General features: G+C 60.1%; 52 protein-coding genes and 2 pseudogenes (1 of these 54 running past the window's edge). 21 read left to right on the top strand and 33 right to left on the bottom strand.

The annotated features are described in order from the left end of the window. Together AC1RL4_RS27310 and xopAW are read left to right on the top strand one after the other, a co-directional pair. Positions 1-541, top strand: partial view of a sensor histidine kinase gene (locus AC1RL4_RS27310; protein WP_096480903.1) — the 3' portion only. It extends 512 nt beyond the left edge of the window; only the last 541 of its 1053 coding nucleotides appear in the window; its start codon lies beyond the left edge, outside the window; its stop codon occupies positions 539-541. A 143-nt stretch (positions 542-684) separates the two neighbouring features. Beyond that, positions 685-1536, top strand: coding sequence for a XopAW family type III secretion system calcium-binding effector (gene xopAW, locus AC1RL4_RS27305; protein WP_019581210.1), 852 nt, complete (start codon positions 685-687; stop codon positions 1534-1536). A 38-nt stretch (positions 1537-1574) separates the two neighbouring features. On the opposite strand, the gene AC1RL4_RS27300 is transcribed toward xopAW, so the two are convergent. The 10 genes from AC1RL4_RS27300 to AC1RL4_RS27255 form a co-directional block, all read right to left on the bottom strand. Then, positions 1575-2630: an AI-2E family transporter gene (locus tag AC1RL4_RS27300; RefSeq protein ID WP_019581211.1), complete on the bottom strand. Its 1056-nt coding sequence runs from the start codon at positions 2628-2630 to the stop codon at positions 1575-1577. Between the two features lie 69 nt (positions 2631-2699). Next, a complete protein-coding gene (locus tag AC1RL4_RS27295; RefSeq protein ID WP_019650391.1) occupies positions 2700-3506 on the bottom strand; it encodes a DUF4892 domain-containing protein in 807 nt (268 codons plus the stop codon). An 8-nt stretch (positions 3507-3514) separates the two neighbouring features. Beyond that, complete coding sequence (locus tag AC1RL4_RS27290; protein WP_028938915.1) at positions 3515-4174, bottom strand: glutathione S-transferase family protein; 660 nt, start codon at positions 4172-4174, stop codon at positions 3515-3517. 50 nt (positions 4175-4224) lie between these two features. Further along, positions 4225-5079 (bottom strand): alpha/beta hydrolase, encoded by an 855-nt coding sequence (locus AC1RL4_RS27285; protein WP_018926275.1) that lies wholly within the window; start codon positions 5077-5079, stop codon positions 4225-4227. Beyond that, positions 5076-5882 carry an alpha/beta fold hydrolase gene (locus tag AC1RL4_RS27280; RefSeq protein WP_204124516.1) on the bottom strand — a complete coding sequence of 269 codons (807 nt, stop codon included), beginning with the start codon at positions 5880-5882 and terminating at the stop codon, positions 5076-5078. The genes AC1RL4_RS27285 and AC1RL4_RS27280 overlap by 4 nt, the downstream gene beginning before the upstream one ends. Before the next feature lie 157 nt (positions 5883-6039). Next, complete coding sequence (locus tag AC1RL4_RS27275) at positions 6040-6483, bottom strand: hotdog fold thioesterase (RefSeq protein ID WP_019581216.1); 444 nt, start codon at positions 6481-6483, stop codon at positions 6040-6042. Positions 6484-6515: 32 nt separating this feature from the next. Next, positions 6516-8183, bottom strand: coding sequence for an AMP-binding protein (locus AC1RL4_RS27270; protein ID WP_230174674.1), 1668 nt, complete (start codon positions 8181-8183; stop codon positions 6516-6518). A 100-nt stretch (positions 8184-8283) separates the two neighbouring features. Next, positions 8284-8736, bottom strand: coding sequence for a phosphohistidine phosphatase SixA (gene sixA, locus AC1RL4_RS27265; RefSeq protein ID WP_018926279.1), 453 nt, complete (start codon positions 8734-8736; stop codon positions 8284-8286). Next, positions 8733-9083 (bottom strand): DUF4389 domain-containing protein, encoded by a 351-nt coding sequence (locus AC1RL4_RS27260; protein WP_018926280.1) that lies wholly within the window; start codon positions 9081-9083, stop codon positions 8733-8735. The genes sixA and AC1RL4_RS27260 overlap by 4 nt, the downstream gene beginning before the upstream one ends. A 35-nt stretch (positions 9084-9118) precedes the next feature. After that, positions 9119-10141 carry an NAD(P)H-dependent glycerol-3-phosphate dehydrogenase gene (locus AC1RL4_RS27255; RefSeq protein WP_018926281.1) on the bottom strand — a complete coding sequence of 341 codons (1023 nt, stop codon included), beginning with the start codon at positions 10139-10141 and terminating at the stop codon, positions 9119-9121. A gap of 196 nt (positions 10142-10337) precedes the next feature. On the opposite strand from AC1RL4_RS27255, the gene AC1RL4_RS27250 reads away from it, so the two are divergent. The 6 genes from AC1RL4_RS27250 to AC1RL4_RS27225 all read left to right on the top strand — a co-directional run bounded on the left by AC1RL4_RS27250 (position 10338) and on the right by AC1RL4_RS27225 (position 17747). Further along, complete coding sequence (locus AC1RL4_RS27250; RefSeq protein WP_230174676.1) at positions 10338-12455, top strand: TonB-dependent receptor plug domain-containing protein; 2118 nt, start codon at positions 10338-10340, stop codon at positions 12453-12455. A gap of 1 nt (position 12456) precedes the next feature. Further along, positions 12457-13389: an ABC transporter substrate-binding protein gene (locus AC1RL4_RS27245; protein WP_019650388.1), complete on the top strand. Its 933-nt coding sequence runs from the start codon at positions 12457-12459 to the stop codon at positions 13387-13389. Then, the gene (locus AC1RL4_RS27240) at positions 13386-15287 is read left to right on the top strand and encodes an ATP-binding protein (RefSeq protein WP_096480911.1); all 1902 of its coding nucleotides are present in this window, start codon (positions 13386-13388) and stop codon (positions 15285-15287) included. Before AC1RL4_RS27245 ends, AC1RL4_RS27240 begins: the two co-directional genes overlap by 4 nt. 245 nt (positions 15288-15532) lie before the next feature. Then, a complete protein-coding gene (fabA, locus tag AC1RL4_RS27235; protein WP_018926285.1) occupies positions 15533-16048 on the top strand; it encodes a 3-hydroxyacyl-[acyl-carrier-protein] dehydratase FabA in 516 nt (171 codons plus the stop codon). 11 nt (positions 16049-16059) lie between these two features. Next, positions 16060-17280: a beta-ketoacyl-ACP synthase I gene (gene fabB, locus AC1RL4_RS27230; RefSeq protein WP_007937568.1), complete on the top strand. Its 1221-nt coding sequence runs from the start codon at positions 16060-16062 to the stop codon at positions 17278-17280. 278 nt (positions 17281-17558) lie between these two features. Then, positions 17559-17747, top strand: coding sequence for a hypothetical protein (locus AC1RL4_RS27225; RefSeq protein ID WP_018926287.1), 189 nt, complete (start codon positions 17559-17561; stop codon positions 17745-17747). Between the two features lie 66 nt (positions 17748-17813). Here the strand turns inward: AC1RL4_RS27225 and AC1RL4_RS27220 are convergent, their stop codons facing one another. The 8 genes and pseudogenes from AC1RL4_RS27220 to AC1RL4_RS27185 all read right to left on the bottom strand — a co-directional run bounded on the left by AC1RL4_RS27220 (position 17814) and on the right by AC1RL4_RS27185 (position 26601). Next, on the bottom strand, positions 17814-18356 hold the full coding sequence (locus AC1RL4_RS27220) for a DUF2058 domain-containing protein (protein ID WP_018926288.1): 543 nt from the start codon (positions 18354-18356) through the stop codon (positions 17814-17816). Between the two features lie 25 nt (positions 18357-18381). Then, entirely contained in the window at positions 18382-19215 is an 834-nt protein-coding gene (mazG, locus tag AC1RL4_RS27215; RefSeq protein ID WP_028938909.1) for a nucleoside triphosphate pyrophosphohydrolase, read from the bottom strand. 41 nt (positions 19216-19256) lie between these two features. Continuing rightward, positions 19257-21500 (bottom strand): GTP diphosphokinase, encoded by a 2244-nt coding sequence (gene relA, locus AC1RL4_RS27210; RefSeq protein WP_019581222.1) that lies wholly within the window; start codon positions 21498-21500, stop codon positions 19257-19259. A 121-nt stretch (positions 21501-21621) separates the two neighbouring features. After that, positions 21622-22974: a 23S rRNA (uracil(1939)-C(5))-methyltransferase RlmD gene (gene rlmD / locus AC1RL4_RS27205; protein WP_230174684.1), complete on the bottom strand. Its 1353-nt coding sequence runs from the start codon at positions 22972-22974 to the stop codon at positions 21622-21624. After that, positions 22974-23876, bottom strand: coding sequence for a cysteine synthase CysM (gene cysM / locus AC1RL4_RS27200; protein ID WP_018926292.1), 903 nt, complete (start codon positions 23874-23876; stop codon positions 22974-22976). Before cysM ends, rlmD begins: the two co-directional genes overlap by 1 nt. 104 nt (positions 23877-23980) lie before the next feature. Further along, positions 23981-25003 carry a PDDEXK nuclease domain-containing protein gene (locus AC1RL4_RS27195; RefSeq protein WP_230174686.1) on the bottom strand — a complete coding sequence of 341 codons (1023 nt, stop codon included), beginning with the start codon at positions 25001-25003 and terminating at the stop codon, positions 23981-23983. A 145-nt stretch (positions 25004-25148) separates the two neighbouring features. Next, positions 25149-25865 (bottom strand): annotated as a pseudogene (locus AC1RL4_RS27190) (sensor histidine kinase); the annotation flags it as partial. Between the two features lie 13 nt (positions 25866-25878). After that, entirely contained in the window at positions 25879-26601 is a 723-nt protein-coding gene (locus AC1RL4_RS27185) for a response regulator transcription factor (protein WP_230174688.1), read from the bottom strand. Between the two features lie 215 nt (positions 26602-26816). On the opposite strand from AC1RL4_RS27185, the gene AC1RL4_RS27180 reads away from it, so the two are divergent. Continuing rightward, on the top strand, positions 26817-29567 hold the full coding sequence (locus tag AC1RL4_RS27180; protein WP_018926296.1) for a response regulator: 2751 nt from the start codon (positions 26817-26819) through the stop codon (positions 29565-29567). A gap of 97 nt (positions 29568-29664) precedes the next feature. Further along, on the top strand, positions 29665-30654 hold the full coding sequence (locus tag AC1RL4_RS27175; RefSeq protein ID WP_019581227.1) for a 2-hydroxyacid dehydrogenase: 990 nt from the start codon (positions 29665-29667) through the stop codon (positions 30652-30654). 5 nt (positions 30655-30659) lie between these two features. On the opposite strand, the gene AC1RL4_RS27170 is transcribed toward AC1RL4_RS27175, so the two are convergent. Then, the gene (locus AC1RL4_RS27170; RefSeq protein WP_230174697.1) at positions 30660-31055 is read right to left on the bottom strand and encodes a hypothetical protein; all 396 of its coding nucleotides are present in this window, start codon (positions 31053-31055) and stop codon (positions 30660-30662) included. A 134-nt stretch (positions 31056-31189) separates the two neighbouring features. Here AC1RL4_RS27170 and AC1RL4_RS27165 point away from each other — a divergent pair, with 134 nt between their 5' ends. Together AC1RL4_RS27165 and AC1RL4_RS27160 are read left to right on the top strand one after the other, a co-directional pair. Further along, on the top strand, positions 31190-31624 hold the full coding sequence (locus AC1RL4_RS27165; RefSeq protein WP_096480917.1) for a hypothetical protein: 435 nt from the start codon (positions 31190-31192) through the stop codon (positions 31622-31624). Next, positions 31624-32028, top strand: coding sequence for an META domain-containing protein (locus tag AC1RL4_RS27160; protein ID WP_007937547.1), 405 nt, complete (start codon positions 31624-31626; stop codon positions 32026-32028). The genes AC1RL4_RS27165 and AC1RL4_RS27160 overlap by 1 nt, the downstream gene beginning before the upstream one ends. A 186-nt stretch (positions 32029-32214) precedes the next feature. Here the strand turns inward: AC1RL4_RS27160 and AC1RL4_RS27155 are convergent, their stop codons facing one another. After that, a complete protein-coding gene (locus AC1RL4_RS27155; RefSeq protein ID WP_018926300.1) occupies positions 32215-32682 on the bottom strand; it encodes a TlpA family protein disulfide reductase in 468 nt (155 codons plus the stop codon). A 114-nt stretch (positions 32683-32796) separates the two neighbouring features. Between AC1RL4_RS27155 and arsC the strand changes: the two genes are divergently transcribed. Genes arsC through AC1RL4_RS27140 form a run of 3 tightly spaced genes read left to right on the top strand, consistent with a single transcriptional unit; the run spans position 32797 to position 34170 of the window. After that, entirely contained in the window at positions 32797-33150 is a 354-nt protein-coding gene (gene arsC, locus AC1RL4_RS27150; RefSeq protein ID WP_019581229.1) for an arsenate reductase (glutaredoxin), read from the top strand. Then, a complete protein-coding gene (wrbA, locus tag AC1RL4_RS27145) occupies positions 33147-33752 on the top strand; it encodes an NAD(P)H:quinone oxidoreductase (protein WP_018926302.1) in 606 nt (201 codons plus the stop codon). The genes arsC and wrbA overlap by 4 nt, the downstream gene beginning before the upstream one ends. Further along, positions 33745-34170 (top strand): DUF2069 domain-containing protein, encoded by a 426-nt coding sequence (locus AC1RL4_RS27140; protein WP_019581230.1) that lies wholly within the window; start codon positions 33745-33747, stop codon positions 34168-34170. Before wrbA ends, AC1RL4_RS27140 begins: the two co-directional genes overlap by 8 nt. 49 nt (positions 34171-34219) lie before the next feature. On the opposite strand, the gene AC1RL4_RS27135 is transcribed toward AC1RL4_RS27140, so the two are convergent. After that, positions 34220-34894, bottom strand: coding sequence for a DNA-3-methyladenine glycosylase I (locus AC1RL4_RS27135; RefSeq protein WP_007937540.1), 675 nt, complete (start codon positions 34892-34894; stop codon positions 34220-34222). Between the two features lie 187 nt (positions 34895-35081). Continuing rightward, the gene (gene ttcA, locus AC1RL4_RS27130; protein ID WP_007937538.1) at positions 35082-35906 is read right to left on the bottom strand and encodes a tRNA 2-thiocytidine(32) synthetase TtcA; all 825 of its coding nucleotides are present in this window, start codon (positions 35904-35906) and stop codon (positions 35082-35084) included. 409 nt (positions 35907-36315) lie between these two features. On the opposite strand from ttcA, the gene AC1RL4_RS27125 reads away from it, so the two are divergent. Then, positions 36316-36918: a Yip1 family protein gene (locus tag AC1RL4_RS27125; RefSeq protein ID WP_019581231.1), complete on the top strand. Its 603-nt coding sequence runs from the start codon at positions 36316-36318 to the stop codon at positions 36916-36918. Between the two features lie 149 nt (positions 36919-37067). Beyond that, a complete protein-coding gene (locus AC1RL4_RS27120; protein ID WP_007937535.1) occupies positions 37068-37562 on the top strand; it encodes a SprT family zinc-dependent metalloprotease in 495 nt (164 codons plus the stop codon). Between the two features lie 19 nt (positions 37563-37581). Here AC1RL4_RS27120 and AC1RL4_RS27115 read toward each other — a convergent pair whose 3' ends face one another. Further along, positions 37582-38763: a CaiB/BaiF CoA transferase family protein gene (locus AC1RL4_RS27115; RefSeq protein ID WP_096480918.1), complete on the bottom strand. Its 1182-nt coding sequence runs from the start codon at positions 38761-38763 to the stop codon at positions 37582-37584. A 143-nt stretch (positions 38764-38906) separates the two neighbouring features. Then, positions 38907-40241: a dicarboxylate/amino acid:cation symporter gene (locus tag AC1RL4_RS27110; RefSeq protein WP_019581233.1), complete on the bottom strand. Its 1335-nt coding sequence runs from the start codon at positions 40239-40241 to the stop codon at positions 38907-38909. A 337-nt stretch (positions 40242-40578) separates the two neighbouring features. Between AC1RL4_RS27110 and AC1RL4_RS27105 the strand changes: the two genes are divergently transcribed. Further along, positions 40579-41577, top strand: coding sequence for an AraC family transcriptional regulator (locus AC1RL4_RS27105; RefSeq protein WP_019581234.1), 999 nt, complete (start codon positions 40579-40581; stop codon positions 41575-41577). 199 nt (positions 41578-41776) lie between these two features. Here the strand turns inward: AC1RL4_RS27105 and AC1RL4_RS27100 are convergent. The 6 genes and pseudogenes from AC1RL4_RS27100 to AC1RL4_RS27075 all read right to left on the bottom strand — a co-directional run. Further along, positions 41777-41980: pseudogene (locus tag AC1RL4_RS27100) on the bottom strand (DUF6124 family protein); the annotation flags it as partial. 30 nt (positions 41981-42010) lie between these two features. After that, positions 42011-44275 (bottom strand): hypothetical protein, encoded by a 2265-nt coding sequence (locus tag AC1RL4_RS27095; protein ID WP_230174700.1) that lies wholly within the window; start codon positions 44273-44275, stop codon positions 42011-42013. Positions 44276-44483: 208 nt separating this feature from the next. Continuing rightward, complete coding sequence (locus AC1RL4_RS27090) at positions 44484-44852, bottom strand: DUF6124 family protein (protein ID WP_096480920.1); 369 nt, start codon at positions 44850-44852, stop codon at positions 44484-44486. A gap of 467 nt (positions 44853-45319) precedes the next feature. After that, positions 45320-46666, bottom strand: coding sequence for an ATP-binding protein (locus AC1RL4_RS27085; RefSeq protein ID WP_028938901.1), 1347 nt, complete (start codon positions 46664-46666; stop codon positions 45320-45322). Then, positions 46663-47340, bottom strand: a complete 678-nt coding sequence (locus AC1RL4_RS27080) for a response regulator transcription factor (protein ID WP_192379480.1) — start codon at positions 47338-47340, stop codon at positions 46663-46665. The genes AC1RL4_RS27085 and AC1RL4_RS27080 overlap by 4 nt, the downstream gene beginning before the upstream one ends. 92 nt (positions 47341-47432) lie before the next feature. After that, entirely contained in the window at positions 47433-48035 is a 603-nt protein-coding gene (locus AC1RL4_RS27075; RefSeq protein ID WP_230174702.1) for a porin family protein, read from the bottom strand. Positions 48036-48182: 147 nt separating this feature from the next. Between AC1RL4_RS27075 and AC1RL4_RS27070 the strand changes: the two genes are divergently transcribed. Beyond that, positions 48183-48974, top strand: coding sequence for a dienelactone hydrolase family protein (locus tag AC1RL4_RS27070; protein ID WP_019581239.1), 792 nt, complete (start codon positions 48183-48185; stop codon positions 48972-48974). 198 nt (positions 48975-49172) lie between these two features. Beyond that, the gene (locus AC1RL4_RS27065; protein ID WP_196808860.1) at positions 49173-49898 is read left to right on the top strand and encodes a 4'-phosphopantetheinyl transferase family protein; all 726 of its coding nucleotides are present in this window, start codon (positions 49173-49175) and stop codon (positions 49896-49898) included. Positions 49899-49921: 23 nt separating this feature from the next. On the opposite strand, the gene AC1RL4_RS27060 is transcribed toward AC1RL4_RS27065, so the two are convergent. After that, positions 49922-51532, bottom strand: a complete 1611-nt coding sequence (locus tag AC1RL4_RS27060) for an ATP-binding protein (protein ID WP_019581241.1) — start codon at positions 51530-51532, stop codon at positions 49922-49924. Next, the gene (locus AC1RL4_RS27055) at positions 51529-52242 is read right to left on the bottom strand and encodes a response regulator (protein ID WP_019650367.1); all 714 of its coding nucleotides are present in this window, start codon (positions 52240-52242) and stop codon (positions 51529-51531) included. The genes AC1RL4_RS27060 and AC1RL4_RS27055 overlap by 4 nt, the downstream gene beginning before the upstream one ends. A gap of 736 nt (positions 52243-52978) precedes the next feature. On the opposite strand from AC1RL4_RS27055, the gene AC1RL4_RS27050 reads away from it, so the two are divergent. Beyond that, the gene (locus tag AC1RL4_RS27050) at positions 52979-55873 is read left to right on the top strand and encodes a ribonucleoside-diphosphate reductase subunit alpha (RefSeq protein WP_028938897.1); all 2895 of its coding nucleotides are present in this window, start codon (positions 52979-52981) and stop codon (positions 55871-55873) included. A 293-nt stretch (positions 55874-56166) separates the two neighbouring features. Here the strand turns inward: AC1RL4_RS27050 and AC1RL4_RS27045 are convergent. After that, a partial coding sequence (locus AC1RL4_RS27045; RefSeq protein ID WP_493120550.1) for a calcium-binding protein occupies positions 56167-57671 on the bottom strand: 1505 nt, incomplete at its 5' end.

Below are 57671 nucleotides of genomic sequence, written 5' to 3'. Positions count from 1 at the left end.
GATCGACGATGAGAAGCTGCAAGGCCAGATGCGTCAGGACCTGGACGACATGATCGGCATGCTCGATTCCACCCTCACTTACCTGCACGAACAGCGCACCAGCGAGGCGCCACAATGGATGGACGTGCAGGCGCTGGTGGAGTCCCTGAGCGAAAACGCCCAGGACCAGGGCGCCGACGTCCAGGCCCGCGGCCATTGCGCCCCGCTGCAGGTTCAACCGATGGCTTTGCGCTCGTGCATCAACAACCTGCTGGACAACGCCTTGCGTTATGCCGGGGACGCGCTGATCACGCTTGAGGACAGTTGCGAACAACTGGTGATCCGAGTCATTGACCATGGCCCGGGTATCGCGGCGGATAAACGTGAAGCGGTGTTTGAACCGTTCTTTCGCCTGGAAGGTTCGCGTAATCGCAACTCCGGCGGCGTCGGCCTGGGCATGACCATCGCCCGGGAAGCCGCGGAGCGTTTGGGCGGGCAGTTGAGCCTGGAAGAAACCCCCGGCGGTGGTCTGACCGCCGTCATCCGCCTGCCCCGCGTCTAAGCCTGCCCCCACAGGATCGGGGGTCTAACTCGATAAGCTGTGTGTACCCATCGGTACAAATCCCACATACCCACGACAACTTGCCCCTTGAGGCTGCATGAACCGGTGCACCCACCGGTTTCCCATTCCAAGGAGTGAGCACAATGATCGGTAGTGTCAGCAGCTACACGAGCTATACCAGCACCAGCAGTACCGCCACCAACAGCGCCCGCAGCCAGCAATTCCAGAAAGAACTGCTCGCCAAACTCGACAACAACAGCGACGGTGCGGTGGATCAGGATGAGCTCAAGAGCGCCCTGTCGCAGAAATCCGACGATGGTCTGCTGGTCAGCCTGAGCAAGAACTTCAGCGACCTGGACAGCGACGAAAGCGGCAGCCTGAGCAGCGAAGAAATGGCCGCGATGGCCCCTCCGCCGCCACCGCCGCACGATCAGGCACCGAACACCGAGCTGGCCGATGCGCTGATCAGCGCGCTGGACACAGACGGCGACGGCGCCATCAACAGCGATGAGCTGAGCAATGGCCTGACCAGCACCGGCAGCACGGCCGACAGTTCGGAAATTTTCTCGGCCCTGGACAAGAATGAAGACGGCACCGTCAGCCAGGAAGAACTCGCCGCCAGCCTGACCCCGCCGCCACCGCCACCTCAGCAGATGTCCAGCGAAGAGCTGTTCAGCCAACTCGATACCGACAGCGATGGCAGTGTCACGGCCACGGAACTGAGCAGCGCGTTGCAGGCGAGCGACAGCACTTCATCGACCGCCACCGACACCAGCGCCGCGTTGCTCAAAGTACTCGATAGCGACAGCAGCGGTGGCGTCAGCAGCGATGAACTGAAAGCCGTCCTGCAAGCCGGCCGCGAGCAGAACTCCGACAGCTCCACCCATCAGTTCAACGTGACCGAAGCCCTGAACAAAATGATCGCCAACCTGAGCAAGCAGTATTCGCTCGACAACGTGGCGACCGTGGGCAAACACCTGAACGTGGCGACCTGAGTCAAAAAACTTCGCGGCCCTAAGACCCAACAAAAAACTTAGGGCCGGCGATCTTCAACCCGGGCCTGGCTCTTGCTCCAATCGGTCAACAGGCTGTAAGCCACTGCCAACAACGTCGGGCCGATGAACAGGCCGATAAACCCGAACGCAATCAACCCGCCAAACACCCCAAGCAGCACAATTACCAACGGTAAATTCCCGCCCCGGCTGATCAGGTACGGCTTAAGCACGTTGTCGACCCCGCTGATAATGAACATGCCCCAGATCCCGAGGAACACCGCCATTCCGTACTCACCCTTCCAGGCCAGCCACGCCGTGGCCGGAATCCACACCAATGGCGGCCCCATCGGAATCAGGCTCAACAAGAAAGTCACGATCCCCAGTACCAGCGCCCCAGGCACGCCGGCAATCAGGAAGCCAATCAACGCCAGCACCGCCTGCGCCGCCGCTGTACCGATCACCCCGTTGACCACCCGTTGCACGGTGCCCGCCACCAGTTCGATGTAATACCCGGCGCGGTCGCCAATCAGCCGCTCCAGCAACCCATGGACAAACACCGCCAAACGCGGCCCGTCCCGGTAGAAAAAGAACACAAACACGATACTCAGCGTCAACTCGAGGATCCCGCCACCAATCTGCGCACTGCGTGCCAGCAACCAGTTACCGACCTGACCCAGATAGGGCTTGATCGCCAGCATCATCGCCGCACCCTGCTGATCAATGCTGTTCCAGATCCCTACCAGCCGCTCGCCGACCAAAGGAATACTGCCAACCCAGGCCGGCGCTTCGGGCAGACCATCGACCTGCACATCCTTGATGAACGCCGTGGCATCTCGCACGTGATCCGCCAGGTTGAACCCCAGCCACACCAGCGGCACCGCCACCAGCAGCATCCAGCCGAGGGTCAGTAACAGCGCCGCCAGGGATTCACGACCATTGAGCCAACGAGTCAACAGACGCATCAACGGCCAACTGGCAAACGCCAGCACCGCGCCCCAGAACAGTGCCGACCAGAACGGCGCCATTACCCATAAACTCGCGCCAAACAGCACCAGCAGCAGGATCTGCACCAACAGCCGATCGTTATTGACCATGTAAGATCCCGAAAAAAGTCAGTCCGTAAAGAGTAGGCAAATGCGCAGAACGCATTCGCCAAATGAAGCTTATCGCAACAGTTCGAAGTGCAGGCCAGAGCCTTCGACGCTGCCGGTTTCCATCCGCGCCGTGCGCACGCCCTGGCCGATCAGCGCCTGGCGCCAGGCTTCGGCACTGGCTCCGGAAATGCTGACTCGCAGTGTGGTGTCCAGGTTCAGGCCTCGGGAAATCAAACGCAGCCAGGTATCGTCAGGGTCGCCGTCGAGTTTGGGGAAATCGAGTTTCCCGGTGCTTTTGAGCTGGCGCAGCAACGTCGCGGATGTCGGCAGCAAATCCCCCAACGGCGCCGAAGCATCGAACTGTTCGACGTGCAGATAAGCCCTGCGATTACCGCGAGTGATGCTGTAAAGCGCCACCAGGGTGTTGTCTTGAGGGGCCGCCAGACGCAGCAGCAAATAAGCCTGCTGATTATCGGCGCCATAGAGCTTGGCGTTACCGAAGACTTCATTGGCCCACAGGCTGCTTTCCCCACAATCCCGGGCCTGACACCAGAACAACAGCTCGGCGCCCTGCTTCTGCAAGGCTTCGCGGGCGGCGGTGAAGGCATCGGTGGAGGAATGCTCCGGTGGCAATTCGTAGGTGACCGAGGTGGTTTGACCGCGAGCGGTGACCTGGCCGTCGAAACGCAATTGGCCGCTGATCTTGCGGATCGAACCCAGCGGGTAAATCCGCTCGAGTTCCACCGTCGGGCGATAGTCGACGATCTGCGCATCGGTCATGCGCGGCACGATAGGCAGGTCCTGACTGCCAGGAATGTCAGCAGCCAATAACCAGGGACTGAAACTGCATAGCGCCAGCAGAGTGAGTGAACGCATGGACAGGCTCATCGGATCAACATGGCCTGGGCACCCTTGATGACACTGGCATCATCGATGCGCTCCGGCACCCGCAAACCGCGCTGCACCGCAGGGCGCGCCTCGAGGGCGGCCAGCCAGCGCTGCAAGGCCGGCAAGCCGTCCACCGAGACACCGGACCAGTCATGACCACGGACCCACGGAAAGGTCGCGATATCGGCAATGCTGTACTCGCCCGCCAGAAACTCCACGGCTTGCAGACGCGTGTCGAGCACTTCATACAAGCGTCGGGTTTCATGTTGATAGCGATCGATGGCGCCCTGGAGCTTTTCCGGGAAGTAGCGGAAAAACACGTTGGCCTGGCCCTGCATCGGGCCGATGCCGCCCATCTGAAACATCAGCCACTGCAACACCACCGAGCGCCCTTTCGGATCCTGGGGCAGCAGTTTGCCGGTCATCTCGGCGAGGTAAATCAGAATCGCGCCGGACTCGAACACGGCGAAATCGCCATTGGCGCGGTCGACAATCGCCGGAATCCGGCCATTGGGGTTGATCTTGAGGAACTCCTCGGACTTCTGTTCCTTTTTGTCGAAACTCAAGGCATGCACCGTGTAGGGCAGGCCGAGCTCCTCGAGCACGATAGAGACCTTGTGGCCATTCGGGGTCGCAGCTGTGTACAGATCTATCATGGTTGTCTCCCATTTCAACCCGCCCAGCCTCGACAGTTGCCCGACGCAAGTCAAGGAACGGCGAAGAACCGATTGAAACAGTCTGCGACAAGACCGGCACCGGGTTCGTCATTGAGGTGCAAGTGATGGCCGCCAGGCAACTGTTCATGGCTAAAGGGTAGACGCTCCAGCAACTCGGGATGTTTGGCGAGCATGCCGTCAGCCGCGACCACCAGGTGTGCAGGACAACTGACGCGCTGGACGAAAGCCATTGCCTGCTCAGTGGTCAGACGCAGCGGCGACGGCAGCGTCAGGCGGCTGTCGGTGCGCCAGGTATAACCGCCCGGCACCGGCATCAAGCCGCGCTGGGCCAGCAGTTCAGCAGCTTCGCGACTGACCGCCACCAAGCCTTTCATGCGCGCTTCGATGGCCCGGTCGAGGGTGTTGTAGACCGGTTTTCGTTTTTCCCGCAGGTCCAGCTGCGCTTGCAGGGCCATGCCCATGCGCTCGGCGGCGTTTTCGCCTTTGTCCGTAGGAGGAATGATGCCGTCGATCAACGCCAGGTGAGTCACCCGCTCCGGCAACGAGCCAGCCAGCACCAGCGAGACAATTGCCCCCAGGGAATGCCCCAGCAGCGCAAAACGTTTCCATCCCAACTGCTCGGCCACTTGCAACACGTCGTGGGCGTAGTCCCACAGCGCGTAACCGGCGCCGTTCGGCCGATGCCCCGAGTGACCGTGCCCGGCCATGTCCAGCGCGATGATGCGCAAGCCGTTGAGCTTCGGCGCCAACCGGGCAAAGCTGTTGGCGTTGTCCAGCCAGCCGTGCAAGGCAATCACCGGCAAACCGTCCTCGGGACCGAACAGGTGCGCCGCCAACTCGATATGCGGCAGGCTCAGGCGAACTTCTTCAACAACGCTGCTCATGCGCAATCCTGTTGGCGGCGACCATCCCAGCGACTGAACAGGTTCTTCAGCAGCGTGGCCGTGTCGTGTGGACGTTCGAGGGGAAACATGTGGCCGCCGGGTACGGTCAAGGACTCGCCCAGTGGCATGCGCCCGACGGAGCGGGCGTGATGGCGCATCACCACGCGGCTCTTGTGCCCGCGAACCACTGCCAGCGGCACTTTCAACTGCCGCGCGCGGCCAGGGCTGGTGTGCGGTACGCCACGGTAGATGCTGATTTCCGTGGCCGGGTCGAAGCGCAGGCGCAGCTTGTCGCCGACCTTTTGCAAACCATGTTGAAGATAGGCTTCGAAGCATTCCGGGTCGAAGCCACGAAACAGGGTTTTACCGGCGAAATACAGGCGGGCCGCTTCCAGATCGGCGAACTCTTCCCGTCGTCCCAACGTGCGACCGGCCGGGGTCAGGCGATCGATGAATCCGAAGCGTTTGGCGGCACGGATTACCCATTGATCGGTGCGGGTCAGCACTGGTGAATCGAGCATGACCACACCGCGATACAACTCAGGGCAACGCAACGCGGCGTGCAGGTGCAGCACGCCGCCGAAAGAGTGGCCGACGCCCCAGACCGGCTCCGGCTGCTGCTGGAGGTGATGAATCAGCTCATCCACCAGATTGTTCCAGTTGTCGTCCGCCGGAAAACGCGGGTCATGGGCGTGCTGCTCCAGATGCGCCACCTGGTACTCGGGCGCCAGCGCCGCGAACAACTTGCTGTAGGTCCCCGAAGGGAAGCCATTGGCGTGGGCGAAAAATATCTGTTGCGGCATACCGGCGGATCCATGTGCGAAAAACAGACGTTGATTGTCCGTAAGACGGCGTCCCACAGCAATGACCGTAACTGACAGGAATGATGACAGTCGGGTCAGGGCTATGGCGGGGGAGCAAGAATGCCCCCTCGCCTTGCTACACAGAGCATGCCGAAACTCATCGCGCCGGCGGTTTCTCCCCCAACGGCACCACCGCCATGGTCAGCCGCGACACACAACTGGCCTTGCCCTCATCACTGGTCAAGCGAATATCCCAGACATGGGTGGTGCGCCCGATGTGAATCGCCTTGGCCACCGCCGTCACCCGCCCGCTGCGCAGACCGCGCAAATGGTTGGCGTTGATTTCCAGGCCCACGCAATAAAACTTGCTGGCGTCGATGCACAGGAAACTGGCCATCGAGCCAACGGTTTCGGCCAGCACCACCGAAGCGCCGCCGTGCAGCAAGCCATAAGGCTGGTGCGTACGGTGGTCGATGACCATGCTCGCGGTCAGCGACTCGTCATCGAAGGCTTCGAAGCGAATATCCAGCACTTCGCCGATGGTGTTTTTCTGGATAGCGTTCAACTGCTCGATGTTGGGAGTGGTGCGCCACAGAGTCATCGTTGCGTTCCTTTGTTGGTGTTGTTCGTGACTCAATCCTGCCACAGCACCGCCTCGCTGCGCGCGCTCCATTCTTCGAAGCGCGCACCGTAAGCCGCTTCGATCATGTTGCGCTTGATCTTCAGGGTCGGTGTCAGGAAGCCGTTTTCCACCGCCCAACTGTCCTTGACCACCACCAGCCGATGCAAGCGTTCATGCCTGTCGAGGACGCCGTTGACCTCCTCCAGCAGTTGTTCCAGGCTTGAATGCAAACCCGCCCTCGCCGTCCCGCTGGCGTCCTGCTGACCGACCGCCGACAACACGCACAACCCCAGTGGCGCGCTCAAACCATCGCCGACCACGCACACTTGTTCGATCCGCGAATGCACCGCCAGACGACTCTCGATTGGCGCCGGGGCCACGTATTTGCCTTTGCTGGTCTTGAAGATTTCCTTCAGGCGCCCGGTCAGGCGCAGGTTGCCCTCTGCGTCTTCCTCGCCCTTGTCACCGGTGCGCAGGAAGCCGTCCTCGGTGAGGGTTTCGGCGGTTTTCAAAGGCTCCTTGAAATAGCCGAGCATGGTCGCGCCACTGCGCACCAGCACTTCACCTGATGGCTCAACCCGTACTTCGACCTCCGGGCATGGCTTGCCGATCCAGCCGGGGTTGTTTTGACCGGGCAGGCCGATGTGGGAGTAACCGCAGCTTTCGGTCATGCCGTACACCTCCAGCACGTCCAGCCCCAGTTTTTGGTACCAATGCAACAAGGTCTGCGGCACTGGCGCCGCGCCGGACAAGGCGATGCGCAAAGCGTCCAGCCCCAGCCCGGCGAGGACTTTGTGCCCTACCCGTTTGCCGATGAAAGGCAGGCCGAGCAGGAAGTCGAGGCGTTTTGCCGGGATCTTGCTGTACACGCCCATCTGGAATTTGGTCCAGATGCGTGGCACGCCGAACAGCGCGGTCGGTCGGGCACGCTGCAAATCGGTGAGGAAGGTGTCGAGGCTCTCGGCGAAAAACACCGTTTGCCCGGTGTAGATCGCTGCCAGCTCGACGAACATCCGCTCGGCGACATGGCACAGCGGCAGGTAGGACAGCAGGCGATCCGACTCATTCAGGCCAAACAACCGGGTGCCATGGGTGGTGGCAAATCCCAGCGTGCCGAAACTGTGCATCACGCCTTTGGGCTGGCCCGTGGTGCCAGAGGTGTAAATGATGGTTGCCAGTTGATCGGCGGCGGGTTTGGGGTCGTCCTGAATCGGTGAGCTGCGTTGCAGGTCGGCCCAGCTGAAATCGAAAGTGCCCACCGGGCACAGCGGCAGGCTGATGGTCGGCAGGCCAGGCCTAATCCCGACGGACATGCCCGGCCAGTCATCCAGCTTGCCGATGAACGCCAGTGCAGCTTCAGAATGATCGAGCACCTGGGCCACGGAATCGGCGGTGAGATTGGGGTACAGCGGCACCGAGACATGCCCGGCCATCCAGATCGCCAGGTCGGCGATGATCCAGTGGGCACAGTTTTTCGAGATCAATGCGATGTGGCTGCCTTGCGGCAATTCGCGAGCCCGCAGCCAGTGGGCGGCACAACGCGCCTGATGACCGACGTCGGCCCAGGTCAGCGTCTCAACCTGGCCGCCCCCTGTCGGCTGGACCAGAAAGCGCTGGCGCGGATGACGGGCTTCGCGCTCGTAGAAGACGTCCAGTGGCAAACGAAAAGCAGCAGACATACGACTTGCTCCCATATTTCTGGTCTGGAGCAAGCGTAGTCAACCAAGCAAGTGCTTGGTTGACTATTTCACACAAAAATCAGCGTCCTGTGGGAGCCGGTTATGGGGTTTTGATGCCGTTGAGCTTCATCGCCCCAACCAGCAGTTCGTCGCCCTCAAGCTCCGCCAGCCCGGCGGTGCCGACTCTCTCAGGGTCTTGCACGTGACCATGCTGCAAATAGCCCAGCAGGTTACCGACCAGCGGGTTGTGGCTGACCAGCAGCGCGTGATCCACGGAAACCAACTGCTCCGCCACCGCTTGCGGATTATTGTCGGGCGTCAGCCATTCGACGGTGCGAATCTCCGGTGCAAAACCCAGTTCCTTACGCACCAGCATTGCGGTCTCCTGTGCTCGCAGGTAAGGGCTGGCATAAATGGCAGTCAGGTGTTTGCCCTTCAATTTCGCCGCGATGCGCTTCACCTCTTTGCGCCCCTTGTCGGTCAGGGCCCGCTCGGAGTCCGGACGAGTACCGTGAGGTTCGGCTTCACCATGACGCAATACCCAGAGTTTCATAGTTTCGGTTCCTCATCTCGGGCCGGATGCGGCGCCGGCGCCACAACGTGCGGGGCTTCACCTTCCGGTGTACGCGGCGCTGGCCAGTCGGCGAACGGCCAGGGCTTCTGGTCGCTGTGAAAGCTGCCGAAACGACCGATCTGCGCCAGAAACTGGCTCAGGCTGTCGCCGAAATTCATCAGGCTGGCGCTCGGTGCGCCATATATCAAACGATAGATCAGCTGCACCAGCACCACCGCGCCGAGGATCAATTGCGCCACTTGCCAGACCAGCACATAGACAATCATCCACAGCACCCGCAGCAGGATGGATTCGTACTTGCCTTCTTCTACTTTCGGATCGTTCATGTCTGTCTCGCTCCCTGCTCGTATCGGTTAAATGCTTAGAAACCACTGGGGGAAATAAAGTCCACGTCGGTTTTCGGTTCGCCACGCATCAACAACCCAATCACCTGATCAAGCGTGCGCCCTTCGAACAGAATCGCGTGCAATCCGGCGACCAGCGGCATATATACACCTACTTCCTGAGCCTTGGCCTTGAGCACCTTAAGGGTATTCACGCCTTCGGCCACTTCGCCCAGACGCGTCACCGCGTCCTCCAGGCTCAAGCCCTGGCCGAGGGCAAACCCGACCTGATAATTGCGGCTTTTCGGCGATGAGCAGGTGACGATCAAATCGCCGACGCCCGCCAGCCCCAGGAACGTCATCGGGTTGGCACCCTGACTGACCGCGAAGCGGGTCATTTCCGCCAGCGCCCGGGTAATCAGCATGCTCTTGGTGTTTTCGCCCATGCCCAACGCCACTGCCATGCCGGCGATGATGGCGTAAACGTTTTTCAGCGCCCCGCCCAGCTCCACGCCAAAGCGGTCGGCGCTGGCGTATACACGAAAGGTCCGGCCATGCAGCGCGGCCTGGACCTGCTGGCAAAGGTCTTCGTCTTCGCTGGCGACCACCGTGGCGGTCAGCGCGTGTTCGGCGATTTCACGGGCCAGGTTCGGTCCCGACAGCACGCCGATGCGCGCTTGCGGGGCGATGTCTTCAAGAATCTGGCTCATCAGCTTGAACGTATGGGCTTCGATGCCTTTGGTCAGGCTCACCAGCATTTTGCCGCTCAAAAGCTGAGCGTAAGGCGCCAGCACCGAGCGCAGCGCGCTGGAGGGCAACGCGACGAAGCACAGGTCGCAGGCTTCCAGCGTGGCTTGCAGGTCTGTGACTGCCTCCACCGCCGGAAGAATCTTGATGCCTTTGAGGTAACGCGGGTTCTCGCGATTGACCCGAATGGCCTCGGCCTGCTCGGGGTCACGCATCCACAGTCGCACCTGATGCCCGTTCTCGGCCAGCAGATTAGCCACGGCGGTACCAAAACTTCCGCCTCCCAGGACCGCAATTGGGCGCTGTTCAGTCATATGCAATCCGTTAATCCATACCAGTGGCGATGCCCGCATTATACGGAGCGGCCCAGTGGCGGCCAGCCCCGACATCAATTACCGGCACTTGTAGGAAGAAGACCAAGAAAACCGAGGAAAATGCCCACAACGTGACTGGAAAAGTCATTGCGCTCGGTTAACATGCGCGCCAATTAATCGCTATCAAGGCCGTGCCGTGTCTTTTGGCTCTCCCTCTCCTCGCTCGCCACTGGTGCTGGCGCTGATGTTCAGCTCGCCATTGCTGGCCGACGACCTGTTCCTGGACAACGATCCGTTGCCGCAAGTGCTCACCGCGACGCGCCTGAAGCAGTCGCCGGCGGCCGTGCCGGGCAGCATGACGGTGATCGACAGCGAACTGATCAACGCCAGCGGCGCGCGGGATATCAGCGAGTTGCTGCGGCTGGTGCCGGGGATGATGGTCGGCAATATCAGCGGCAACCAGGCGGCGGTGAACTACCACGGCACCAACGCCAGCGAAGCGCGGCGCATGCAAGTGCTGATCGACGGCCGCTCGGTGTACCGCGCGGGCCTGGCCACGGTGGACTGGAGTGATATTCCGGTGGCCATGGAAGACATCGAGCGCATCGAGGTTTTCCGTGGGCCGAACACCGTCAGCTACGGCGCCAACGCGCTGATGGCGGTGGTCAATATCATCACCCGCAAACCGGCCGACAGCCACGGCACGCGGCTGAAAATCACCCGAGGCCAACGCGGCATCAACGATTTCTACGCCAGCCAGGGTATGGGCTGGGACAGCGGCGACTTGCGCCTGTCGTTGTCCGGGCAACAAGACGATGGCTTCGACTCGGACCGCACCGGCGCCGATTACCGCGACAGCCGTCGCTTGAACCGCTTCAGCCTGGCCGTCAGCCAGACACTCAATGAAAACCAGAGCATCGACTGGCAACTGAACGCCAAGGACGGGACCAACCAGCGGCCCTATACCTACCGCCCGGTGTTCTCAGGGATTACCGCCGCTGGGAACAATTCCGACGTCATCGCCAAGGACTACGCCGGCTCGCTGCGCTGGAACCTGGACATCAACCCTGATCACAGCCTTTATATTCAAGGCTCGGCGCAACACTGGGATCGTCAGCAGACTTGGCGTGCCTGCGATGCCGAGATCTCGTTCAGCCCGGAGCTGACCCAACTTTGGCAGCTCAATCCCAATTACACCGAACGTCTGGCGCGCAACATCGCTCGTTTCACCGGCGCGCCCCCCGGTACAGCGGCAGAACAAGACTTGGCCAATCAGGTTCTGGCGCAATGGCGAAACGGCGCGAACAAAACGCTGTGCGGCGACATCGACCAGAGTGCCCGAGAGTCGCGCTACGACCTCGAACTGCAAGACACCCTCAGCCTGTCCGACACGCTGCGGCTGGTCAGCGGCATGAACTATCGTTACGACCGGGCCGATTCCGAGACCTACTTCAATGGCACGCTCGACGACACCACCTGGCGGGCGTTCGGCCAACTCGAGTGGCGCGCCACCGAGCACTGGTTGCTGCAAGGCGGGGCGATGTTCGAAGACACACAATTGACCGGCAGTTCGCTGACCCCGCGGGTGGCGGTCAACTATCTGATCACTCCGCGTCACGGTTTGCGCGCGGTGTATTCAGAAGCCGTCCGCTCGCCGGACATGTTCGAGAACAGCGTCAACTGGAGTTACCAGGTGACCAACCTGCAACCCAGTGCCTATGGCCAGACCAGCGTCCGCTATTTCGTCAGGACCCGTGGCCCGGGTGACCTCGAACAGGAACGCATGCGCTCCCGGGAATTGGGCTACAACGGCTACTTCACAGACTGGGGGCTGACGGTCGATGTAAAGCTGTTCTACGACGAAATCAACGGCATGATCAGCGAACCGCTGCGCAACAATCAGTACATTGCCAGCAACTCGAACAGCTCACGATTCTCAGGGACGGAAACCCAACTGGACTGGCGCGTCAGCAGCACCGATCGTCTGCGCCTGACGTACGCCTATGTCGATGCCGAGGCGAGCAACCCGCTGGATGCACAACAAACGGCGCGCAACAGCGGCTCCGCCGGTTGGCTGCGCAACTGGGGCCAGGGCTGGAACAGTGCGCTCTTCTACTATGGTGCCGACGCCCTCAACGGTTACCGCTTCGAACGGGTCGACACCCGCATCGCCAAACGCATCGGCCTGGGCAAGGCCAATCTGGAGCTGGCCGGGATCCTCCAGCAACGCCTCGACAATCAGCCCACCACTTTCGTCGACAACAACTACGACGAGCGTCGGGTGCTCTACTTCAGCGCGGAGCTGGAGTTTTAAGATGCCGTATTGCCTGCCACGGAAGACGCCAACCCTTGGCCGCCTGCTGGCCGGGCTGTGCCTGGTGCTTGCCGGGCTGCTGTGCAATCTGCCGGCCCGGGCCGCCGACATTCTGCTGACCGGCGCCGACGACAGCCCTGGCGTGCAGTCTTTCGTCCAGGCCCTGAGCGAGTTGCGCCCTACCGACAGCGTGCGCTTCCAGCCGGTCGCCAGCTTGCCGGCACCCGGCCAACTGCCCGCGGGCACCCGCCTGATTCTGCTCGATTTGCAAAGCCTCGACTGGCGCCTGCAAGACGCCCAAGGCCCGGCAACGCTGGTGCTGCGCATCAGCCGTCTGCAAGCCCACCAACGCTTTGGCGATGTTTCGCCACCGCACCTGAGCCTGCTCTGGAGCGATCCGCCGCTGGATCGACAATTGCGCCTGACCCGACTCGTCCTGCCCGAGGCTCGACGTGTCGGCGTGCTATTCGACAGCCACAGCGAATTCCTGCTGAAGGAACTGCATCAGGCTGCCCTGCCCCTGGGCCTTGAAGTGGTCACCGAGCGTTGGGACAACACCAATGACAGCCGCCCGTTGCAGGCCCTACTGAAAAACAGCGATGTGCTGCTGGGCCTGGATGATCCTGATCTGTACAACCCCAAAACCGTGAAAAACCTACTGCTCAGCAGCTACGCACGGCAGTTGCCGCTGATCGGTCCCAATGCCGCCTTCGTCAGGGCGGGCAGCCTCGCCAGCACCTACAGCGACCAGCGCGATTGGCTGAAGATTCTCGACGAACTGCTCGACCGCCCCTCCAGCACTTGGCCGCGCACCCTTTATCCGCAGCACTTCAAGGTCTTGAGCAACCCGCAAGTGGCTCGTTCATTAAGCATTGAACCGATGAATGAAGCCTCTGTCGCAACACAGCTGGCCGAAGGAGAACACCGCCCATGACCTTCCGTAGCGGTTGGGACATCAATACCCGTACCCAGATCATCAGCCTCGGCCCGGCGCTGCTGCTGACGTTGCTGCTGATCAGTTTCTTCACCTTCGTGCGAATCCAGGACCTGCGCCAGGAACTCAACCACACCGGTCAACTGATCGCCAACCAACTGGCGCCGGCCACCGAATACGGGGTGATCTCGGGTAATAACGACGTGCTCGAGAGTTTGCTCAAAGCCACCCTGGCCACGCCCAATGTGCGTTTTCTGGAGGTTCAGGACAGCACCAACCGGGTTCTGGTGTACGTCGAACAACCGTCGGAAACCCACAATCGCTCGCACCAGGTCGAAGTGTTCCAGGCTCCGGTGCGGCTGCAACGCATTGCGCTCAACAATGACTTCTTCCAGAACAGCCGCACCGCCCCCACGAAGCCGGGAGAGGATTATCTGGGCCGGGTGATCGTCGGTCTGTCCAATGACGCCTTCAACCAGCGCCAACAGGAAATCCTGTTCAAGGCCGGGATCCTGGCCCTGTTCGCCCTGCTGTTTACCTTTCTGCTGGCTCGGCGCCTGGCCAGCAGCCTGTCGCAACCGATCCACGACATCGGCAATGCGGTCAAGGCGATCCAGAAAGGCGACTACAAAACGCCCCTGCCGATTGTCGATGACACCGAACTGGGCGCCCTGTCGCAACACATCAACAACCTTGCCCAGGGCCTTGAACAAGCCAGCCGCGAACAGCATCAGGCCATGGCGCAATTGATCCAGACCCGCGAGGAAGCGGAAAAGGCCAACAACGCCAAATCCGAATTCCTGGCGATGATGAGTCATGAGCTGCGCACGCCGATGAATGGCGTGCTGGGCATGCTGCAACTGCTGGAAACCACCGCGATGACCGAGGAACAGATCGAGTACGCCGCGCTGGCTTCTGAATCGACTGAACACCTGCTCAAAGTGATCAACGACATTCTCGACTTCTCGCGCATCGAACGCTCGGAACTGGAGCTGGAGCACATTGCATTCAACCTCGCGGACCTGATCACCAGTTGCGCCCAGTCGTTCCAGCACAGCGCAGTGCAACGCGGGCTTGACCTGCAACTGCAGATCCCCGAGGACATGCGCGCCCTGCAGGTTCAGGGCGACCCGACGCGGATCCGGCAGATACTGGTCAACCTGGTCGGCAATGCGCTGAAATTCACCGAACGGGGCCGCGTCACGATCGAACCGCAGTGGCAGTCGCTGGATCACGAATTGCTGTGGTTCACCTGCACCGTGCGCGACAGCGGGATCGGCATCCCGGCCGAAAGCCTGGAATTGATGTTCAACGCGTTCCAGCAGGCCGACAGTTCTATTTCAAGACGTTACGGTGGCACCGGGCTGGGGCTGCCGATTGCCCGCACCCTGGCAGAACGAATGGGCGGCACCTTGCGTGCTCAGAGCGAAGAAGGCGTCGGCTCGGTGTTCACCCTGGAAATTCCTTTGGCGCTGTATAAGCAGTCGTTGCCGGTGCTGGCGCCGCGAGTACATACCGGCAATGGCCACGGCGAAGGTCGCAATGTGTTGCTGGTGGAAGACAACCCGGTCAACCGCACCGTCGTCGAAGCAATGTTGCGCAGCCTGGGCTTTACTGTCAGCGTCGTCACCGATGGCGCACAAGCGGTGCGCAGCGCCGAGAGCCTGATTTTCGAAGCGATTCTGATGGATTGCCGACTGCCGGTCATTGACGGCTACGAGGCCACCCGACAGATTCGCCAACTGCCCGGCTGCGCTGACGTGCCGATCATCGCCCTGACGGCCAACGCCTTGCAGGGCGATCGTGAAGCCTGTTTGTCCGCGGGAATGAACGATTACCTGGCCAAGCCCTTTAAACGCACTGATCTGCAGCAAATTCTGCAGCGTTGGGTGCAGTAGTGCAGGCCTTTCGACGATCTGCGACTGGCGTGAAAGACGAAAGTGCGGCAGTCTTAGGCACCCGAACAGGCCCTAAAAGGGGCTTGAATAATAATTTCAGTGCACAAGTGTACATTCATGTCCTTGGTGCTGTGACTTTCACTACAACGCAATAGTCTATGAGTAGGCTGCTGACTCGAGGCATGAACGCTTCGATCGGCCGGGAAGATTCGCCCCCCTGCCGCATGGACTATTGAGGAGCTCGCATGACCAAACAAAACGCCTTTACTCGGGAAGACCTGCTGCGCTGCAGTCGTGGTGAGCTGTTCGGCCCGGGTAACGCGCAACTGCCCGCCCCGAACATGCTGATGGTCGATCGCATCACCCTGATCTCCGAAGAGGGTGGCAAGTACGGCAAAGGTGAATTGGTCGCCGAGCTGGATATCACTCCAGACCTGTGGTTCTTCGCCTGCCACTTCGAAGGTGATCCGGTGATGCCGGGCTGCCTGGGCCTCGATGCCATGTGGCAACTGGTCGGTTTCTTCCTCGGCTGGCAAGGCCTGCCGGGCCGCGGTCGCGCCCTGGGTTCGGGCGAAGTGAAATTCTTTGGCCAGGTACTGCCGACCGCCAAGAAAGTCACCTATAACATCCATATCAAACGCGTCCTCAAAGGCAAGCTGAACATGGCCATCGCCGATGGTTCCGTGACTGTCGACGGCCGCGAAATCTATACCGCCGAAGGCCTTCGGGTCGGCGTTTTCACCTCCACTGACAACTTCTAAGGGTTATCCGCATGCGCCGCGTCGTTATCACTGGTCTGGGCATCGTTTCGTGCCTGGGCAATGACAAAGAGACCGTCTCCGCTAACCTGCGTGCAAGCCGCCCTGGCATCCGGTTCAACCCGGAATATGCCGAAATGGGTCTGCGTAGCCAGGTTTCCGGCTCCATTGACCTTCCCCTCGAAGAGCTGATCGATCGCAAGATCTATCGCTTCGTCGGCCACGCGGCGGCTTACGCCTACCTGGCCATGAAAGATGCCATCGCAGACTCCGGCCTGACCGAAGAGCAAGTTTCCAACCCGCGTACCGGCCTGATCGCCGGTTCCGGTGGCGCCTCCACGCTGAACCAGATGGAAGCGCTGGACATCCTGCGCGAGAAAGGCGTCAAGCGTGTCGGCCCATACCGCGTAACGCGGACCATGAGCAGCACTGTCTCCGCTTGCCTGGCCACCCCGTTCAAGATCAAGGGCCTGAACTACTCCATCGCTTCTGCCTGCGCCACCAGTGCTCACTGCATCGGTACCGCCATGGAACAGATCCAGATGGGCAAGCAGGACATCGTATTCGCCGGCGGCGGTGAAGAAGAGCACTGGAGCCAGTCGTTCCTGTTCGACGCCATGGGCGCCCTGTCCAGCCAGTACAACGAAACCCCGGAAAAAGCTTCCCGTGCCTACGACGCCAAGCGTGACGGTTTCGTCATCGCCGGCGGTGGCGGCATGGTCGTGGTCGAAGAGCTGGAACACGCTCTGGCCCGCGGCGCGAAGATCTACGCGGAAATCGTTGGCTACGGCGCGACCTCCGACGGCTACGACATGGTCGCCCCAAGCGGCGAAGGCGCCATCCGCTGCATGCAGATGGCCATGTCCACCGTTGACGCACCGATCGACTACCTGAACACCCACGGCACCTCGACTCCGGTCGGCGACGTGATGGAAATGAAAGGTGTGCGTGAAGTGTTCGGCGACAACGCTCCGGCCATCAGCTCCACCAAGAGCCTGTCGGGTCACTCCCTGGGCGCCGCCGGCGTTCACGAAGCGATCTACTGCATGCTGATGATGGAAGGCAACTTCATGGCGGGTTCCGCCAACATCGACGAACTGGACCCGGAAGTGGCAGACATGCCAATCCTGACCAAGACTCGCGAAGACGCCACCATCAACACCGTGATGAGCAACAGCTTCGGCTTCGGCGGCACCAACGCCACGCTGGTACTGAAGCGCTGGCAGGGTAAGTAATACCCCGCCTACGCCACACATAAAAACGCCCCGACTGGTTCGGGGCGTTTTTTTTTGCCAGGTTTTATCTACGGCCAGACAGCCCTTGAAACATGAAACATTTGTCATGGAACTCAACAGCCTGCGACTGAATGTCGCGTATTTCGCGGGCTGCAGCACTTTCTCCGTTTTTGCAAAAATCCGTTACCGATTTCAGTCGTTTACTTAGCCAGCTAACAAAACTTATAACAAAGGCCTGCACACGCCTTGCTGCAGATAACAGAGATTGGAGCTAGCAGATGACTGTAAAAGTAACTGAACGCGACGATTCACATATGTCCCATGAAGGCATCGCCGCCGGTATCCGCATCTGGGATGTACATCAACAAGACCTGTTGGTCGGGATGTTCCATTCCGAGACCGAAGCCCACCAATACAAGGCCGAACTGGAATCACTGGAGCAGCAACGCGAAGCGCGTTCTGCATAACCACCGCATTGAAAATGACAAACCCCGCCATGAGCGGGGTTTGTCGTTGTTGCAGCTGCTAACGGCTTACCACATCAGATCGTCAGGAATCTGATAGGCCGCGTACGGATCGTCTTCGGTGCTGACTTCTTCTGTCTTCACATTCAGCTGCACGATGCGTTGTGGGTCGCGCTCCTGAATCTTCAGGGCTGCCTCACGAGGGATCACTTCGTAACCGCCAGCGTGATGCACGATCGCCAGGGAACCGCTGCTGAGCTTGTTGCGCATCAGGGTGTTGACGCTGATGCGCTTGACCTTCTTGTCGTCAACGAAGTTGTAGTAGTCCTCGGTGTTCAGCTTGGGCAGGCGCGAGACTTCGATCAATTGCTTGACCTGGGCGGCTCGGGCCTTCTGCTCGGCCTTCTCCTGCTGCTGACGGTTGAGCTCCTGGTCGCGCTTGACCTTCTCGGCCATGGCTTCCTGAGCCGCACGCTGCTGGGAGTCATCGAGTTCGATCTGGCCTTTGTGGGCCAGACGCTGTTGTTTCTGTTTTTCTTTGCCGACCTGTTTGGCCTGCTTTTGGTTGACCAGCCCTGCTTTGAGCAACTGGTCGCGAAGGGAAAGGCTCATGGTGCTTACTCACTTAGGCAACAGCTCAGCCGCAGCTGGGCAAATTCTTTTCCTGACGTTTGGCTTCGCCCCATAAGGCGTCCAACTCTTCGAGGGTGCAATCTTCTATGGGACGGTGGGTGTCGCGCAATGCCTGTTCGATAAATCGGAAGCGTCTTTCAAATTTTGTGTTCGCGCCACGCAGTGCGGTTTCCGGATCGACCTTGAGGTGACGCGCCAGATTGACCACGGAAAACAGCAGGTCGCCGACTTCATCGGCAATCGCCACCGAGTCATTGTCGGCCATGGCTTCGAGCACTTCATCGAGCTCTTCGCGAACCTTGTCGAGCACCGGCAAGGCGTCCGGCCAATCGAAACCGACTTGCCCTGCGCGCTTCTGCAGTTTTGCCGAACGGGACAACGCCGGCAGTGCCGCAGGTACGTCATCGAGCAAGGACAACTGCTCCGGCGCCGAAGACTTCTCGGCGCGTTCTTCGGCCTTGATCTCTTCCCAGCGTTGCTTGACCTGCTCTTCATTCAGACGCGGGACGTCCAGCGGCGCGTACAGATCACCGGTGGGAAATACGTGAGGATGACGGCGGATCAACTTGCGCGTGATGCTGTCGACCACACCAGCGAATTCGAAGCGCCCTTCTTCCCGAGCCAGTTGGCTGTAATAAACCACCTGGAATAACAAGTCGCCCAACTCACCCTGCAAGTGATCGAAATCGCCGCGTTCAATAGCATCGGCGACTTCGTAGGCTTCTTCCAGGGTGTGCGGGACGATGGTGGCGTAGGTTTGCTTGATGTCCCACGGACAGCCGTACTGCGGGTCGCGCAGACGGTTCATCAGGTGCAGCAGGTCTTCAAGTGAATACATCTTTTATCAATCTCTACACCATCAATTTCCGTGAAGGTTTCTCACGGTGTGCGGTTACGGCGGGTTTCGATGATGTTCGGCAACTGGGAGATCCGCCCCAGCAACCGCCCCAGCGCATCCAGCCCCGGAATCTCGATGGTCAGGGACATCAACGCAGTGTTGTCCTCTTTGTTCGAGCGGGTGTTGACCGCCAGCACGTTGATCCGCTCGTTGAGCAGCACCTGCGACACGTCACGCAGCAGACCGGAACGGTCGTAAGCGCGAATGATGATGTCCACCGGATAGGTGAGCACCGGCACCGGCCCCCAGCTGACCTGGATGATCCGTTCCGGCTCGCGCCCGGCCAGTTGCAGCACCGAGGCGCAGTCCTGACGGTGGATGCTCACGCCACGGCCCTGGGTGATGTAACCGACGATGGCGTCCCCCGGCAACGGCTGGCAGCAGCCGGCCATCTGGGTCATCAGGTTGCCGACGCCCTGGATCTGGATATCGCCGCGCTTGCCCGGTTTATAGCCGGTGGCTTTGCGCGGGATCAGCTCCAGCTGTTCGTTGCCGCGTTCCGGCTCGACCAGTTGCTGCGCCAGGTTCACCAGTTGCGCCAGGCGCAAATCGCCTGCGCCCAACGCAGCGAACATGTCTTCGGCGGTCTTCATGTTGGCCTTTTCGGCCAGCTTGTCGAAATCCACCTGCGGCAGACCGAGGCGACTGAGTTCGCGTTCAAGCAAGGTTTTACCGGCCGCGACGTTCTGATCGCGGGCCTGCAACTTGAACCAGTGAACGATCTTCGCCCGCGCCCGCGACGTGGTGATGTAACCCAGGTTCGGGTTCAGCCAGTCGCGGCTTGGGGTGCCGTGCTTGCTGGTGATGATCTCGACCTGTTCACCGGTTTGCAGGCTGTAGTTGAGCGGTACGATGCGCCCGTTGATCTTGGCGCCGCGGCAGTTGTGACCGATTTCGGTGTGCACGCGGTAGGCGAAGTCCAGCGGCGTCGCGCCCTTCGGCAAGTCGATGGCGTGACCGTCGGGAGTGAAGATATAAACCCGGTCCGGCTCGATATCGACCCGCAGCTGTTCGGCAAGGCCGCCGATATCGCCCAGCTCTTCGTGCCACTCGAGAACCTGACGCAGCCAGGAGATTTTCTCTTCGTAGTGGTTCGAGCCGGACTTGACGTCGGTGCCCTTGTAACGCCAGTGCGCGCAGACACCCAACTCGGCTTCTTCGTGCATGGCGTGAGTGCGTATCTGCACTTCCAGCACCTTGCCTTCAGGGCCGATTACCGCGGTGTGCAGCGAGCGGTAGCCGTTCTCTTTCGGGTTGGCGATGTAGTCGTCGAACTCTTTCGGGATGTGCCGCCACAGGGTGTGGACGATGCCGAGCGCCGTGTAGCAGTCGCGCATTTCCGGCACCAGCACGCGAACGGCGCGCACGTCGTAGATCTGGCTGAATTCCAGACCCTTGCGCTGCATTTTGCGCCAGATCGAATAGATGTGTTTGGCCCGGCCGCTGATGTCGGCCTCGACGCCGGTGGCCTGCAACTCGTTCTTGAGCTGGGTCATCACATCGCTGATGAAGCGCTCGCGATCCAGCCGTCGCTCATGGAGCAACTTGGCGATCTGCTTGTACTGGTCGGGCTCGAGGTAACGGAAGGACAAGTCCTCCAGCTCCCACTTGATGTGACCGATACCGAGGCGGTGAGCCAGCGGCGCGTAGATGTCGAAGACTTCACGGGCGACGCGGTTGCGCTTCTCGTCATCGGCGGTTTTTACCGCACGGATCGCACAGGTGCGCTCGGCCAGTTTGATCAGCGCGACGCGCACGTCGTCGACCATGGCCACGAGCATCTTGCGCAGGTTTTCCACCTGGCCTTGGGTGCCCATCACCATGGATTTACGCGGACTCAGACTGTCGCTGATCGCCGCCATGCGTTGCACGCCGTCAATCAGTTTGGCGACCACCGGGCCGAAGCGCTGGCTGACCGCCGGCAACTGGATCTGGCCTTCGCGCACGCCGCGGTACAAGACTGCCGCGACCAACGAGTCCTGATCGAGTTTGAGGTCGGCGAGAATCTCGGCGATCTCAAGGCCGGTGCGGAAACTCGAGGTCCCTTCGGACCACAGGTTTTTCGCCGCATTGGCTTGTTGTTCGGCCTCGCGAGCGAACTCGCAGGCTTCTTTCAAGGCTTCGCGATCCAGTGCCGTATCGATACTGACCGCGTGATCGAGCCAAGCCTCGAGATTGATACTGCCGTCAGTGTTGATCGGCTGGTGTGCTCTCACCTGTACCATCTTGCTTTACCTTCCCTACGACGCAGATTCAATGCGTCAAATCGCTGACCTTCATTGTCCGGGCGCCCCGCCGGGCTGATGCGTGGCGGCACGGACGGTCAGTCGGACCAGACGAGCCATCCTAGCTCGCTTCAAATAACGCCATGGCCTCGACATGCGCCGTTTGAGGAAACATATCGAGAATCCCGGCACGTTTTAACCGGTAGCCCTGCTTGATCAATTCGACCGTGTCGCGCGCCAGAGTTGCAGGGTTGCACGACACATAAACCAATCGTTCGGCACCCAGGGACGCAAGCTTGCGCACCACCTCGAAAGCACCGTCGCGAGGAGGGTCCAAGAGTACCGCACAAAAGCCTTCGCTGGCCCATTCGGCATCAGCCAAAGGCTGGGATAAATCGGCCTGAAAAAATTTCGCGTTATGCAAATTATTACTAGCGGCGTTCGCGGCGGCCCGCTCGACCATGGCCTGCACACCTTCCACCGCCACCACTTCACGAACGGTTCTGGCCAGCGGCAAGGCAAAGTTGCCCAACCCGCAGAACAGGTCCAGAACCCGCTCATCGGCTTTCGGCGCCAACCATTCCAGCGCCTGAGCGATCATCGCTTCGTTGACCCCGGCGTTGACCTGGATGAAATCTCCAGGCCGATACGCCAGATTCAAGTCCCACGGTTCAAGGCGATAGCCCAGGGTCTGATCGGCCTCGACCGGTTGCGGCTCGCCGTCGCCATGCAGCCACAACTGGGCCTCATGGAGCGCGCAGAATTCCTTGAGGATCGTCATGTCGGCTTCGGACAACGGCGCCATGTGCCGCAGCAATACCGCCAATGACGAACCGCTGAACAATTCCACATGCCCCAGTGCCTGAGGTTTGCTCAAGCGCCGCAGCATGTCCGGCAAGCCGGTCATGATCGGTTGCAAGGGCTGTACCAGCACCGGGCACTCGTTGATGGCGATGATGTCCTGGCTGCCAGCTGCGCGGAAACCGACTTCGAGTTTTTTCGCCTTCATGTCCCAACGCACCGCCACCCGGGCACGACGCCGGTAGCCGAATTCCGGACCGCTCAATGGCGCGGCCCACTCTTCGGGTTCGACGCCGGCGACCCGTGACAACTGCTCGGCGAGCATGCGCTGTTTCAGGGCGAGTTGTTCGTTGTGGGGCAGATGCTGCACGCTGCAACCACCGCAGCGACCGGCATGGGCGCACAGTGCCGGGCGACGCAATTGGCTGGTCTGGAACACCCGCTCGGTACGCGCCTCGACCACTTTACCGTGGGCACCCAAGACCCGCGCCTCGACTTCTTCACCGGCCAAGGCGCCGATGACGAACCAGGTGCGACCTTCAAAAAACGCGATACCGCGACCGTCATTAGCCAGGCGCTCGATGGTCAAACGCTGCTTTTTGCCGGTCGGGACTTGCGGGGCCTTGCTGCCGCCCGTGGGCTGGAAGCGCAAGCCTCTCTCTTGCTTGGCCATCAGTTGGGCGCGTCGAAAATGCCGGTCGACAAGTAACGGTCGCCACGGTCACAGATGATCGCGACAATCACCGCGTTTTCAACTTCTTTGGACAGGCGCAGCATCGCCGCCACGGCTCCGCCCGAAGACACGCCGCAGAAAATGCCTTCTTCGCGCGCCAGACGACGGGTCACGTCCTCGGCCTCGCTTTGCGCCATGTCGACGATCCGGTCCACGCGATCAGCCTGATAAATCTTTGGCAGGTATTCCTGGGGCCAGCGGCGGATGCCCGGAATTGCCGAGCCTTCCATGGGTTGCAGACCGATGATCTGCACGTTCTCGTTCTGTTCTTTCAGGTAGCGCGAGACACCCATAATGGTGCCGGTGGTGCCCATCGAGCTGACGAAATGCGTGATGGTGCCCTGGGTCTGACGCCAGATTTCCGGACCGGTGGTGGTGTAGTGCGCCTCGGGGTTGTCACCGTTGGCGAACTGATCGAGCACCTTGCCACGGCCTTCGGCTTCCATTCGCTGGGCGAGGTCGCGCGCGCCTTCCATGCCTTCTTCCTGGCTGACCAGAATCAGCTCGGCACCATAGGCCGTCATCGCGGCTTTACGCTCGGCGCTGGAGTTGTCCGGCATGATCAGGATCATCTTGTAACCCTTGATCGCGGCGGCCATGGCCAGGGCGATCCCGGTGTTACCCGAAGTCGCTTCGATCAGCGTGTCGCCGACGTGGATCTGCCCGCGCAGTTCGGCGCGGGTGATCATCGACAGCGCCGGACGATCCTTGACCGAACCCGCCGGGTTGTTCCCTTCGAGCTTGAGCAAAAGCGTGTTGCTGGTGACGCCAGGCAGGCGCTGCAAACGGACCAGCGGAGTGTTGCCGACGCAATCGGCGATGGTTGGGTACTGCAAGGTCATGGCGTATTCGCAATCCGGACTGCGGGGGCGCCTATCATACCGGCAAACGTGCGCAGGCCATATCACGCAAAGTAAGGGGCTTATGGCTTATGGGAATAAGCAGTTCACTCCTCTTCTCCTTGTGCAATATTCAATGCATAAAACTCATGCAATTTGGCCTGCAGCAGCTGTTTGTCCGGAAGCTGGACCTGGTATTCAGCGATCAACGCTGGCGACAGGCTGCGGTTAAGGGCGTATTCGACCACTTCGTCATCCTTACTGGCGCAGAGCAACACACCGATGGCCGGGTTTTCGTGGGGTTTGCGCTCCTTGCGATCCAGCGCTTCCAAATAGAAGTTCAGCTTGCCCAAATACTCCGGCTTAAAACGACCGACCTTAAGCTCAATGGCTACAAGACAATTAAGGCCACGGTGGAAGAACAGCAGGTCCAGGGAAAAATCACACACACCCACTTGAAGCGGATACTCGGAACCGACAAAGCAGAAATCGCGGCCAAGCTCGCTCAGGAATTCTTTGAGGCGCGCCATCAACCCTTTATGCAGATCAGTTTCGGCATGGCCACCCGGCAGGTCGAGAAACTCGAGCATGTAGGCGTCGCGGAATATCTCAAGCGCTGCCGGGTGGGCTTGTCTCAGCACTGCTGAGATTTTTGCTGGTTGGGTCACGCTTCGTTCAAACAGTGCGGTTTTGAACTGACGCTCTAGTTCGCGCTTCGACCATTTTTCCTGAACTGCCAAACGCACGTAGAACTCCCGCTCTTCCGGCCGTTTACTCTGGCTGAAAATGATCAGGTTATGCGACCAGGACAATTGTCGCACCAGTGGTGCGACTTTCTCTTCAGCGTGATAAGTCTCATAGAACTGGCGCATGCGAAACAAGTTCGACCGGGTAAACCCGCGCAACCCCGGTTGAGTCTGAGCCAGATGCTCAGCCAGTTGGCTGACCACAGAATCGCCCCACTCAGCCTGTTCCAGCTTGCGGCTGATGTAAGCACCGACCTGCCAATACAGCTCGATCAACTGGGTATTCACCGCCTGCATGGCCTGCTGTTTGGCATTTTGAATCAGCGCAAGCACTTCATTGAAACGGTCGTCGTGTGCGTTGCCGGGGACGCTGGATGCATTCATACCGAACTCCTGGAGGACGAGGAAAAACGCGAGTCTATTCCGTCAAGTCAGGCTTAAGGTGTCGGCGATACCCTTTAAGAAAGGTCGTACAAAATAACGGGAACGCTCCGGCAAAATCAGCAAGCCTCTTCGCGGCCGGGGTTGATCACGCAATTTGTGGTCGACACATATCAATTGTGGGAGCGGGGGCGTCATCATTGTCGCCATGGAGATCAGCCAATAACAGCATATTCAGTCGTAAGCCCCGCCCTGCATTCTCCGCCCAAAGCCGCCCGCCCTGCCGCTGCACCGCATTCCTCGCGATGCTCAACCCCAACCCGAATCCACCCTCCCCCGGCAGTGAACCCTCGAGCCGGATGAACGGCGAGAAGATCCGTTCAAGATCCTCGTCAGCCACCCCACCGCCCTCGTCCTCCAGCCACAGATGCCAGAAGTCGCCATCGCGCCTGCCATCGAGCGTCACGACAGCTCCCTTCGGTGAATGACGAATGGCATTGCGCAGAATGTTTTCCAGCGCCTGGGCCAGGGTATTGAGATGGCCGCGCACCCAGCAGGAGGCATCCACCGCACAGTGCAACTGACTCGCCGGCCAGCTGCTTTCATAGCAAGCGTTTTCCGTGAGCATTTCCCACAAGGCCTGGACCTGGATCGCTTCATAGGGCAACGGCGTGCGCTCGGTGTCGAGCCAGGCCAGTTGCAGCGCATCCTCGACCAGGCGCTGCATGCCGTCGACTTCCCGGCTAATGCGCTCGCGCAATTGCTCCGGGTCCTGCTCGCTTTCGCAGGCCACCCGTAACCGGCTGAGCGGCGTGCGCAATTCGTGGGACAGATCGCGCAGCAGTTGCTGTTGCAGGGCCACCGTGCGGCCCGGCGCGTCAGACCACTTCATCGACCGCACTCAATACGTACCCTTTGCCCCAAACCGTGCGCACTTCACGCTCGGTGTAACCGATGGCCTTGAGCTTGCGGCGAATCTGACTGATGTGCATGTCGAGGCTGCGGTCATGGGGCGCATAACCGCGCTGCAATACCTGCTGATAAAGGAACGCCTTGCTCAACACTTCATCGTCGTTGCGGTTCAGCGTGTCCAGCAAGCGGTACTCGCTGCGGGTCAGGCCGGCCGCGAGTTCACCACAAAAGACCTCGCCCAGTTCATCGTCAAAACGCAGGCAGTCCGTCGTAGGGGGCGTCGGTATCGGCGCTGGTCGACGGTCGAACGCCACCCGCCGCAGGATCGCTTCAATGCGCACCCGCAACTCGGCCATGCTAAAAGGCTTGGGCAGGTAATCGTCGGCCCCGAGGCGAAAACCACTGATGCGATCCGCCTCGGCACCCAGCGCCGACATCAGCACCACTGGCGTGGAATGGCTCTGGCGCAATTGAGTCAGCACCGCCAGGCCATCGAGCCCCGGCAACAGAATATCCATCAACACCACATCGAAGGCCTGCTGGCGCGCAATCGCCAGGCCTTCCTGCCCGTTCTGGCACCAGGTCACCTGAAAACCGCAGCGCCCCAGATGCTCATAAACATAAGCACCGAGCACTGGATCGTCTTCGATAGAGAGGATGCGAGGATGGCCAATCGCGATGGGAGTCATGAGTATCTGCAAATAATTCTCAATTGCTGATTATTCAAGATTGCCTCTCCAGGGGCAACCCAAGGTTTGTCTCCCTGGGCCAAAGCATTGAACTGACCGACGAATGACGACATCAATTTTACGAAGATTGCCCGCATGCAAATCGCTACACTGCGCAGGTGGCGCGTGCCGGACGCATGTGCAGGTCAATAAACAGCTGGATGCAGGAGAGATGCGTGCTCAAGAAACTGGGAATTAAAGGCCGCGTGCTGTTACTGACCCTGTTGCCGACCACCCTGATGGCGTTGGTCCTGGGCGGCTATTTCACCTGGATGCAGCAATCGGACCTGCAAGCCCAGCTCATGCAACGCGGCGAAATGATCGCCGAACAGCTGGCACCGTTGGTGGCCCCGGCCATGGGTCGCAAAGACAACGAGCTGCTGGAGCGCATCGCCACCCAGTCCCTGGAACAGACCGACGTGCGCGCGGTGACCTTCCTCGCCCCCGACCGCACGCCGCTGGCCCATGCCGGCCCGACCATGCTCAATCAGGCACCCCTGGGCAACGGTTCACAGTTGCTGCGCCGCAGTGGCAATGACGCCACGCGTTACCTGCTGCCGGTGTTCGGCAAGCACCGCAACCTGGCCGGCGACCTGATCCCCGATGAAGCCGACCGCCTGCTGGGCTGGGTCGAACTCGAACTGTCCCACAACGGCATGCTGCTGCGCGGCTACCGCAGCCTGTTCGCCAGCCTGCTGCTGATCGGCGGAGGCCTGGCCGGTGCGGCGCTGCTGGCGTTGCGCATGGGCCGAACCATCAACCGGCCATTGAGCCAGATCAAACAAGCCGTGGCGCAACTCAAGGACGGCCATCTGGAAACCCGCCTGCCGCCCCTCGGCAGCCAGGAACTGGATGAACTGGCGTCCGGCATCAACCGCATGGCCGGGACGCTGCAGAACGCTCAGGAAGAATTGCAAAACAGCGTCGACCAGGCCACCGAAGACGTGCGTCAGAATCTGGAAACCATCGAAATCCAGAACATCGAGCTGGACCTGGCGCGCAAGGAAGCCCTGGAGGCGAGCCGGATCAAGTCCGAATTCCTGGCCAACATGAGCCATGAAATCCGCACGCCGCTCAACGGCATTCTCGGCTTCACGCACCTGCTGCAAAAAAGCGAACTGACGCCGCGCCAGCTCGATTACCTGGGCACCATCGAAAAGTCTGCCGACAGCCTGTTGGGGATCATCAACGAGATTCTCGATTTCTCGAAAATCGAGGCCGGCAAACTGGTGCTCGACCATATTCCGTTCAACCTGCGCGACCTGCTGCAAGACACCCTGAACATCCTCGCCCCGGCCGCCCACGCCAAAGAGCTTGAGCTGGTGAGCCTGGTTTATCGCGATACGCCACTGTCGCTGGTGGGCGATCCGTTGCGACTCAAGCAGATCCTCACCAACCTTGTGAGCAATGCGATCAAGTTCACCCGCGAAGGCACCATCGTCGCCCGGGCGATGCTCGAAGAAGAGCATGAAGACAGCGTGCAACTGCGCATCAGCATTCAGGACACCGGCATCGGTCTGTCGAACCAGGACGTGCGCGCCCTGTTCCAGGCCTTCAGCCAGGCCGATAACTCGTTGTCCCGACAACCCGGCGGCACCGGCCTCGGATTGGTGATTTCCAAACGGCTGATCGAACAAATGGGCGGCGAGATCGGCGTCGACAGCACGCCGGGCGAAGGCTCGGAATTCTGGATCAGCCTGAGCCTGCCCAAAACCCGCGACGACGCCGAAGACCTGCCCGGCCCACCGTTGCTCGGGCAGCGGGTGGCTGTCCTGGAAAACCATGAACTGGCCCGTCAGGCATTGCAGCATCAACTGGAAGACTGCGGCCTGAGCGTCACGCCGTTCAATACCCTGGAAAGCCTGGCCAATGGCGTGACCGGCGCTCACCAGACCGATCAGGCAATCGGCCTGGCGGTGCTCGGCATCACCAGCAACGACATGCCGCCGGAGCGACTCAACCAGCACATCTGGGACCTTGAACACCTGGGCTGCAGAGTGTTGGTGCTGTGCCCGACCACCGAACTGACGCTGTTCCATCTCTCGGTGCCCAACCCCCACAGCCAGCTCCAGTCCAAACCGGCCTGCACCCGCAAGCTGCGTCGGGCCCTGTCTGATCTGGTCAACCCGCGCCAACAGCGCAGCGACCCCGCCGAACCGGTTTCCAGCCGCGCGCCGAAGGTCCTTTGCGTGGACGACAACCCGGCCAACCTGCTGCTGGTGCAAACCCTGCTTGAAGACATGGGCGCCAAGGTGCTCGCGGTAGAAAGCGGTTACGCCGCGGTCAAGGCCGTACAGAACGAGACTTTCGATCTGGTGTTGATGGACGTGCAAATGCCCGGCATGGATGGGCGCCAAAGCACCGAAGCCATTCGCCAATGGGAAAGCGAGCGGCATTGCACGCCACTGCCGGTCGTGGCCCTCACCGCCCATGCGATGGCCAATGAAAAACGCGCATTGCTGCAAAGCGGCATGGACGACTACCTGACCAAACCCATCAGCGAACGGCAACTGGCGCAAGTGGTGTTGAAATGGACGGGCCTGGCGCTGCGCAATCAGGGTCCGGAGCGTAATAGCGATAACAACAGCGGTCATGAATTGCAGGTGCTCGACCACGAAGAAGGCCTGCGCCTGGCGGCCGGCAAGGCCGATCTGGCGGCGGACATGCTGGCCATGCTGCTGGCCTCCCTGGAAGCCGACCGCGAGGCCATCCGCGTGGCCCGTGAAGCCAACGACCAGAACGCCCTGATCGAGCGGGTCCATCGCCTGCACGGGGCAACCCGTTATTGCGGCGTCCCGCAACTGCGCGCCGCCTGCCAGCGCAGCGAAACCCTGCTCAAGCAACAGGACCCGAAAGCCCCCGTCGCACTGGAAGAACTCGAACGCGCCATCAATCGCCTCGCGGCCCATGCGCGCATCAATGCCTGATGCAGCGCAATAACGCAGGAGGGCCTGAACGCTAAGCTTAAACCCTATGGCAGCTGCCGAAGGCTGCTACGGGGTTTGAGACTTCCAGGAGGACAGCATGCGCACGATTCTTTTCAGCAGCCAGACCTACGACCGCGAGAGTTTTCTCGCCGCCGACCTGCCCGCCGGCATCGAACTGCATTTCCAGCCGGCACGACTGAGCCTCGACACGGCGGCGCTGGCCGAGCATCACGAGGTGGTCTGCGCCTTCATCAACGACGACCTCAGCGCCCCGGTGCTTGAACGCCTGGCAGCAGGCGGCACACGCCTGATCGCCCTGCGCTCGGCCGGTTACAACCATGTCGACCTCGTGGCGGCGAAGCGCTTGGGGCTGACGGTTGTGCGGGTCCCGGCGTACTCGCCCCACGCCGTGGCCGAACACGCGGTGGCATTGATCCTGGCGCTCAACCGCCGTCTCCACCGCGCCTACAACCGTACCCGCGAGGGCGATTTCAGCCTGCACGGGTTGACCGGTTTCGATCTGGTGAACAAGACCGTCGGCGTGGTCGGCACCGGGCAGATCGGCGCGACCTTTGCGAAAATCATGCACGGCTTCGGCTGCCAATTGCTGGCCTATGACCCCTATCCGAACCCTCAGGTCGAAGCCCTCGGCGCGCGCTACCTGAGCTTGCAGCAATTGCTGGCCGAGTCTCAGATCATCAGCCTGCATTGCCCGCTCAACGAGCAGAGCAAACATTTGATCAACCGCGAGTCACTGGCGCACATGCAGCCCGGCGCGATGTTGATCAACACCGGGCGTGGCGGTCTGGTGGACACGCCGGCGTTGATCGACGCATTGAAAAACGGCCAATTGGGCTATCTGGGGCTGGATGTCTATGAAGAAGAGGCGCAGTTGTTCTTCGAGGACCGCTCCGACCTGCCACTGCAAGACGATGTGCTGGCGCGCCTGCTGACCTTTCCGAACGTGATCATCACCGCACACCAGGCATTCCTCACTCGCGAAGCCCTGGGCGCGATTGCCGCGACAACTTTGCAGAACATCGCGGCCTGGGCGGCCGGTTCGCCACAGAATCAGGTCGAGCGCTGAACGGCTCAGGCCTTGGACAAGAGGATCATCAGGCCCAGCCAGCCGAAGCCCAGCAAGCGCTGCCCCGTTGAATGCCCGCGACGCAGCAGAAACCAGACAAAAAACGGCGGCAGAAAGAAAATCATCAGTTTCAGCCAGAGTTCCACCGGACGCGGCCCATTGAGCACCGGTGCCGGAACCTCAGCCTCGATTTCGGTTTTTCGTTTACGCCCGAAGGCGGCCGGGGTCACCCGAGGCACACTCTCATTGCTCGGCAAACGCCCGAAAGAAAGCGGTGCTTCCACAGGCGCTGCCGTCGAAGTGGCCGCGTGCACCGTTGCCGCAGGCGCACCGCAATGAATGCAAGCAGGCGCCACGGAACTGATGCGTTGCTTGCACTCGTAACATTCGATCAACGCCATTTCTGTTCCTTAGAGATACAAAAGTGGCAGTTTGCCATGGTTTAGCAGTCAATTTGAACCTGATCGAAGGTCACATGCCCGCGCCATGCTGCGTTGATGCCCGTGCTAGCATATCGCGCATATTTGGAGGACCCATGGTCGAACACGATTTCCGCTACAGCCTGATGAACCCACAACACACCCTCACTGAATGCCGCGCCCTGGTGCCGGGGCGTTATCAAGTCACCGGCAACGGCGGTTCGATTCGCAATAACGACGTGCTGGTAGTGACCCTCAAAGGCAGCAAGGACTTGTCCATGCGCCTGACCGTCGAAACGGTTCGCCACCTGATCAACCCGCCCGGCCAATGGGTCGCGGTGGCCAGTGGTCCGGTGTTCGGCGAACTGGCGATCCACACCTGGAAAGTCAACTGCGACAGCTGCGCCAAAGAGCTGAGCTTCGAGTTCGCGGTCGACGCTAAGCTGGGCAACAAGGCTGAAAAACCGGCCGCCACCGCACGGATTGCCGAACTGGGCTGGACCGCAGCCGGCGAAAAACACCTGTGCCCGAAGTGCCAGGAGCCTGTGTGATGAAACGCCTTGCTCTGACCACGATGGTCGGTGCCAGCCTGCTGGGCTGCGCCGCCGAGCCGGTAAAGTTGCAACAGAACCGCAGTTACATTCTGGAGTGGATCGGTGAACGTCCGCTGATGGACTACAGCCACCTGACCATCACGCTCGGTGACGACGGCCGGGCCTACGGTAACGGCGGCTGCAACCACTGGTTCGCGCCGTATTCCCTGGAAGGTGAAAAGCTCAGCTTCGGCAAGATCGGCAGTACCCGCAAACTCTGCGCGCCGGCGTTAATGGAGCAGGAAAAGCGCTTCCTGCAGGCGCTGGAAAACGTCCAGCGCTGGGACGTCTCACCGATTGATCAGATGCGCTTCTGGCCGGCCGAAGGCAAGCCATTGCGTTGGTGGCTTGAAGAGGGTTGATGCCCCTCAGTTGTAGCCAAGTGACTTGTGGCGAGGGGGCTTGCCCCCGTTCGGCTGCGCAGCAGTCGCAAAACGTACACGCGCAATGTTGTGATGAAACGAGGTTTCAGGGTTTAGGGCTGCTTCGCAGCCCAGCGGGGGCAAGCCCCCTCGCCACAAAGCTCCCTTGCCACAGGCGGTGCTCGGTCAGTTGGTCGCCTGCAACGCCTCAAGCTTCGCCATCACCCCCGCCGCCGTCTGCTCGCCCATCAACTGTTCCCGCACCTTGCCCTTGTTATCAATGATGTAAGTCACTGGCAGCGCTTCACTGCGCGGCAATTCGAAAAGGTCGGCCGGATCCTGGGCCAGCACGGTGAACTTGATCCCCAGTTTCTCGCTGGCGCCTTTCAGCTCTTCGCCCTGTACATTGTCGAAGTTGACCCCGAACACGCCGATCTTCTTGCCCTGGAGCTGCTCGGCCAACACATTCAGCTGTGGGATTTCGGTCCGGCACGGGCTGCACCACTCGGCCCAGTAATTGAGCACCAGCCATTGTTTGTCCAGACGCTCGGCGGCGACCTTGTGACCATTCTGGTCGATGCCATAGTCGTTGCCACAGCCCCCAAGCAATAACGCCCCCATGATCGCCAATGCCGCTGCCAGTCGCCTTGTCATGTCTCAATCCTTGTCAAAAATAGAATGCACCTGCGACCCATCGCCTCCCAAGGTTCTGGATTACGCGCCGCACAGTTAGAATAGCCGCCACTTTACGCAAGAAGCGACCCGCACATGACCGATCTGACGCTTTATCACAACCCGCGCTGCTCGAAATCCCGCGGTGCGCTCGAACTCATCGAAGCCCGTGGCCTGACGCCAACGGTCGTCCGCTACCTGGAAACGCCGCTGGACGCCGTGCAAATCCAGAGCCTGCTGAGCAAACTCGGCATCAGCGCCCGGCAATTGCTGCGCACCGGCGAGGACGAGTACAAAACCCTCAACCTGGCCGACAGCAGTTTGAGCGAAGCGCAATTGATCGCCGCCATCGCCGCGCACCCGAAACTCATGGAGCGGCCGATTCTCGAAGTCGGCGACAAAGCCATCATCGGCCGTCCGCCGGAGAATGTGCTGGAGTTGTTGCCGTGAGCGCGCCATACATTCTGGTGCTGTATTACAGCCGTAGCGGCTCGACCAATGAAATGGCCCGGCAGATTGCCCGTGGCGTCGAGCAGGCCGGCCTTGAAGCCAGGTTGCGCACGGTGCCGGCGATCTCCACTGAATGCGAAGCCGTGGCGCCGGACATTCCCGATGAAGGCGCGCTGTACGCCAGCCTCGACGATTTGAAGAACTGCGCCGGCCTGGCCCTGGGCAGCCCGACCCGTTTCGGCAACATGGCCGCACCGTTGAAATACTTCCTCGACGGCACCAGCAACCTGTGGCTGACCGGCGCCCTGGTGGGCAAACCGGCCGGGGTCTTCACCTCGACCGCCAGCCTGCACGGCGGCCAGGAAACCACGCTGCTGTCGATGATGCTGCCGTTGCTGCACCACGGCATGTTGATCACCGGCCTGCCTTACAGCGAATCGGCGCTGCTGGAAACCCGTGGCGGCGGCACGCCATACGGTGCTAGTCATCACGCTGGGGCCGATGGCAAAAGCGGTTTGAACGAACATGAAGTCGCGCTATGCCGAGCCTTGGGCCTGCGCCTGGCGAAGACTGCGCAGAAACTGGAGAGCCATCGTGGCTAAGAAGCCTAAGGTGTTGCCTGCCATCGAATGGCTCGAACCGCGTGTACGGGCGATGCGCGTCATCAGCCTGCTGTGCTTTTTCGGTCTGGCGGGGCTGCTTTGCGCCTACTACCTGGTGTTCGCCGACCTGCATGGCGCGCGGCCGTGGGTGATTCTGCTGATCGAACTGGTGCCGCTGCTGTTGCTGGCACCGGGAATGATCGTCGGCAGTGCCCGTGGACATTCGTGGATGTGTTTTGTGGTGAATCTGTATTTCATCAAGGGCGCATTGGCCGCCTATGACCCGAACCGGCAGCTGTTCGGTTTGCTGGAGATGGGCGCGAGCCTGGCAGTGTTCTGCTCGGCGATGCTGTATGTGCGGTGGCGGTATCAGTTGAACCGCAAGTTGGCGGGGGAAGGCGAGATTTCCCCCGCCTGATAGCCCCGCAGTGATCGTTCCTACGCTCTGCGTGGGAACATCATCTTCGTCAATGATTGACTGTGTAGGCCAGCATCATCGAAATCTGGCTCATCGGCCGTCCACCACTCTCTTCGTGCCATTGGTTGAACGCATTCTGCACCGTGGCCAGGTCGCGCAAACTGCTCGGCACCTTGTCGATGATCTGCTGTGCATTCAGCGCTGCCACCACGTCGTAGCTCGGCACGAAGGTGTCCTTGCCGACCATCCGCAAGAATCGCGGCGCGGATAACCCGCCCAACTGATGGCCGTGTTTTTTCAGATAGGTCCACAAGCCGACGATATCGGTTACCGGCCAGTCGGCGATCAACGCGCCGAAACTACCCTTCTCATGGGCCACGTCCAGAATGAACTGCGCATTGCGCGGCACGCTCTTGAGCTTGCCCAGGTGGCGGATGATTCGCGCGTCCTGCATCAAGCGCTCCAGATGTTCGGCGCTCATCAGCACGACTTTTTCCGGGTCGAACTTGAAGAACACTTCTTCGAACGCCGGCCACTTGGCATCCACCAGGCTGTGCTTGAGCCCGGCACGGAATACCCGCAACGCCATGGTCGAGAGGTAGCGGTCGTCGCTGATCTTGCGCAATTGCGCCGGGGTCTTGGGAACCGGCAGATGGGCTTCCAGTTCAGCCGCCGAACCGAAGCGGTTCAGACAGTATTCGTGCAGCCACTTGTAATCGCGCATGCCCTCTCCTATGGGATGAAACGGATCTATGGGAGCCCTGTGGCGAGGGGGCTTGCCCCCGTTTGAGTGCGTAGCACTCACAAAATCTTTGGTGCATCAGCGATTTTGGGGCCGCTTCGCAGCCCAACGGGGCGATGCGGCGGTCCGACAAGCCCCCTCACCACAGGCTCGCTCCCACACAATTTGTTCAGAGGTTCACTACGTTGACGAAGCGCGATGCGGCGCTTTCGTCGATACGCAGGTTGGTGAAGTCGAACAGGTTGCGGTCCGCCAGTTGCGACGGGATCACGTTCTGCAGGCTGCGGAAAATGCTCTCGGTGCGGCCCGGGGTCTTGCGTTCCCACTCCTGCAGCATCTCTTTAACCACCTGGCGTTGCAGGTTTTCCTGGGAGCCGCAGAGGTTGCACGGGATGATCGGGAATTGCTTGAGGTCCGAGTAGGCCTGGATGTCTTTTTCGTTGCAGTAGGCCAGCGGGCGAATCACCACGTTGCGCCCGTCGTCGGCGCGCAGCTTTGGCGGCATGGCCTTGAGCGAACCGTTGAAGAACATGTTCAGGAAGAACGTCTCGACGATGTCGTCACGGTGGTGACCAAGGGCCATTTTGGTCGCGCCGATTTCGTCGGCAAAGGTGTACAGCGTGCCGCGACGCAGGCGCGAGCACAGCGAGCAAGTGGTCTTGCCTTCCGGGATCAGCTCCTTGACCACCGAGTAGGTGTCTTTCTCGACGATGTGGTACTCGATGCCCAGTTCTTTGAGGTAAGCCGGCAGCACATGCTCGGGGAAGCCTGGCTGCTTCTGGTCCATGTTCACGGCGACGATCTCGAACTTGATCGGGGCGACTTTCTGCAAATGCATCAGCACGTCGAGCATGGTGTAGCTGTCCTTGCCACCGGACAGGCAGACCATGACCTTGTCGCCGTCTTCAATCATATTGAAATCGGCAACAGCCTCACCGGCCTGGCGGCGAAGGCGCTTTTGCAGTTTGTTCTGGTTGACCGTAAGAGTGCCCATGACGCGAAATCCGTGAGGTGTGACGAAAGGCCGGCATTTTACGCAAAAACCCGTCACTTGTGGCGAGGGGGCTTGTCGGAACGCCGCATCGCCCCGTTCGGCTGCGCAGCAGTCGTAAATCTAACACTGCGGTATCCTCCGGAAAATGTGGTCGACCGATTTGGGGCCACTTCGTGACCCAACGGGGGCAAGCCCCCTCGCCACAGGGTTCAACAGGCACAGACCTATCGGCGATTACCCATCACATTTACAGCGCGATTTGCTCTAAAGCCCTCGCACTATTGCAAGTAACTCCTTTCTATACTGCGACATAAGGTCGCACACGTATTCAGACCTGTTCTTACTTGGCCACTTTGGCCCGTAAGCGCTCCGCTGGGGGGCGATGGCAACAACAAGAGGAGTGACTGGCATGATCCATCACGTAGTGGGACTCTTCACCCACCCTGACCAGGAATGGAAAGAAATCCGTGGCGACGAGGAAGAAAGCATCAGCCACATGTACCTGACGCACACCCTGATTCTGGCGGCGATTCCTGCCATATCGGCGTTTATCGGCACTACGCAAGTCGGCTGGGTCATTGGTAATCGAGCGCCGGTCATGCTGACCATGGAAAGCGCGCTATGGATGACCATCATGTCGTACCTGGCGATGCTCGGCGGTGTCGCGGTGATGGGCGCCTTCATTCACTGGATGGCCCGTACCTATGACGCCAACCCGAGCCTGGCGCGCTGTATCGCATTCGCCACGTACACCGCCACCCCGCTGTTCATCGGCGGCCTGGCGGCGCTGTACCCGCACTTGTGGCTGGGGATGATCGTCGGCACCGCGGCTGTCTGCTACACGGTGTACCTGCTGTATGTAGGGCTACCAACGTTCATGAACATTCCATCGGACGAGGGCTTCCTGTTTTCGAGCTCGGTGCTCGCCGTAGGACTGGTGGTGCTGGTAGCCATCATGGCGTTTACCGTGATTGTCTGGGGCCTTGGCGTGGGACCGGTCTATACCAACTGACAAACAAGCGCCGACATAAAAAACACGTTCCGCCACTACAGGCCGCCGCAAGGCGGCCTTCTAATGCGAGCAACGACCATTCGGCGCCTGAGCGATTCGCAAGCCCTCGGGGTTGCGGCATACTCGACATCCTTGGAGATCCATCAAGCATGCCCGAGCAACTCAATACCCGCGTCGAAGACTGTTTCCTGCAAGCCGAATCCTTTTTCAAACGACCTTTCAAACGCCCCGTGGTGAGCCTCAAGCTGCGCGGGCAAAAAGCCGGTGTCGCGCACTTGCACGAGAACCTGCTGCGCTTCAACCCGCAGCTGTACCGGGAAAACACCGAAGACTTCCTCAAGCAGACCGTGGCGCATGAAGTCGCGCACCTGATCGCCCATCAACTGTTCGGCGACCGCATCCAGCCCCATGGCGAAGAATGGCAACTGATCATGCGTGGCGTTTACGAACTGCCGCCCAATCGCTGCCACACCTATGACGTCAAACGCCGCAGCGTGACCCGCTACATCTACAAATGCCCGTGCGCCGACAGCGATTTCCCGTTTTCGGCCCAGCGCCATAGCCTGGTACGCCAGGGGCGGCGGTATTTGTGCCGGCGCTGTCGCAGTACGTTGGTGTTCAGTGGGGAGATGCGGGTCGAATAAGTTGAGGCCGGGACAGACGCTAGATAACTACCTTGGCCCGCCGCAGCGCTTCAATCCGCTCAACACTAAACCCCAGTTCACCCAACACCTGATCCGTATGCTGCCCCAGCCAGGCGCCAATGTGCCGCGGCTCAGGCAACCCCGCTGAAAACTTCAACGGACAGGCCATCTGCGCCTGGGTCGAGCCATCGCCCCGCGGCACCTCAGTCACCAATTCCCGCGCCTGCAACTGCGGATGCCCGACCGCTTCGCCCAGGCTCAACACCGGCTCGACACACGCATCGGCCCCGGCAAACAGCTCACACAGCCAGGCAAAGTCGTGTTTTTCGAATTCAATGTTCAGCGCATCCTTGAGCGCCCGTTGCCGGGCGGGGTCGGACGACAATCCCTCGGCCGCCAGTTCCGGACGGCCCAGCACCGTGCACAGTTGCTGCATGAACCCCGGTTCCAGACTGCCCACCGACAACCAGCGGCCATCGCGCGACCGGTAGTAATCGTAGAAGCTGCCGCCGTTGAGCATCTGGTCTTCCCTGCCCGGCTCAACGCCGCAGGCCAGGTAGCCGGCACCAGCCATGGCGTTCAGGCTGAAGGCGCAGTCAGTCATGCTCACATCCAGATGCTGCCCCTGCCCGGTCTGTTGCCGCGCGATCACCGCTGCCAGCAGCCCGATCACCCCATGCAACGAACCGCCCGCGACATCCGCCACCTGCATGCCCAACGGCAACGGGCCGCTGTCGGCACGGCCGGTGTAGCTCGAAAGGCCCGCCAGCGCCAGGTAGTTGATGTCGTGGCCGGCGCGGTCCTTGTAAGGGCCGGTCTGGCCGTAGCCGGTGATCGACACATAAATCAACCGTGGATTGATCGCCTTCAAGGCTTCATACCCCAGGCCCAGCCGTTCCATCACGCCAGGGCGGAACTGCTCCAGCACAATGTCGTAGTCCGCAAGCAATTGCGTGATCACCTCCAGCGCCTCGGGCTGCTTGAGGTCCAGCGCCAGGCTGCGCTTGTTACGATTGAGGTACGCGTGGCTGGCCGACACGCCCTGATCATGGGGCGGCAGCACCCGCAGCAAATCCATGCGGGTCGGCGATTCGATGCGTAGCACCTCGGCGCCCATGTCCGCCAACAGCAACGAGGCGAACGGCCCCGGCAACAATGTCGAGAAATCCAGAACCTTGAGTGATGCCAGTGGACCGAGCATGAGCGTTCTCCAGTGCAGTCCCCCAAGCCTAGGCAGCCCGGGACATTGCAGCAATCACCTTATGTGCCAGTGACGCTGACCGTTACGCTCAAATCGCAGGCAACAAAAAACCCGCCGAAGCGGGTTTTTCATTACAACAAGGCTTACTTGGCGTTCGTCGGGGTTGCCCCTTCGACGTGGCCCAAAACATCATCTTTAGGCTCGTCGGCAATGCCGCGACCGCCCGAGGCCAGCTCGGATTGCAGCACGTCGGTGTCCAGTTCCTTGACCCACTTGGCCACAACAATAGTGGCAACCGCGTTACCGATCAGGTTGGTCAACGCGCGGGCTTCGGACATGAAACGGTCGATACCCAGGATCAGCGCCAGGCCGGCAACCGGCAGGTGGCCAACAGCGGACAAGGTAGCGGCCAGTACGATGAAGCCACTACCGGTCACGCCAGCAGCGCCTTTGGAGGACAGCAGCAACACCACCAGCAGAGTGATCTGGTGAGTGATGTCCATGTGGGTGTCGGTGGCCTGAGCAATGAACACTGCCGCCATGGTCAGGTAGATCGCAGTACCGTCGAGGTTGAACGAGTAGCCAGTCGGGATCACCAGACCTACCACGGATTTCTGCGCACCCAGACGCTCCATTTTGATCAGCATGCGTGGCAGTACCGACTCCGAAGAGGAAGTACCCAGCACGATCAGCAACTCTTCGCGGATATAACGGATCACTTTCAGCACACTGAAACCGTGAGCGCGAGCAATACCACCCAGCACGATCAGAATGAACAGCAGGCAGGTGATGTAGAAGCAGGCCATCAGTTGCCCCAGCTGCACCAGCGAGCCAACACCATAAGCACCGATGGTGAACGCCATGGCACCGAAGGCACCGAGTGGCGCGAGCTTCATGATCATGTTGATGATGTTGAACATCACGTGGGCGAAGCGATCGATGAAGTCCAGGATCGGCTTGCCGTAGGCACCCAGGCGATGCAGGGCGAAACCGAAGATCACCGAGAACATCAGCACTTGCAGGATATCGCCCGTGGCGAACGCACCAATGATGGTGGTCGGGATCACGTTCAGCAGGAAGCCAACGACGCTTTGATCCGCACCGGCAGCCACGTAGGTTGCGATTTTGGAGGCATCCAGCGTGGTGACATCGATGTGCATGCCGTTACCCGGCTGCACAATGTTGACCACCACCAGACCGACCAGCAGTGCAATGGTCGAAACGATTTCGAAGTAGAGCAGCGCGTAACCGCCGGTCTTGCCAACCGACTTCATGTTCTGCATGCCCGCGATACCGCTGACGACGGTGCAGAAAATGATGGGAGCGATGATCATTTTGATCAGTTTGATGAACCCGTCACCCAACGGCTTGAGGGCTACACCGGTCTGCGGGTAGAAGTGACCGAGCAGGATGCCGATGGCGATGGCAACGATCACCTGGAAATACAGGGATTTGTACAGTGGCTGACGAGTCGTCATTGCAAAGTTCCTCAAGAGCGCCCGGTGACAACATCCATCTGTTGCCCAAGACACTTCAATTGCGAACCCTCCTGCACTGGAGGGATTTGTTTTGTCGAGCTGCGCAACGGCAGGCATCTGCTGGTTGTATCGCAAGGCCCGTGCCACATTCGCCAAAAAGCCTGCGAGCCTTTTGACATCAAGGGTTACAGGTTTTTTTTGGTCACCAACCAGTTACAACTATGTGGCGGATTTCCGCCAACCCGTCTGACCTCGTCCTGTAATTTGGCGGATATCCGCCTTGTTCATCGTCGATGGGCACCGCTACCATCCATTGCTCAGTGGACGGACCTGCCCCATGCGTGAACGCACCATCGCCAGCCATTTCGCCCGTGCCGCCCTCGGCGGCGCGCGCCGACGTGGCTACGACTATTCGAGCCTGCTGCAGCAACTGGGGATCAGCCCCGAGTTGCTTGAAGAACCACGCGCCCGAATCGCGCCTGAACAGTTCACCCGGTTGATCCAGGGATTGTGGCTGGCCCTGGACGACGAATACCTGGGCTTCGGGCAGGCCCCGAGCAAACCCGGCAGCTTCGCGATGATGTGCCATGCAGTGATCCACTGCCGCACGCTGGAGAAAGCACTCAATCGCGGCCTGTTGTTTTACAGCCTGTTTCCCGGGGCGCCGCGTCTGACCCTGAGCCGCGAAGGCGAGATGATTCGCCTGAGCCTCGACGATTCGCCGCTGTGGGACCCGGACCACTTCCTCAGCGAAAGCCTGCTGGTGATCTGGCATCGGTTCGGCAGCTGGCTGATCGGCCAGCGCATTCGTCTGGAGCACGCCACATTCAGCTACTCGAGGCCCGAGCACGGGGCCGAATACGACTTGCTGTTTTCCTGCCCGCTAACGTTCGATACTACTCAGAGTAGCCTGCTGTTCCACAGCCGCTACCTGAACATGCCGCTGTTGCAGGACGAACGAACCCTCAAGCACTTTCTCGAGCGCTCCCCCGCCGACCTGCTGTCACGCCCCGACGAAGGCGACAGCCTGAGCAGCCAATTGCGGCGCTTGCTCAGCCGCGACAGTGCACGCTGGCCGGACCTGGAAGCGGTGGCGGCGCACCTGCACATCAGCCCGCAAACCTTGCGTCGGCATTTGCGAGAGGAAGGTACGAGTTTTCAGGAATTGAAGGATCAGTTACGCCGGGACATCGCGATTTATCACCTGGGGCGGGCGGATCTGTCGTTGCAACAGATTGCCGAGCAGTTGGGGTTTTCCGAACCTTCGGCGTTTCATCGGGCGTTCAAGAAGTGGACGGGGTTGACGCCGGGGGCTTATCGGGCTCAGGAGAATTGATGGTGTACTCACCGCATAACTATGCAGCTAGACAGGCTGTTGTGGCGAGGGGGCTTGCCCCCGTTGGGTTGCGAAGCGACCCCAAAATCTGCAACCGCAGGTATTCAGGTACACCGCATACACCGGTTTTGCGACTGCTGCGCAGCCGAACGGGGGCAAGCCCCCTCGCCACAACAAGCCCCTTTGCCACAGATCCTCGCTAGCCCTGCGGATCAAGGTTATCCAGCACTCGGTTGACGGCCAGCTCGCCAAGCATGACCACCGATTGAATCCCCAACATCATGTTGCGATGTGGCATGTCCATCAACCCGGCGAACTCACTGAGCATCACGCTCGCCGATGCCAGGGATTCGCAGGCGTTGACCAGCAGGGTTTCGTTATCGACCTTTGCGCCGACGTGGTACCGCACGCGTTCTCATGAATGAATACTCCCCTACTTCAATTCAATTCTGTCGACGTACATGTCATTTCCATTAGAAATAGTGAATGACTTTATTCTGCTGTTGCCCGGCGCATTGAAACTGACGTAGGCGGATTGGTAGAGGGTTGTAAAAGTTAATGGCCTCGTACCAATGACATGGCCTCGTTCATTCATAAAAACGACTGCATTGTTTTCGTGCAACTGGTGCGAATCGAACATAAAGCTGACATGCGTGGCTAAACCAGGAAGGGTAATCTCAACCGTTCCAAGCATGTTCAGTGTGACTCTGCCAAGTAACGGCGTGTAGTTTATGTTGGTGGTATGAACATCCGTCAAATGAACAATTCCGCCTAGTGACTTTAGCGTTATCCCACTCGCAAAGGTATGTGCGGAGCCGGGTTTGAAATCAATCAGGCGTGAACTGTCGAAATCTTCATAGCCGACATACGATCGAAGGCTGACGATGTAGTTAACGTCCTTGAAGACAACGGTACGACCGCCGACTGTTACCTCGACCTTGACTGTTATTTCGGCATTATCGAATAAAGCATCGAACCATGGACGCGATATTGCCTGGGTCAAACCGTTTGTCACGTCCTGTTCTGTTATACGGTAGTTCCGCAAAACCGGAAGCGGTGCATGATTTCTATCCACGACCGTTACATTAATACTATGCCCGATCGCTATAAATACCCATGGGAGAAGTCGGAAGGTAGCGTCGCCAACAAAATCATCGAGATTCAGTCCACCCGTCTTCGCCTGCAGAATTTCCGCTACCGGCAAACGGGCATCGCCGTCCTCAATCCGTAAAACAGTCACCAGCAACGACCCTGACCGGGCAATCTCCTTGCCGCCCCGAATCAACACCCAGCGAAACCTCAGTTGGCTCCCTTGCCGCTCCGCAAGAAATGCCTGGGTCAGGACGGTGTTCGTCCGCTTGTTCGTGTTGAAAGCCACCGCTGGAAATGGCATGGCACCGGTCGGCGGGTTGATTTCGATCAACTGAGCCTTGTCACCGGCACGGGCGTCCAGATACTCGACGCGCAGGGTGGCCAGCTCGAAAGGATCGAGGGACCTGGCAGTGCCGACCAGCGTTGGAGGATTCAGTTTGATCGCGCCTTCGCCAATGACCTGCGCCTCGGCCACTTTGGAAACACCAATGACCTTGCCTCCCCTGATCTGCTCATAAGTCACAGACACCTGGCTATCCAGAAGAATCTTGGCCACCGGTACCGGTAATTTTTGAATAAAAGGCAGTCGATTGACCGTGCCTTCTGCACTGTGCCTCACCACCGACCCAGTCTCTGGCGTACATGCGTAACTCACTCGAACGATATCGCCGGCCATCCAGAGTGGCGAAAACACATGGACCAGCACGTACAGAAAGTCCTTCACCTTGCCCAGATCAATGGTGCTCGGGTCATCAGAGGGATCATCCGGGTTCTCGCTCAGATCCGGAGCCGTCAGCGTGACGCGCTCCGTATCGACATTGGCCTTGATCGCGCGCGACCAACGCCGCTTGTCGGTCGGGTTGTTCACCTGGGAAACCACGGTGTAGGAGATCGCAAACTCCGGGTGACTAGCGGCCAGTTCGAACATCGCCCGCGTGATGACGATCACGTACGGTTTGCCTTCCTCACCGGGCTGCACCGTGAAGGTGAAACGCTCGCGATTAAGCTCCAGGGTGATGACGTCATAGGCGTTCATGAACGGATAGCGCAACGTGAGACGTACGCCTTTATCCACCTCGTCCTTGCCGATCTGAGGCGGATTGCCCAGTTCGGGCGGCAGGCTGATGTCCAGATGGGGATGATCCCCTGTACCGGGAACGTCATTCCCGCCGGGAAGGTCGCGGTGGTAGAGCGCCCATGACTCGGTTGATGGGCCGCTGTTGCCGCTGGTGTCTTCCACCTCGTAAGTGAAAGCATGCACGCCGTCATTCAGCAGCGACTGGTAGACGTTGAAAATCACAGGATTGTTCTGATCGGCCGGGGCCACCGGTTTGCGCTCGATCAACTGCGGCTGCGTATCCCGAGGCCCCTTCACGTACAGCGCAATGTTGAGATACCCCCCACCCAATGGCGGATCGACCACAGCCTGAACCGCCCCTTCCCGACTGCCGTCCCTTTTGACAACCACCTTGAAACTGGACTGCGGGAGGCCCTCCACCGGCACCCCGGCGGGTGGAGCAGGCATGACTATGACGCCTGGTGTAGCACCCGCAAATTTCACCGGAGCATTAACCAGCACACCAGGGTTTGTTTGATTGGCCGTCATGGGACACCTCTAGTCGTCGACAGGGGCCGCGAGCGCGACCGGATCAGCACAATCAGACACTTGAGCAAAGCCCATGACTACTGTCAGAAATAACAGGTAGAGACCGTATTAAGACGAACGGTCGACAAGTGGGGGGGCATTGGTTGATCTTTTAAGCCCAAAAAACGGCCCGCGAAGGCCGTTTCCTGAGAGGAGTAAATACCGTCGACTAGCCAGCGGTATTCTGCGGATCGAGGTTATCCAGCACCCGATTCACCGCCAGCTCGCCGAGCATGACCACCGATTGAATCCCCAACATCATGTTGCGATGTGGCATGTCCATCAACCCGGCGAACTCACTGAGCATCACGCTGGCTGATGCCAGGGATTCGCAGGCGTTGACCAGCAGGGTTTCGTTATCGACCTTCGCACCCACATGGTAAATGGTGCTGGGTTTGCGCTTGGTGTCTTTGGGAGTGGGCGGTTTGAGGTAATGATCGAGGGCGCGGTCGGCGGCTTCGTGGAGCTTTTTGGAATCGAGGGATTCGTACGGGGAGACGTCGTCGGGTGCTGGTGGATTAGGTGTTGGTTTGAACATGGATAAAGCCTCCTAGAGTCATGGAGCCGCCACTGTTCGCTGCGAGACGAAAGAAGGTGGCAGCTATACGCGGGTCGCAGACCGAGACTCTAGAACCGGCAGACCCGAAGGTCTCCCACGTACAGCCGCCATAACATGAACGGAGGATGTTGTGCGTCTAGAGATACACGGGCTGCGAGACCCGATCGCTGATTCGTCAACGACAGGGAAACGATATAGCCCACGCCACAGGCGCACTAGCCGGCGGATTCTGGCGTAGTCGTAGGCAACGGCGCAAGGATGTGTAGCCTGAGTGAGTATCTGGAGATGTCGTTTAAACAGTGCTTGTTTAGCGGTCTGACACCGAGCCTTTGATCGTTCCCACGCTCTGCGTGGGGATGCCTCAACGGACGCTCCGCGTTCGGCTTTAGAGGGTGGGACGCGGAGCGTCCCGGGCTGCATTCCCACGCAGAGCGTGGGAACGATCGTTAAACCACCGGAAAATGAATCCGGAACGCCGCCCCGCCCATCGGCGAATCCCCCAGCGTCAACTTGGCGCTGTAGCTTTCGATGATGTCCTTGACCACCGCCAAGCCAATCCCCTGCCCCGGATGCTGGCGGTCCAGCCGCTCGCCGCGCTCGAGAATTCGCGCGCGTTGGTCCGGTGGTACACCGGGGCCATCGTCTTCAATGCAAAGCTCAATGCCACTGAGGGTTTCGCGCACGCTGATGCGTACTTCGTTCAGGCACAGGCGATAGGCGTTTTCCAGCAGGTTGCCCATCATTTCCAGCAAGGCGCCCTGCTCGATCGGCACGTAGCACTGCTCCGGCAGATCGAAGACGACCCGCACGCGTTTGTCGCGGTAGACCTTGTCCAGGGTGTCGCAGAGGCTTTGCAGCACCGGGCGCAGGCGCACCTGATGGCGCACCAGGCCGCTTTTGCGCAGGCTGGCCCGTTGCAGTTGATAGCTGATCTGCTGGCTCATGCGCTCGATCTGGGTTTGCAGCACCCAAGCCTGATCGCGCTCTTGCGGCTTTTGCGCCATGTCTTCGCTGACCCCTTGCAACACCGCCAGCGGAGTTTTCAGGCTGTGGGCCAGGTCGTCGAGAGAGTCGCGATAACGGCTGCGCTGTTCACGCTCGCTGTGCAGCAAACGGTTGAGCGAGCCGGTCAGGCGCAGCAGTTCGCGCGGGTGTTGTTCGCTGAGGCTTTCGCGGGTGCCGCTTTCGATCTGGTCCAGCTCCTGGCTCAGGCGGCTCAACGCCTGCAAGCCCCAGGTCAGGCCAACCCAGAGCAAAACGAGCAACACCAGCAATGCGGCACCGAAGCCCAGATAGAGGTTTTCCCGCAGGCCTTCGAGGGTGGCTTCGTATTCGCGCACCGGTTGCAGCGCGACGATGCTGAACGCCGCGCTTTTGCCGCCGAGCAGTTTGACCTCGACGTCATAGACGAAAAACTCTTCACCATTGGCCTCGCGAATCCTCGCGAACTCGTTGCCGCGTCCGTCGTAACGCGGCTTGTAGTTGATGTTCTCTTCCTGGGTGGCCTTCGAGCGCCAGACCAGGTGACCTTCGCGGTCATAGATGTAGCCGAGCAATCGGCTGTCGGCGAGGTTGAAACGCTCATCGGGCAACTGCGCCGGCATCTGCAAGCGGTTGTTATCCACCCGGGCGGCGGAGATCAGCGTGGTGACGTCCGACGCCAGGCGCTGCTCGATGGAGTCCTGCAACGCCAGGCTGAACGCGCCCTGCATCGCCGGCAGTAACGCCAGCATGAACAATACCGCCAGGGTGGTGGCGGCGAGCATCAAGCGGACACGAAGGGAACGAATCAAGTGCAGCGCTCATTGAACAGGTAACCGAGACCACGCACGGTATCGATCGGCTTGAACCCGGACGGGCCTTCGAGTTTGCGACGCAAGCGGCCGACCAGCACTTCGATCACATTCGGATCGCGTTCGTCGTCATCCGGGTAGAGCTGCTCCATCAAGCGGTCCTTGGCCACCACTTGCTGGTGATGGCGCATCAGGTATTCGAGGATCCGGTATTCGTAGGCGGTCAGCGCCAGCGGCTGGTCATCGAGGGACGCCTGTTTGCGATTGAGGTCCAGCAGCAAGGGACCGGCGACGATGGTCGACTGGGTGAAACCGCTGGAGCGACGCAGCAAGGCATTGAGCCGGGCGTCCAGCTCTTCGAACTGGAACGGCTTGACCACGTAGTCGTCGGCACCGGCGGCGAGGCCTTCGACCTTGTCTTGCCAGTTGCCGCGCGCGGTGAGGATCAGGATCGGAAACGTCTTGCCTTGGGAGCGCAGCTGACGAATCAGGTCGAGCCCGCCCATACCCGGCAGACCGAGGTCGATCACCGCCAGGTCATGGTTGAACTGCTCGGCCTGATGCAACGCATCGATGGCGTTGGCCACGGCCTCGACCACGTGGCCGCTGTCCGTCAAACGGGTCTGCAGGTGATGGCGCAACAGCGCTTCATCTTCGACAACCAGCAATTTCATAAGGCTCTCCGGGGCAAATCAACATCTCCAAAGGTCAGTTAAGCCTGCTCCCATAGGTTGCGAGGCTTAACTGACTGGCAACCAAACGCTGTTTAGAAAGCGTAGTTGGCGGACAAGTACGTCTGGGCGCTGCTGGTCAAGTCCAGCGAACCCTGTTTGCTGCCGCCGCGCTCGCTCATCTCGGTGCTGGCGTTGCTACGCAGGTAACGGTAACCCAGCTCGACCGAGGTGTTTTGCGTAACTTGCTGCAACACGCCGACCTGGCCGCCAATGGCGTAACCGATGTCGCTGTCGCGGCTGAAGCCTGGCGATTCCTGGGTCATTTTGGTCAAACCGGCCGTGGCACCGCCGAACAGTTTGGTGCTGCCACCCACTGGGTAAAACAGATCGTAGCTGCCCAGCAGGTTTTCCTGACGCAGTTTAATGCCATTATGCGAGCCCGACACGTTGTCGTAAGTGGCGTAGTAGCGACCCTGGCTGTCTTGCTGGCCCACACGCAAACCCCAGGTGTTGTCCTTGCCGATCACACCGTCGGCGTTAGGGTGGTTGAGGTTGTCGTTCAGGGCACTGGATTTTTTAATCTTGTCGCTGGTCTGGCCAAAGGTCAGGCCGGCAAAATTGGTGGTGTCGGCGTGGGCGGCAACACTGGCGCCCATCACGGTGAAAGCCAGGAGCAGTTTTTTCAAAGTAGTCATTGGGGAACTTCCTCATGCGCTATGTGCTTTTTGGGTACGGGGCAAGGTTACTGACCTCACCCTGTACAGCCCCTGAACGCACTCTGAACCTGAGCTGAATCAAATCGACTACGCTGTCTTGACGTTTGTTTATAAGGAGATTCAGCCATGCGTGTGTTGCTCGCCCTTGTATTGCTGGCCGTGAGCGGGCTCAGCCAGGCCGCCATCAAGACCCAGGAAATTCCCTATCAGAGTGCCGATGGCACCAAGCTGATTGGCTATTACGCCTACGACGACGCCATTAAAGGTCCGCGTCCGGGTGTGGTGGTGGTACATGAATGGTGGGGGCTCAACGACTACGCCAAGCGACGCGCCCGCGATCTGGCCGGCCTGGGCTACAGCGCGCTGGCGATCGACATGTATGGCGACGGCAAGAACACCGAACACCCCAAGGACGCCATGGCGTTCATGCAAGCCGCGACGAAGGACAGCGCAGCAGCCAGCGCGCGGTTTCAGGCCGGGCTCGATTTGCTGAAGAAACAGCCACAGACCGATCCGGCCAAACTGGCGGCCATCGGCTATTGCTTCGGCGGCGCAGTGGTGCTGAATGCCGCACGCCAGGGCTTGCCGCTGGCGGGCGTGGTGAGTTTCCACGGTGCACTGGCGACCAATACGCCGGCGGCGCCTGGCAGTGTGAAAGCGAAAATCCTGGTGGAGCATGGCGCGCAGGACAGCATGGTCACGGCGGATAATGTGGCGGCGTTCAAGGCGGAAATGGACAAGGCCGGTGCCGACTATAAATTTGTCAGCCTCGAAGGCGCCAAGCATGGGTTCAGCAACCCTGATGCGGATCGTCTGAGCCACGGCGATCATGGCGGGCCGGACATTGGTTACAACAAGGCCGCCGATGAGAAATCGTGGGCGGACATGCAGGCGTTTTTCAAGAAGATCTTTGGCTGATCAGATAGACCTCTGTGGCGAGGGGGCTTGCCCCCGTTGGGCTGCGAAGCAGCCCCAAAACCTGCAATCGCATGTCCGCAGACACACTACGTTGACCGGGTTTACGACTGCTTCGCAGCCGAACGGGGGCAAGCCCCCTCGCCACAAAAGCCCTGCTGCCACTACCCAGCCATTGAGCTAAACGGCAAAATGCCCGTCATGAATCCCGTCCCCGCCCTACCCGCCTGCTGCACCCCGCTCGACGCCCATTGGCCGCTGCCGTTTGTGCTGCCCGATACGGTCCTGCTGGGCACTCACTTCGATACCAAGCAATTGGCCAGCGATGATTTCCAGCGCAGTGCCATCGAGCCGCCCGCGAGCATCCAGCGTTCGGTGGCCAAGCGTCAGGCCGAGTTTCTCGCCGGGCGGATTTGCGCTCGGGCCGCGTTGCAACAGCTGGAAGGGCTGAGCTTCATTCCGGCCATTGGTGAAGACCGCGCACCGGTGTGGCCAGCGCATATCACCGGTTCGATCACCCACAGCACCGGCCGGGCCGCGGCGATTGTCGCGAACAAGGTCCATTGGCGCGGCTTGGGAATGGACCTGGAAAACCTGCTCGACGCAGAACGGGCCGAACGCCTGGCCGGAGAGATTCTCACCGGGCCTGAGTTGCGGCGCATGGCCGCCGGGGCTCGCGATCAGTTGGCGATGGTGGTGACGCTGACGTTTTCGGTGAAGGAAAGCCTGTTCAAGGCGCTCTACCCGATCGTCCAAAAGCGCTTCTATTTCGAACACGCCGAAGTGCTGGAGTGGAGCGAGGGCGGTGAAGTGCGGTTGCGGTTGCTGACCGACCTGTCCAGTGAGTGGCGCAGCGGCACCGAACTGGACGCGCAGTTTGCGGTGATGGATGGGCAGTTGTTGAGTCTGGTCAGTATCAAGGCCTGAAGCCCCCTGTCACGCGCCCAACCTCAACGCCGCTCCTGATTCCTCGGCCAGCTCAAACTGAAACACGCCCCGCCCAGGCTTTTGCTCTTGCTGATCAGCGCTCGCCCGTCGTGCCAATGGATGATCCGCCGCACGATCGACAACCCCAGCCCATGCCCACCCGAGGCGCGGGTGCGGCTATCGTCGAGGCGCAGGAACGGGGTGAAGATTTTCTCCCACGCGGTTTCCGGCACGCCCGGCCCGTCATCCTCGACATCCACCCGACAGCGCTGCTGACCCACCTGATAGCTGACGGTCACCCGTGAATGGGCATGGCGCATGGCGTTGCTCACCAGATTCTGCAACGCCCGGTGCAGGTAACGCGGCTCGGCCTCGACCCAGGCACCATCGCAATCGGCGGCCGACAGGCACAAGCCGCGCTGTACCGTGACCTCGGCGCGCAACGGTGCCAACTCCTCGATCACCTGATTGACCAACGCATCCAGATCGATCCGCTGGAAATTCAGCGCCGGCGAGCCCTGCTCCAGCCGCGCATAAGTGAGCATCTCGTCGACCAGTCGATCGAGGTCTTCGATGTCGTGGTCCATCCCTTCGCGGTATTTCTCCAGCGCCTCAGGCGTGGTGGCCGAGCCGATCATCTCCAGGCCAAAACGCAGGCGCGCCACCGGTGTGCGCAATTCATGGGACACGGCACGCACCAGTTCTCGCTGAATCGCCAACAATTGCTGCAAGTGCTCGGCCATGCCGTTGAACGCCGAGGCCAGCCGCCCCACCGAGTCGGCGCCGCGTGCTGGTACGCGGGTTTCCAGGCTGCCCTTGGCAATGCGTGTGGCGGCAGCTTCGAGACCGCGCAAACGACGCTCCAGTTGCCGCACCAACAGATAGACAATCAAACCAATCAGGCTCAAGCCAAGCGCCGCGATCAGCACCAGCCACTCGGGCGGGTAAGGATTCATCTGATACAGCGGACCGATTTCCAGCACCCACGGTGTACCGACCATGCCGGCAAACACCCGGATCGAATCGCCGCCCTTGCCCAACGCCATCACCGTGTCGCCTTCTGACACGCGGCGGCTCTGGTCTTCGTCCATGTCGGCTTCATCGACCGTCACCAGCCGCAGATCGAAGCCGAAGCCCTTATCTTCCTTTAACTGCTCCAGACGCTTGGGCTGCTCGGCCACCGGGTAGCGCACCAGTTCATCGGCCAGCAGGTAAATGGTCGCCCGCGCCAGTTGCTCGCTGATCTGCTGGACTTCACCGGTGAGCACCAGTTGTTCCTTGTCGCTGACCAGACGATAAACCTTCGCCGCGTGCGGGCCGGTCTGCTCCACCAGTGCCTGACCGCGCAGTACGCGGGTACGCTGGGTCAGGTCGAGGTCAGTCTGGGGGAACGTCTTCAGCGCCAGTGGAATCCCGAGCAAGCGCTCCCACAACAGCAACGCCCGATGGCGCTCGGTTTCGTTCATCGGTTGCAGGTTATCGGCCATCAGCGAGAACGTGCCGTGGGCCAGGCGCTCGCGGTACTGCTCGCTGCGTACCTGATTAAGCAGGTGCAAGGCCAGCACACCGAGCACCGCCACCAGAATCAGCGCCGCGCACATGCCGCCATAAATACGCAGGAAGATCGAGTTCACAGGGTGCAGGCTTCCGGCACGAACAAATAGCCTTTGCTGCGGACGGTCTTGATCAGCCGCGGATGCTCCGGGTCATCGCCGATCTTGGGGCGGATGCGCGAGATGCGCACGTCGATGGAGCGGTCCTGGCCGTCATAACCGATACCGCGCAGCGCGGTGAATATTTCTTCGCGGGACAGGATTCGCCCGGCGTTGGCCACCAGCAGCCAGAGCAGATCGAACTCGGCGCTGGTCAATTCGATGCCTTTGTCATGCAGCCAGGCTTCGCGCAATGCGTTGTCCACCACTAGCGGGCCGAACTGCAGGCGCCGGAGTTTTTCCGGGGCCACCTCCGGGGCTTCGCTGCGGCGCAGCAGGGCTTGAATACGCGCGAGCAATAAACGTGGACGCACCGGTTTGCAGACGTAGTCGTCGGCGCCCAGGTCCAGGCCAAGAATCTGATCGGTGTCATCGGTGCGCGCGGTGAGCATCAGGATCGGCCCGTCATAGCGGTCGCGAATCTTGCGGCAAATGCTCAAGCCGTCTTCGCCGGGGAGCATCAGGTCGAGAATCACCAGGTCCGGCTTCTCCTTGATGATGCGTGCTGCGGCCAGGGCGCCATTACCCTCGATCGATACGCGCAGGCCATTGGCTTCCAGGTAATCGCGGGTCAGTTCGGCCAGACGCTGGTCGTCCTCGACAATCAATACCTGCCAGGCTTCTTGCTCCACGATGACCTCTGCTTGCCAACACCATCAATAGGAAGGATCCACCCGTCTTTTTGTAATGATTGGGGAGGATAAGAATGCATCTGCATGGGCCGATTGTATAAACGCCACACGTCTGGAACACAAGCCGGTAAATGCGTTCGGACACAACGGTTTTTTGTGATAGGGTTCGCGCCCTTAAAAATCCGGATGACTGTTTTCTGTCGCTGAAAATCAGTGAAAAATGGTCGGCTCCAGCTAGGTCGCGGCCTACACGCCTGTTCCCTCTTTCACACACAATTTACGCACAGGTTTATCCACAGGTAGTACGTTGCAACACCCTCCAAAACGCATTATCTTGTACCTCGGCGCAAAAAAAACCCTACATGTAGGGTTTTACGCCAAAAACCAAACACAAACCGGACACCGATTTCAAGCGCTTTTATTGCCTCTTTCCGGTTGAACCAAACGTATTTTCGAAAGACCAAACCGCGCGTGCGGATGGCTACTGTTTTTAAGCCCGAAACGGCGATAACGGTACGGGTGTTGCAGTCATTTACTGCAGCCCAAAACGGAATTCGGTTTCAGGCCCAAGGCGTGACACCAAAGACTTCGGCATGGAAGCGGCGCCCGATAGCCCCTTCCTGATCTGTCCCGAAGTTGGTATGCCCGGCCCCCGCCGGTTGTAGTGCTTCAGGACAGAACGGTGGGCACCGTGATGGTGCCCAAACAAACATAGAGAATGTGGAGATACCCCCCCATGCAAACCGACACAACTCGCGAGAACCCGCAGGGCACCTTGCCGCAGGCCACCGATTCGAATTCGGATCTGTCCGCCACCGCGCCTGGCCAACTGCGCGTGATCAAGCGTAACGGCACTGTCGTCCCTTACACCGATGACAAGATCACCGTCGCCATCACCAAAGCGTTTCTCGCAGTTGAGGGCGGCACCGCTGCCGCTTCGTCGCGAATCCACGACACCGTTGCCCGCCTGACCGAACAAGTCACCGCGACTTTCAAGCGTCGCATGCCTTCGGGCGGTACCATCCACATCGAAGAAATCCAGGACCAGGTCGAACTGGCCCTGATGCGTGCCGGCGAGCAGAAAGTCGCCCGCGACTATGTGATCTACCGTGACTCCCGCGCCAAAGAGCGCGCAGCGCACTCCCCTGCCGAAGAAGCCGTCAACGCTCACCCATCGATCCGCATCACCCGCGCCGATGGCAGCCTCGCGCCGCTGGACATGGGTCGTCTGAACACCATCGTTACCGAAGCGTGCGAAGGCCTGGAAGAAGTCGACGGCGAGCTGATCCAGCGCGAAACCCTGAAAAACCTGTACGACGGCGTGGCCCTGACCGACGTCAACACCGCTCTGGTGATGACCGCCCGTACGCTGGTCGAGCGTGAGCCGAACTACTCGTTCGTGACCGCCCGCCTGCTGATGGACACCCTGCGTGCCGAAGGCCTGGGCTTCCTCGGTGTCGCCGACAGCGCGACCCACCACGAAATGGTCGACCTGTACGCCAAGGCACTGCCGGCATACATCGCCAAAGGTATCGAATTCGAATTGCTGAACCCGGTTCTGGCGTCCTTCGACCTGGAAAAACTCGGCAAGGCGATCAACCACGAGCGCGATCAGCAGTTCACGTACCTGGGCCTGCAAACCCTGTACGACCGTTACTTCATCCACAAGGACGGTATCCGCTTCGAACTGCCACAGATTTTCTTCATGCGCGTGGCCATGGGCCTGGCGATCGAAGAGAAGCAGAAAGAAGACCGTGCGATCGAGTTCTACAACCTGTTGTCGTCCTTCGACTACATGTCCTCGACCCCGACCCTGTTCAACGCCGGTACCCTGCGTCCACAGCTGTCGAGCTGCTACCTGACCACCGTGCCGGATGACCTGTCGGGCATCTACCACGCGATCCACGACAACGCCATGTTGTCGAAATTCGCCGGCGGCCTGGGCAACGACTGGACCCCGGTTCGGGCGCTGGGTTCGTACATCAAGGGCACCAACGGCAAATCCCAGGGCGTCGTACCGTTCCTGAAAGTGGTGAACGACACCGCCGTCGCCGTTAACCAGGGTGGCAAGCGCAAAGGCGCTGTCTGTGCCTACCTGGAAACCTGGCACATGGACATCGAAGAGTTCATCGAACTGCGCAAGAACACCGGTGATGACCGTCGTCGTACCCACGACATGAACACCGCCAACTGGATCCCTGACCTGTTCATGAAGCGTGTCTTCGATGACGGCAAGTGGACCCTGTTCTCGCCGTCCGAAGTTCCGGATCTGCACGACCTGACCGGCAAGGCCTTCGAAGAGCGTTACGAGTACTACGAAGCCCTGACCGAGTACCCGGGCAAGGTCAAGCTGTTCAAGACCATCCAGGCCAAAGACCTGTGGCGCAAAATGCTGTCCATGCTGTTTGAAACCGGCCACCCATGGCTGACCTTCAAAGACCCGTGCAACCTGCGCAGCCCGCAGCAGCACGTGGGCGTGGTCCACAGCTCGAACCTGTGCACCGAGATCACCTTGAACACCAACAAGGACGAGATCGCCGTTTGCAACCTGGGCTCGATCAACCTGCCGAACCACATCGTCGACGGCAAGCTGGACACCGCCAAGCTGCAACGCACCGTGAACACCGCCGTGCGCATGCTCGATAACGTGATCGACATCAACTACTACTCGGTGCCGCAAGCGAAGAACTCCAACTTCAAGCACCGTCCGGTCGGTCTGGGCATCATGGGCTTCCAGGACGCTCTGTACCTGCAGCACATCCCTTACGGTTCCGACGCTGCCGTCGAATTCGCCGACAAGTCGATGGAAGCGGTCAGCTACTACGCGATCCAGGCTTCCTGCGACCTGGCTGACGAGCGTGGCGCCTACGAGACGTTCCAGGGTTCGCTGTGGTCCAAAGGCATTCTGCCGCTGGATTCGCAACAGATCCTGATCGAGCAGCGTGGCCAGAAGTACATCGACGTTGACCTGAACGAAACCCTGGACTGGGCACCGGTTCGCGCCCGTGTGCAGAAAGGCATTCGTAACTCCAACATCATGGCCATCGCACCGACCGCAACCATCGCCAACATCACCGGCGTGTCGCAGTCGATCGAACCGACCTACCAGAACCTCTATGTGAAATCGAACCTGTCGGGCGAATTCACCGTGATCAACCCGTACCTGGTTCGCGACCTGAAGGCTCGCGGTCTGTGGGACTCGGTCATGATCAACGACCTGAAGTACTACGACGGTTCGGTGCAGCAGATCGAGCGCATCCCGCAAGAACTCAAAGAGCTCTACGCGACTGCCTTCGAAGTGGACACCAAGTGGATCGTCGACGCCGCCAGCCGTCGTCAGAAGTGGATCGACCAGGCTCAGTCGCTGAACCTGTACATCGCCGGCGCTTCGGGCAAGAAGCTGGACGTGACCTACCGCATGGCTTGGTACCGTGGCCTGAAAACCACCTACTACCTCCGTGCCCTGGCCGCGACCAGCACCGAGAAGTCGACCATCAACACCGGTAAGCTGAACGCTGTTTCCAGCGGCGGCAACCACGGTGACGACTCGGTCCTGGCAGCCCCAGCCGGTCCAGCTCCAGTGCCGAAGGCTTGCGCCATCGACGAGCCGGATTGCGAAGCTTGCCAATAAGCTGAGCCGGTAGGCGCTCCAGGGCGCTTACCTGAAACCCCCGATGAGCCTCTGGCTGGTCGGGGGTTTTCTTTTGCCCCCAGAAAAGCAGGATCAAAAAATCGCAGCCTTCGGCAGCTCCTACACCGACATTGTGTACGCCAGTAGGAGCTGCCGAAGGCTGCGATCTTTTGATCTACCCTACCTGGAGAAATCCACGGCAAAAAAAAACGGCAAAGCCTGAAGCACAGGTTTTGCCGTTTGTGTTTTACAACCGCAGCCTCCATCGACATCCGGTGGAGGCTGTCACCGGGTTAAACCGGTATGGTGAAAGAGTCTCCGTTGTTGGTAATGAACGTCTCGATGGTGTTGGCCCCGGCATACCAGTCCTTCAGGAACACCCCGGAGTCCAGATTGCCGCTGGACAGGTCGGCGGCATTGAAGATGTAGGCACCCAGGTCGTTCTTGACCACCCGGACATCGCTGAGGCTCTGGATGTTTTTCAGGGTGACAGTATCCACACCGGTGGTACCGTCATCGAAAATTGCGACCATGGTTTTGGAGGAAACGAAGTACGCATCGCTACCCTCACCGCCATACCCGTCACCCGATGCGCTCAAATACAACTTATCGGCACCGGCACCGCCACGAAGTTCATAACCACGGCTCAACCCCATCAACGTGTCGTTCCCATCGCCCCCGTCAGCAATGCCCGACAGGACCGTGATGTTGTCATTCCCCGCTTCGCCGTAGAAGACCGAACCGACGTCATGGTTGTGACCGATGATGTAATCATCGCCATTACCGCCATAAATGGTGTCGGCCTGATCGGCACTTGAAGACGTTACCGCCAGCGCCCCCGTTACAGTGAAGCTGTCGCCGTACAGAATGTCATTGCCATCACCGCCATAAAGGGTGTCGTTACCGGCACCACCTTCCAGCATGTTGGCGTAGGCATTGCCGGTCAGCGTGTCATTGAAGGTAGAACCGACCAGGTTATCGATGTTGCTGAGCACATCGCCCTGAGCATCGCCCCCAGTGCCGGTGCCGGTCAGCAGATTGACCTGGACCGCATCGGAGCTGTTCACATACCAGGCAGCATCACCGCGACCCACGCCGGTCAAGACGTCCGCACCGCCGCCGCCCACAAAACTTTCGACCGCGCCGGCGCTGCCGGTAAAGGTGTCGTCGTAATTGGAGCCCAGGAACGCTTCGATGGAGGTGTAAACATCGCCTGCTGCAATTCCAGTCAGCACTGGCACACTCAAATCGAGGGTGACGCCGGAACCTTCGTTTGCAAAACTCAAGAAGTCGGTGCCTGCACCACCATCGATTCGGTCCGCACCATCCCCGCCGATGAAGATGTCAGAGAAGTTCGAGCCGCTGATCTGCTCAATGCTGTTGTAGGTATCACCCGCAGCAATGCTGGTATGAATACCGGTTTTGAGATTGATTGTCAGACCTGAAGCACTGTCGCTGTAGCTCACCGTGTCTGTACCGGCACCACCGATAAACTGGTCAGCACCGTCACCACCACGCAGGGTGTCATTACCCGCACCGCCAGTGATGATGTTGTCGCTGGCGTTACCGGTACCGATGAAATTGCCGGTGCCGACAAAGGTCAGGCGCTCGACATTGTTGGCCAGCACTTGCGTGTTGAGCTGGGTGCGCACTTCGTCGTCGCCGCCACCGGCCTGCTCGACGACCGTCGCACCCTGGTTGCTGATGACATACACGTCGTCGCCGGCGCCACCTTCCAGGATATGGATCGGGTTGTAGCCAGTCAGCGTGTCGTTGAACGCCGAGCCCACTACCCGCT

The sequence above is a fragment of the Pseudomonas sp. GW822-FHT07A10 genome (assembly GCF_058798795.1).
Note: the sequence above shows the minus strand (reverse complement) of the source record. Positions and strands in the feature narration are given on the sequence as shown.

Excerpts from the sequence above, each read along its gene's own strand:
- xopAW (WP_019581210.1), top strand. The coding sequence starts at position 685 with ATGATCGGTAGTGTCAGCAGCTACACGAGCTATACCAGCACCAGCAGT.
- AC1RL4_RS27300 (WP_019581211.1), bottom strand. The coding sequence starts at position 2,630 with ATGGTCAATAACGATCGGCTGTTGGTGCAGATCCTGCTGCTGGTGCTG.
- AC1RL4_RS27295 (WP_019650391.1), bottom strand. The coding sequence starts at position 3,506 with ATGCGTTCACTCACTCTGCTGGCGCTATGCAGTTTCAGTCCCTGGTTA.
- AC1RL4_RS27290 (WP_028938915.1), bottom strand. The coding sequence starts at position 4,174 with ATGATAGATCTGTACACAGCTGCGACCCCGAATGGCCACAAGGTCTCT.
- AC1RL4_RS27285 (WP_018926275.1), bottom strand. The coding sequence starts at position 5,079 with ATGAGCAGCGTTGTTGAAGAAGTTCGCCTGAGCCTGCCGCATATCGAG.
- AC1RL4_RS27280 (WP_204124516.1), bottom strand. The coding sequence starts at position 5,882 with ATGCCGCAACAGATATTTTTCGCCCACGCCAATGGCTTCCCTTCGGGG.
- AC1RL4_RS27275 (WP_019581216.1), bottom strand. The coding sequence starts at position 6,483 with ATGACTCTGTGGCGCACCACTCCCAACATCGAGCAGTTGAACGCTATC.
- AC1RL4_RS27270 (WP_230174674.1), bottom strand. The coding sequence starts at position 8,183 with ATGTCTGCTGCTTTTCGTTTGCCACTGGACGTCTTCTACGAGCGCGAA.
- sixA (WP_018926279.1), bottom strand. The coding sequence starts at position 8,736 with ATGAAACTCTGGGTATTGCGTCATGGTGAAGCCGAACCTCACGGTACT.
- AC1RL4_RS27260 (WP_018926280.1), bottom strand. The coding sequence starts at position 9,083 with ATGAACGATCCGAAAGTAGAAGAAGGCAAGTACGAATCCATCCTGCTG.
- AC1RL4_RS27255 (WP_018926281.1), bottom strand. The coding sequence starts at position 10,141 with ATGACTGAACAGCGCCCAATTGCGGTCCTGGGAGGCGGAAGTTTTGGT.
- AC1RL4_RS27245 (WP_019650388.1), top strand. The coding sequence starts at position 12,457 with ATGCCGTATTGCCTGCCACGGAAGACGCCAACCCTTGGCCGCCTGCTG.
- AC1RL4_RS27240 (WP_096480911.1), top strand. The coding sequence starts at position 13,386 with ATGACCTTCCGTAGCGGTTGGGACATCAATACCCGTACCCAGATCATC.
- fabA (WP_018926285.1), top strand. The coding sequence starts at position 15,533 with ATGACCAAACAAAACGCCTTTACTCGGGAAGACCTGCTGCGCTGCAGT.
- fabB (WP_007937568.1), top strand. The coding sequence starts at position 16,060 with ATGCGCCGCGTCGTTATCACTGGTCTGGGCATCGTTTCGTGCCTGGGC.
- AC1RL4_RS27225 (WP_018926287.1), top strand. The coding sequence starts at position 17,559 with ATGACTGTAAAAGTAACTGAACGCGACGATTCACATATGTCCCATGAA.
- AC1RL4_RS27220 (WP_018926288.1), bottom strand. The coding sequence starts at position 18,356 with ATGAGCCTTTCCCTTCGCGACCAGTTGCTCAAAGCAGGGCTGGTCAAC.
- mazG (WP_028938909.1), bottom strand. The coding sequence starts at position 19,215 with ATGTATTCACTTGAAGACCTGCTGCACCTGATGAACCGTCTGCGCGAC.
- relA (WP_019581222.1), bottom strand. The coding sequence starts at position 21,500 with ATGGTACAGGTGAGAGCACACCAGCCGATCAACACTGACGGCAGTATC.
- rlmD (WP_230174684.1), bottom strand. The coding sequence starts at position 22,974 with ATGGCCAAGCAAGAGAGAGGCTTGCGCTTCCAGCCCACGGGCGGCAGC.
- cysM (WP_018926292.1), bottom strand. The coding sequence starts at position 23,876 with ATGACCTTGCAGTACCCAACCATCGCCGATTGCGTCGGCAACACTCCG.
- AC1RL4_RS27195 (WP_230174686.1), bottom strand. The coding sequence starts at position 25,003 with ATGAATGCATCCAGCGTCCCCGGCAACGCACACGACGACCGTTTCAAT.
- AC1RL4_RS27185 (WP_230174688.1), bottom strand. The coding sequence starts at position 26,601 with ATGACTCCCATCGCGATTGGCCATCCTCGCATCCTCTCTATCGAAGAC.
- AC1RL4_RS27175 (WP_019581227.1), top strand. The coding sequence starts at position 29,665 with ATGCGCACGATTCTTTTCAGCAGCCAGACCTACGACCGCGAGAGTTTT.
- AC1RL4_RS27170 (WP_230174697.1), bottom strand. The coding sequence starts at position 31,055 with ATGGCGTTGATCGAATGTTACGAGTGCAAGCAACGCATCAGTTCCGTG.
- AC1RL4_RS27165 (WP_096480917.1), top strand. The coding sequence starts at position 31,190 with ATGGTCGAACACGATTTCCGCTACAGCCTGATGAACCCACAACACACC.
- AC1RL4_RS27160 (WP_007937547.1), top strand. The coding sequence starts at position 31,624 with ATGAAACGCCTTGCTCTGACCACGATGGTCGGTGCCAGCCTGCTGGGC.
- AC1RL4_RS27155 (WP_018926300.1), bottom strand. The coding sequence starts at position 32,682 with ATGACAAGGCGACTGGCAGCGGCATTGGCGATCATGGGGGCGTTATTG.
- arsC (WP_019581229.1), top strand. The coding sequence starts at position 32,797 with ATGACCGATCTGACGCTTTATCACAACCCGCGCTGCTCGAAATCCCGC.
- AC1RL4_RS27135 (WP_007937540.1), bottom strand. The coding sequence starts at position 34,894 with ATGCGCGATTACAAGTGGCTGCACGAATACTGTCTGAACCGCTTCGGT.
- ttcA (WP_007937538.1), bottom strand. The coding sequence starts at position 35,906 with ATGGGCACTCTTACGGTCAACCAGAACAAACTGCAAAAGCGCCTTCGC.
- AC1RL4_RS27125 (WP_019581231.1), top strand. The coding sequence starts at position 36,316 with ATGATCCATCACGTAGTGGGACTCTTCACCCACCCTGACCAGGAATGG.
- AC1RL4_RS27120 (WP_007937535.1), top strand. The coding sequence starts at position 37,068 with ATGCCCGAGCAACTCAATACCCGCGTCGAAGACTGTTTCCTGCAAGCC.
- AC1RL4_RS27115 (WP_096480918.1), bottom strand. The coding sequence starts at position 38,763 with ATGCTCGGTCCACTGGCATCACTCAAGGTTCTGGATTTCTCGACATTG.
- AC1RL4_RS27110 (WP_019581233.1), bottom strand. The coding sequence starts at position 40,241 with ATGACGACTCGTCAGCCACTGTACAAATCCCTGTATTTCCAGGTGATC.
- AC1RL4_RS27105 (WP_019581234.1), top strand. The coding sequence starts at position 40,579 with ATGCGTGAACGCACCATCGCCAGCCATTTCGCCCGTGCCGCCCTCGGC.
- AC1RL4_RS27095 (WP_230174700.1), bottom strand. The coding sequence starts at position 44,275 with ATGACGGCCAATCAAACAAACCCTGGTGTGCTGGTTAATGCTCCGGTG.
- AC1RL4_RS27090 (WP_096480920.1), bottom strand. The coding sequence starts at position 44,852 with ATGTTCAAACCAACACCTAATCCACCAGCACCCGACGACGTCTCCCCG.
- AC1RL4_RS27080 (WP_192379480.1), bottom strand. The coding sequence starts at position 47,340 with ATGAAATTGCTGGTTGTCGAAGATGAAGCGCTGTTGCGCCATCACCTG.
- AC1RL4_RS27075 (WP_230174702.1), bottom strand. The coding sequence starts at position 48,035 with ATGACTACTTTGAAAAAACTGCTCCTGGCTTTCACCGTGATGGGCGCC.
- AC1RL4_RS27070 (WP_019581239.1), top strand. The coding sequence starts at position 48,183 with ATGCGTGTGTTGCTCGCCCTTGTATTGCTGGCCGTGAGCGGGCTCAGC.
- AC1RL4_RS27065 (WP_196808860.1), top strand. The coding sequence starts at position 49,173 with ATGAATCCCGTCCCCGCCCTACCCGCCTGCTGCACCCCGCTCGACGCC.
- AC1RL4_RS27050 (WP_028938897.1), top strand. The coding sequence starts at position 52,979 with ATGCAAACCGACACAACTCGCGAGAACCCGCAGGGCACCTTGCCGCAG.